The organism is Rhizobium sp. NXC24, from assembly GCF_002944315.1.
In the GTDB taxonomy this organism is placed as follows: Bacteria; Pseudomonadota; Alphaproteobacteria; order Rhizobiales; family Rhizobiaceae; genus Rhizobium.
Genome location: NZ_CP024311.1, coordinates 72501 through 128752, shown reverse-complemented (window position 1 = coordinate 128752; position 56252 = coordinate 72501). Strand labels below are relative to the sequence as shown.

Here is a 56252-nt window from a genome sequence, read left to right as displayed (position 1 = left end):
CATCACGGCTTGGCGCGACAAAGGCGAGATGGAAGCCCGGACCTGGCGCGTGGGCTTCCTTGCCACGCAATTTGATGGCGAACTTATCGCCCCCACCCGGCGGGCCGTATCCGATCGCCTGGTTGGGATCGCCGGGGTTCAAGTCTTCCCAAACCCTGACATAGCCGAGCGGTGCGAAGGCGGCGTCGTAAAAGGTGGCGGCTCTCTCGATATCTGAGACGCCGAATGAAATATGATGCAGCAATTGTTCCTCGCATTGCTCTGAATTTATCGATCAGTCTCTTCTGCGAATGCACCTCACCATGACGTGGACCATGTTCCGTGGCGGAGCATACAGGATCAGCCCTCATGGTGAGGTGCGAAAGCCCAAAGGGCTGCAGCCTCGAACCACGAGGGCGGGTGACCTGGTCGCAATTCACTTATCCGGCTCACAAACCCTGAGACGATGACCGTCGGGATCCAGCACGACGAAGGTCGGGCCGAAATCCATGGTCGTCAGTTCCTGCGCAATCGGCAGGCCGCGGGCTTTCCAGTCCTGGTAATGTTCCGCGACCGCGCCTTCGCCTTCGACCATGAAGGCGAGTTCACCGCGATTGCCGATGGCCGAGGGCTGCGGCTCGACGTTGCTGCGGCGCCAGAGGCCGAGGGTGAAACCATTGTCGAGCGGGAAGGCAGCGAAATTCGGCGCGGCAACGGCGGGCTCGCGGCCGAGCAGGTCGCGATAGAAAGGCACGCTTTCGGCCGGGTCCTTAACGTAGAAGATGATGAGATTCGGGCTTGTCATTTGGATATTCCTCTCGTTTTACGGGGATATAAGGGCATGAAAGATGCAGTCCGGCAGGCGAGGCGGAGCCTGCCGGGTGATGGATTTGTCAGCGGATTGGATGTTTATGGGGATGCGCTTTTAGAGCGTATCGCGATCTGCCAGAGTCGCTTTCTCGGGCTTTAAACTCTTGATTTTACGAATGTCTTTATCGCCCAAATCGCTTCGGCCTTAGTGCATCCGTTCTTCCTCACGGTATGGCGCGTGGCCGTCCAGAAAGCCCAGATCGCGCTTGACCAAATCAGACGCTCCCTCGAGATCGAGGTGATTTCGGCTGCCGGCAAAATAGCCCAGTGCAACCCGCAAGAAGCGGGCGGGCCATGTCGGCACAGAGAAATCTTTGCCTTTGCGCGCCTCGATGACGCCGCGATGCGTTTGTTTCGTGACGATGAAAGCGTGGCTTGCCATGATCGGTCCTCCTTCCTGCTTGGGATGGTGCCCATCATAGTCGTACCTACTGACAGTTTCTGGCAGTAGCGTTGCTCTTGAGGATCAATCGTGAAGCATGCCCTCCCGGGCATTCCATTCCCTCGCCAGCGTAACACGGCGTCGCGGGTAGCGTGCGTCCAGCACCGCAAAATCGACGATGCGGTCGGCGCGGAAATGACGAAAATCCTGGCGCAGCTCGCACCAGGCCATGATGATGCGCGCATTATCGAAATAGCCGAGCGCGAAGGGCCAGATGCGCCGGGTCGAGATAGCGCCGTTGACGTCGCCATAGGTCAATTGCACCATGCGTTCGCCGCGGATCGCCTTGCGCATCAGGGAAAGATCAGCCTTATCCTCCGTTATGCGGCGCGTTGCGACGACCACCGCCGCCTGATCGACCGCCTCGCGCATTTCGGCGGGCAGCACCGCAGCGATCTTGGCAAGAGCATCGGCGCCGGCGGCGGCCAATCGCGAATCGGTTGCGCGTGCGACCCATCTCGATCCCAGCACCAGCGCCTCGATCTCATCCTGCGAAAACATCATCGGCGGCAGCATGAAGCCGGGCTTCAGAACATAGCCGATGCCAGGCTCGCCTTCGATCATGGCACCCTGCGTCTGCAGGCTGGCGATATCGCGATAGAGCGTGCGCAGGCTGACGCCAGTCTCGTCGGCAAGGGTCGCGCCGCTGACCGGACGTCGGTAGCGCCTGAGCGTCTGCAATAGGGTCAGCAGCCGTTCCGAGCGCGCCATGACGAGCGCCTATCGCTTCCATTCCACCCAGTCGCGCATCAGGCGATGGGCGATGGCGCCCTTGGGTGGCGAGGTGTTACCGGAGGCCGAGACGCGATCGAGCATGGCAAGCGTCTCTTCCGGTGTGAACCAGCGGCAGTCATCGAGCTCGGCGGTGTCCATATGGATCTCCCTCGACTTCGCCTCGGCATAGCAGCCGATCATCAGGGAGTGCGGCATCGGCCAGGGTTGCGAGGCATGGTAGCGCACACGGCCAATGCGGATGCCAGACTCCTCATGCGTCTCGCGACGCACGGCATTTTCGATGGTTTCGCCCGGTTCGACAAAACCGGCGAGACAGGAATACATGCCGGGTGCGAAATGATGGCTGCGGCCGAGCAGGCAGAGATTTTTCTCCTCGTCGATCGTCAGCATGATGACGACCGGATCGGTGCGCGGAAAGATCATGTGTTCGCAGGCCGTGCAGACGCGCTTGTAGCCGCCGATTCGGCTTTCCATGACCGAGCCGCATCGGCCGCAGAACCGATTGTCGTGGTTCCAGCGGATAAGGCTCATGCCCTGCGCCGCTTCGCCGAGAATTTCACCTTCGAGCAGGAGATCGCGCCAAAGCGAGCGCATGTCGGCGGGCTTGTAGTGGCTGGCGAGATCGTCGGCATTGATGCGCACCGGCACGGCCAGTCGCGGTTCGCCGGTCTTGCGGTAACCGAGCAGCACCGCCGCCTCCCAGTCGGGATCGAGTTCCTGCAGTTCGTAGCGCGCAAACAGCGGATCGAGCACCTGGCCGTCATGTTTCAGGACCAGCCTGTCCCTGGCGAAAGCAAGGATATGCGTGCCGTCCTTGGAAAGAGCTCGCTCGACCGATTCCTCGTCGCGGTGCTCGGCGTCCCGGTTAAGCTGGTTTTCCGCAAAGGCGGTGAGGCTGCTGGCTTCCGGGTGGGGGGCATCCGTAGAGAAGATGGAATGGTTCATTGTGAAAGCGTTTCCCGCAACTTGGCTATGAAGCTGTTCATATCTTCGTCCGCATAGGGTTCCGCTTTGCCGTAGCCCCAGATCGGGCCGGGCCAGTTCGTGTCCCCTTCGAACCGCGCAATGACATGAACATGAAGCTGACGGACGATATTTCCAAGGGCCCCGATGTTGATTTTTGTCGCTCCGGTCACCGCCTTCAAGGCGGCTGCGACCTTATTCGTCTCGAAGGTCAACAGCACCTGGTCGAGCGGTGTCAGCTCGAATATTTCCGACATGCCGGGCCGACGGGGCACCAGCAACAGCCATGGCCAGCGGCGATCCTTCATCAGCCGCACGTCGCAAAGGCCGGTAATGGCGACGGAAACGCTGTCATTCGCCAGACGATTGTCGAGCGCAAAATCCTGCAATGGGTTGTCCTCCAGTGTTTTATCAAATGTTTAGCAGTTTTTTTTGACCTTGGCTTGCTTTTGATGCCGATATTGCCGATATGTGCATCCGGGAGGTTGGTGGTGGACGAGCCACTCGCCAACCGGGTCAGGTCCGGAAGGAAGCAGCCCTAACGAGCCCGGCACGGGTCATCGTGCCAGCCTCCCACCCTTTCCGAAAGCAAGGCCCGGCTTTCTGCGGGCGACAAGCAGGGCGATGAGCGACACCGAGCGACAAGCAAAAGATGCCGCTTCGACCGGCACCGGTTACCGGGTTCTGGCTCGCAAATACCGGCCCAAGGATTTCACGGACCTAATGGTCGGCCAGGAGCCGATGGTTCGCACGCTGACCAATGCGTTCGAGACCGGCCGCGTTGCCCAGGCCTATATGCTGACCGGCGTGCGCGGCGTCGGCAAGACGACGACGGCCCGCATCCTGGCGCGCGCGCTCAACTACAAGACCGCCGAGATCGACCGCCCGACCATCGACCTGCGCGAGCCTGGCGAACATTGCCAGGCGATCATGGAAGGCCGGCATGTCGATGTCATCGAGATGGACGCCGCCTCACATACCGGTATCGACGATATCCGCGAGATCATCGAGCAGGTGCGCTACCGTCCGGTTTCGGCGCGCTACAAGGTCTATATCATCGACGAAGTGCATATGCTGTCGACGGCCGCCTTCAACGGGTTGCTGAAAACGCTGGAAGAGCCGCCGGAGCATGTGAAGTTCATCTTCGCCACCACCGAAATCCGCAAGGTGCCGATCACGGTGCTGTCGCGCTGCCAGCGCTTCGATCTGCGCCGCATCAGCGCTTCCGACCTAGTCGGCCTGTTCACCACCATCGCCGCGAAAGAAGGCATCGAGGCGGAGCCGGAAGCGCTCGCCATGATCGCCCGTGCCGCCGAAGGCTCGGCCCGCGATGGGCTGTCGCTGCTCGATCAGGCGATCGCCCATGGCAGCGGCGTGGTTGCAGCGGATGCCGTTCGCTCGATGCTGGGGCTCGCCGACCGCGCCCGCATCGTCGATCTCTTCCACCATGTCATCAAGGGCGATGTCGCCGCCGCATTGGCGGAATTCAACAGCCAGTACGAAGCCGGCGCCAATCCTGTCGTCGTGCTGACCGATCTTGCCGATTTCACCCATCTCGTCACCCGCCTGAAATATGTGCCCGATGCCGCCGACGATCCGTCGCTGAGCGAGGTCGAGCGCACCAAGGCGGCTGATTTCGCCCAGGGCGTGGCGGTTACCACGCTCTCTCGCTTCTGGCAGATGCTGCTGAAGGGCATACCGGAGACCGAAAGCGCAGCCCGCACGGCCGGTGCCGCCGAAATGGTGCTGATCCGCCTGGCGCATGCCGCCCATCTGCCGGCGCCGGAAGACGCAGCGCGGCGGCTTGCCGAATTTTCGGATGGCAATGGCGGCGGAACGCGTCCATCGCCCGTGCCATCTGCCGGCAACGGCATGGGAACGCCTGTCTCCTATCAGGGCAATGTCATGGCGCGCGCGGTGGAAACCGCACCATCACGGCCCGCCCCGTCGCCGGCTGCACCGGTCGCCATGCTGCGCTCGGTTCCGAATACGCAGCCACAGGCAAGTCCCGTGATCGGCCGTATCGAGCCAAAACCCGCCGAAGCGCCGAAGCCTTTGGTTCCCGTCAATTCGATGGCCGATATCGCCGAGCTCGCCGGCCAGAAGCGTGATCCGAAAGTAAAGGCGCTGGTGCGCAGCTTCGTTCGCCCGGTGCGGCTGGAGCCCGGCCGGCTCGATGTCAGCCTGGCGCCGGGTGCGCCGGGGACGCTGCTGAACGAGCTTGCCGTCAAGCTGAAGGAATGGACCGGCATCCACTGGATCGTCAGCCTCAGCCGCGACGAAGGCGAACCGACCCTGGTGGAGGCCGAGGCGAACGAGCAGCGGCAACGGGTCGCCGATGCCCGCCAGGACCCCGATGTGGCGGCGATCCTATCGCAATTTCCGGGCGCCAAGATCATCGACGTTCGCGTCCGCGCGCCTGACCCTGAGGAAGAAGAACAAACTGCCGCCCCGGCGACTGCCGAATCCGATGACGGCGATATTCTGCCGGGCGATGATATCGAATTCTAAGGGTATGATACCAAATCGAAGAGCCGTAGGATAAAAGCGTAAAGCGGTTTTCGACATAGATTGTAGCCAAAAATAACAAGACAAAGAGACGGAAGAGAAGGACCAGCAACGATGCGCGACATCATGGGCATGATGGGCAAAGTGAAGGAAATGCAGGCCAAGATGGAGAAGATGCAGGCGGAAATCGCCGACATCCGGGCCGAAGGCAAAGCCGGCGGCGGCCTCATCACCGTCACTGTGAACGGCAAGAGCCAGATGCTGGGCATCAAGATCGATCCGTCGCTCTTCAAGGAAGAAGACGTTGAAATCCTCGAGGACCTGATCGTCGCTGCAAACAAGGACGCCCAGGAAAAGGCCGAGGCGCTGGCCGCCGAAAAGACCCGCGAACTGACCGCCGGCCTGCCGATCCCGCCCGGGTTCAAGCTGCCTTTCTGAGAAGCGTTCGCTTCAACGCGGTCAACGCGCCATCGTCTTGCGGATGAGCTCGCGACCGATCGGTTTCGCCGGCTCGTTCCGCAATACCAGCGACGTGGTCACCGCGCCGTGGCGAGCAATGGAATCGACGATGGTTTCAAGGTCTGATGGTGTCGGCACCAGGACCTTGAGCAGGAAACAATCCTCGCCGGTCAGCCGCAGGACCTCGATGATCTGCGGCATCTCCGAAAACTGTTTCAAGCAGGGGCGTATGTGCTCATGGGTCGTGCGCAGCCGGACGACTGCCATCATACCGAGGCCGACGGCAGCGGGATCAATGACGGCGCGATAGCCGGCAATGATCCCGCGTTCCTCAAGCCTTTTCAGGCGTTCCGACGCGGCGGGCTGTGAAAGCCCTACCCGGCGGCCAAGTTCCGATACGGAAATTCGCCCATCCTCCTGCAGGATCTCGATCATCGACAAATCGGTCGGGTCTAGGTCTCTCTCGAAGCTATCCATTCTCGTGCCTTGAATTCATCGGCGGAAGCAAGTTTTACCCGATGGATTGCAATGTCAATTGCCAATGCGGCATGCCACCTTCCCTCCGTCAACACAGTACGAGAGGAAGACATGAGTGAGATCATTATCCTGCCCGGCCTTGGCGGCTCGGGGGAAGGCCACTGGCAGACCCTGTGGGAACGGCAGGACCCCGAGATGCGCCGCTTTCAGCCGACGAGCTGGGACAGGCCGGAATTGGCCGATTGGCTCGCCGCACTCGACTGGGAGATCCGCCGCTCCAGGACGCCGCCGATCCTCATCGCCCATAGCCTCGCCTGCCAGTTGGTCGCGCACTGGGCGGCATCTGCGCCTGCAGGCATCCTCGGCGCCTTCCTCGTCTCGGCGCCCGATCCCACGGGCGACGTCTATCTGACGGAAGCCCCCAGCTTCGCCAATCCGCCGCGCTTAAGACTGCCATTTCCGTCGCTTCTCATCGCAAGCACCAACGATCCCTTTGGTTCGTTCGACTATGCGACGGAAAGTGCTGCGGTCTGGGGCAGCGCATTGATCGATGTCGGCGCGCTCGGCCATATCAATGCGAATTCCGGAATTGGCGATTGGCCGGAAGGTCGGGCACTGTTCGAGCGTTTTCGCACCGGGCTTGTCTAAAGCGTATCGCGATCTCTAGGATTCGCTCCTCGCGCTTTAGGTCTTTGATTTTGCGCATGTCGTTATCGCAAAACCGCTGCGCATTTTTGCGCCACATGCTTTAGGAATCATCGTCGAGAAGCGCCCTGAGCTTGTAGTGAATGGGCGCGGAGAGATAACGCGTCCGATCCTCCGGGGACAATCGTCTACCGAAGGTCGCCATCATTTCCGGCATGGTGACCTTGGCGCCGGCATAGGGGACATAGGTCACCGGCGTCCCGGCGGTGGCCGTGCCGTTTTTGATGACGCGGCAATAGATGCCGGGACGGCCCGCTTGCGTATAGCGCTTGACGAATTTCGGATCACCCATCTTCGCCGCGAACGTCGCGCAGGGAATGCGGGCCGAGGTGACCTCCAGAACTAGATCGCCGGCTATGAATCTGTCGCCGACCGCGACCTCGCGGTTATCGAGCCCTTCGATGACGATATTTTCGCCGAACGCACCGGGTTCCAGCTTGCGCCCCAACTCGTTCGACCACCAATCCAGCGTCAGCGAACCTTCGACATACACGGCCTGATCGCGTCCGCCGTGATGTTCGCCATTGCAGACGGCATCGCCGATGATACCCTCGGCGTCGACCATGACCGTGCCGCCGACCGCATGCTTGTTAATTCCGGTCTTGTAGCTCTTGCCGGGCAGTGTTTCGGCGGTGCCGATGCAGACGGCCAGAATTTTCATAGGGCGTTCATCCCTTCCGCGATTCCGTTCCTTCAGCATATGAGCTAAAAGCCTCCCATGGCAAAGCGAGTCACCGGCCCCGAAATTGAAAAACTCATCCAGCTTCTGGCAAAAGTGCCGGGCCTCGGCCCACGCTCGGCACGGCGCGCCGCATTGCACCTGATCAAGAAGAAGGACCAGTTGCTCGGCCCGCTCTCCCATGCCATGGGCGATGCCTATGACAAGGTGAAGATTTGCTCGCGCTGCGGCAACGTCGATACTGTCGACCCCTGCACCGTCTGCACCGACGACCGGCGCGATCAGTCCGTCATCATCGTCGTCGAAGATGTCGCCGACCTCTGGGCACTGGAGCGCGCCGGCGCGATGAATGCCGCCTATCACGTTCTTGGCGGCGTGCTGTCGCCGCTCGATGGCGTCGGACCCGACGATCTCAACATTCGCGGGCTGATAGAGCGCGTCAACGAGGGCGGTGTCCGGGAGATCATCATCGCCGTCAACGCCACAGTCGAGGGGCAAACCACAGCACACTATATAACTGACCAGCTCGCCGGCCTGGAGGTGAAAATCACCCGCCTCGCCCATGGCGTACCGGTTGGCGGCGAGCTCGATTACCTCGACGAAGGCACGCTGACAGCGGCGCTGCGGGCGCGGACGACGATTTGAAGGAGAGACAGAGCATGAGGAGAGTGCACCCGGCGCGATATATTCTGCGCACGCTTATCGTCCTTTTTGCTCTTCTCCCCCTCCCCGCCCTCGCCGCCTCCAAAGCCGATGTCGAAGCCCAATTCGAGAGCTGGATCCAACAGAATCTCTGGCCGGAAGCAAAGAAGGACGGCATTTCCGAAAAAACCTTCAAGGCGGCTTTTTCCGGCGTGACGCTGAATTGGGACCTGCCGGATCTCGTCCCGCCGGGCTTCCCAAAGCCCAAGGAACAGCCACAGACGCAGGCGGAATTCTCCTCGCCTGCTCCCTATTTCAACGAGGCGCGGCTGCAGAAACTGGCGACGACCGGACGCAGCTTCGCTTCGCAATATGGCCCGACGCTGAAGAGGATCGAAAAGGTCTATGGCGTGCCCGGTCCGATCGTGCTGGCGATCTGGGGCCGCGAGACCGGCTTCGGAGCGGCGAAACTGCCGAATTCGGCGATCCAGGTGCTGGCGACCAAGGCCTTTATGTCGACGCGCAAGGAAATGTTCCGTACCGAGCTTATCGCAGCACTCGGCATTCTCGAGCATGGCGATGTCACGCCGGATCAGTTCATGGGCTCCTGGGCCGGCGCGCTCGGCCAACCGCAGTTCATGCCGACCAGCTACCTGAAATACGCTGTTGATTTCGACGGCGACGGCCATCGCAACATCTGGACGTCCGTGCCGGATACGCTCGCATCCATAGCCAACTATCTTGTGCAGAAGGGCTGGCAGCGCGGCCGCGGCTGGGGCTATGAAGTGACGATCCCGGAAAACGTGTCCTGCGCGCAGGAAGGGCCGGATCTTGCCAAGCCGATTTCACAATGGAACGCGCTCGGGATCACCAGGATCGCCGGCAAGGCTTTTCCGTCCGATGAGCTGCGCGCCAGCGGCATGATGCTGGTGCCGGCCGGCCGCGACGGACCGGAATTCATCGTCACGCCGAATTTCTACGTCATCAAGGAATACAATAATTCCGACCTCTACGGCCTCTATATCGGCAATCTCGCCGACCGCATTACCTACGGCTCCGGCGCGTTCCAGGGCAAATGGGGCGATGTCGGCAAGATGCTGCGCTCCGACGTCGCCGGCATGCAGATGACCCTGGAGCACAAGGGTTACGACGTCGGCGGCACCGACGGACTGCCGGGCTACAAGACCCGGCGGTCGATCGGCCAATGGCAGGAAAAAAGCGGCCGCAAGCCCACCTGCTATCCCGACAGCTCGATGCTCGGCGTGCTGAAATAAGCGGAATTTGGCGGCAGGTGCGACCTGCGGCAGCTTTTGAGTGCTTTCCGCAAGTGGTGTGGCTTTTCCGCTCTCGTCCCTCGCCGACAGGATTGTAAGAACTTACCTGACCCAGACGCAAGGTCCGCTTTGTCCGCGCTCTCAAGAAATCGCCAGAAGCGCGAGCGGCCAGATATTCCTCAAGCGCGAGAGTCTCTTCGGTGATATGCTGACACGCCAGACGTCCCAACGTGAAAATACAAAAGCGGGAGGATGAGATGACGACGCTGTTTGTAAGGCACGACGTTTCGGACTACGCGGCCTGGCGTAAAGTATACGATGAATTTCGGCCCGTACAGAAGGCAAACGGGGTTACAGCAGAGGCGGTCTTTCAAGCCACCGACAATCCCAACGACGTTACCGTCATCCATGAGTTTGCCACGATTGAAGCAGCTCAAGCCTTCGGTAAACTGGAAGAACTAAGGGCCGCGATGCGCCGGGGAGGCGTGTTGGGCGCACCGACGATTTGGTTCACCAACAAGGCCTGAAAACCGGTTGAGGTGACTTTCGCAGGGCATGGAGAGGCTTGGCTGCGGATCGTTTGAGGCGCCAGCGATGCGGTCGGCCGTGCAGCACTGCACCGTTGCGGGGGAAATGGCGACCAAAGTCAACCTTACCGGCGCGATCGCCAGCTTGGAAATCAAGTGCTGCCGCCCTTTACGCGGCGCGCTAGTGCTATGCGCGTTTACGGTCCACGACGGTTGTGCATCTCGCCTTACTACTGATGGCGCGCACTTGCGGATCATTGCGCCAAAGAATCAAGCCATGGCGTTATACGCTGGGTTCGGAAGGTTTCGCGGTATTTACTGGAGAATTCCGCAAATAACCGCGAAAGCCGGGTTTCGCTGCGAAGACCTTGCAATTTGACGGGAACGGGCTTATATCGGCATCAAATTCTTGATCGTGTGATGAAGAGTGGGCCGCAAGGACCCGCTCTTTTTTATTAGCTCGATCTCCAAATGCATGGACAATGCAGGAGTGAACGCTTGTCGGAAGAGACAAACGCAGACAATGTCAATGAACCGCGGCTGATCGTCGAAACCGGCCTTGACCAGCGCATCGCCGCCATCATCGAGCCCGTGCTCGTCGGCATGGGCTTCCGCCTAGTGCGCGCGCGCCTCCTCAATCAGAACGGCCTGACATTGCAGATCATGACCGAGCGCAACGACGGCACCATGACCGTCGAGGATTGCGAAGAGGTCTCGACGGCGATTTCGCCGGTGCTGGATGTGGAAGATCCGATCGATAAAGCGTATCATCTGGAAGTGTCTTCGCCCGGCATCGACCGCCCGATGGTGCGCAAGTCGGATTTCAGCCGCTGGATCGGCCATCTCATCAAGTGCGAGACCTCGATCCTGGTGGATAACCGCAAGCGGTTCCGTGGCAAGATCGCCGATGTCAGCGCCGATGGTTTTACGATCGAGCGCGACCAGGTTGCTTACGGCGAAGAGCCGAAGGTGACCATTCCGTTCAGCACGCTGGCCGACGCCAAGCTGATCCTGACGGACGATCTCATCCGCGATGCGCTGCGCGCCGACAAGCTGGCGAAAGCCGAGGCTGCGAACCAGAACGAAGCGGACGAAGAAGAATAACCGATCAACGAACCGCTCACGGGACGGGAACCCCAGGGCAGGAAGACGGAGACTAAAGACAATGGCAGTCAGTGCGAACCGGCTAGAACTTCTGCAGATCGCAGATGCAGTGGCGCGCGAAAAGGTCATCGACCGCGAGATCGTGCTTGCCGCAATGGCGGACGCGATTCAGAAGGCCGCGCGTTCGCGTTATGGCACGGAGTCGAACATCCGCGCCGACATCAACCCGAAGACCGGCGAAATCCGCCTGCAGCGCCTGCTCGAAGTCGTCGAAAAGGCCGAGGACTATTCCACGCAGATCCCGCTGGAACTGGCCCGCGACCGCAACCCCGACGCCGCCCTCGGCGACTTCATCGCCGATCCGCTGCCGCCGATGGATTTCGGCCGCATTGCCGCGCAGTCGGCCAAGCAGGTCATCGTGCAGAAGGTGCGCGAAGCCGAGCGTGACCGCCAGTTCGACGAATTCAAGGATCGCGTCGGCGAAATCGTCAACGGCACCGTCAAGCGCGTCGAATACGGCAACGTCATCGTCGACCTCGGCCGCGGCGAAGGCATCATCCGCCGCGACGAAATGATCCCGCGCGAAAACTTCCGCTATGGCGACCGCGTTCGCGCCTATGTCTACGACGTCCGCCGCGAACAGCGCGGCCCACAGATCTTCCTGTCGCGCACGCATCCGCAGTTCATGGTCAAGCTCTTCACCATGGAAGTGCCGGAAATCTACGACGGCATCATCCAGGTGAAGTCGGTTGCCCGCGATCCGGGCTCGCGCGCCAAGATCGCCGTCATTTCGAACGACTCGTCGATCGATCCGGTCGGCGCCTGCGTTGGTATGCGTGGTTCGCGCGTCCAGGCCGTGGTTGGCGAACTGCAGGGCGAAAAGATCGACATCATTCCCTGGTCCAACGAACCGGCCAACTTCGTCGTCAACGCGCTGCAGCCGGCCGAAGTCGCCAAGGTCGTTCTCGATGAGGACGCCGAGCGCATCGAAGTCGTGGTTCCGGACGAGCAGCTTTCGCTCGCCATCGGCCGCCGCGGCCAGAACGTCCGCCTCGCTTCGCAGCTCACCGGCTGGGACATCGACATCATGACGGAAGCCGAGGAATCGGAACGCCGTCAGAAGGAATTCAACGAGCGCACCAACCTGTTCATGGATGCACTCGACGTTGACGAAATGGTCGGCCAGGTTCTGGCTTCGGAAGGCTTTGCCGCCGTCGAGGAACTGGCTTATGTCGATCTCGACGAAATTTCGTCCATCGACGGTTTCGACGAAGAGACCGCCCAGGAAATCCAGGATCGCGCCCGCGAATATCTGGAGCGCCTGGAAGCCGAAATGGACGAGAAGCGCAAGGCGCTCGGCGTTTCCGACGAGCTGCGCCAGATCAACGGCATGACCGCACAGATGATGGTCGCCCTCGGTGAGGACGGCATCAAGACGATCGAGGACTTCGCCGGCTGCGCCGCTGACGATCTCGTCGGCTGGACCGAGCGCAAGAACGGCGAAACGAAGAAGTTCGAAGGCCTGTTCTCCAAGCTCGAAGTGTCGCGCGTCGAAGCCGAGCAGATGGTCGTGCAGGCCCGTCTGCTGGCCGGTTGGATCACGGAAGCCGATCTCGCTGCCGAGGCCGAAGAGGCATCGGAGGACGAGGCCGAGCAGGAAGCATGATAAACGCAGATGGGCCGAAGGCTCCGCCGGAAGACGACGATCTCTCGGGCGACGGCACAAATGGCCGTATGTGCATCGTAACACGCGAAAGCGGATCGCCGGACGAGCTGATCCGCTTCGTGGCCGCTCCGGATGGGACCGTGGTTCCCGATCTGAAGCGGCAACTGCCGGGACGCGGATGCTGGGTCAAACTCGACCGGGCGCTGGTGGACAAGGCAGTGGCGAAGAAAATGTTCTCCCGCGCCCTGAAGGCGGAGGTGACGGCACCGAGCGATCTCGGCGCCACCGTCGACCGCCTTCTTGCGGCGCAACTTGCCGGGATGATGCACATGGCGCGCAAGGCGGGCCAGTTCGTAAGCGGCTCGTCGAAGGTTGATGGCGCCGTTCGCAACGGCTCGGCACGTGCCGTGTTCCATGCGATGGATGCCGCTGCCGACGGCGTTCGCAAGATCGACCAGGCACGCAAGGCCTGGCATCTTGGCATGGAGACTGAAGAAGAAATACCGTCATTCCGTGTCTTCACGGAGGCGGAAATGGAAGAACTGATGGGCCAGAACGCTTTTATCCATGCCGCAGCGCTTGCAGGGCAGGCAGGTGAGGGTGTAGTGAAGCGCGCAAACCTGCTCGAACGGTACCGCAACGGCGGTCAGTCCCGGGCAACGGGCGGCGCTGGCCGGCGAAAACAATGACGCGGTCACCGGCCGATGCCGGACGCCTCATTAAGGTACATGCATTGAACGACAGGGTGTGACGGACGATTCCGTACCCTGTCCGAAGGAACGGGAACGGAATGACCGACAATAAAGACGACAAGACGCTGAGTGTTTCGGGTAAGAAGACCCTCACCCTGAAGCCTTCAGGCGTGAACCAGGGGACCGTGCGCCAGGACATGGGCCGCGGTCGCACCAAGGCGGTCGTGGTCGAGACTCGCAAGCGTCGCCCGCTACGCCCTGAAGATGAAAAGCCAATGATCACCCCGACGACGACAACGGCCGCCGCAACGGCATCCGTGACGCGCGTCGCGGAACCGACACCGCAGCCGCCACGCCCGCCGCAGCCGGCTCCGCGCATTCATCAGCCGGGTGGCCAGCAGCAGCGGCCGCAGCAATCCAACCAGAACAACCAGCAGCGCCCGCAGCAGGATCGTTCGTCGCGTCCGGTGGTTCTGAACCATCTGTCGGCCGGCGAAATGGATGCGCGGCGCCGCGCACTGGCCGAAGCCCAGGCTCGCGATGCCGCCGATGCGGTCCGCCGTGCTGAGGAAGAGGCTCGCCGCCAGCAGGAAGAAGAAGCACGTCGCATCGCCGAACAGGCCGAAGCTGCCCGCCGCGCCGCCGAAGAGGCTGCCCGCGCCGCCGAAGCCAAGGTCGAGGCGCCCGCGCCGGTCGAAGCTAAGGTGGAAGCACCGAAGCCGGCGGTTCAGCCGGCCGCAGCCCCTGTCGTTGCTCGTCGCCCGGATGCGGCTCCCCAGGCTGCGCGCCCCGGCGCTGCTGCCACGGAAACACCGGTCAGCCGCCGCCGGGTCAATGAAGAGGAAGACGATCGCGGCCCGTCGCGTGGCGGCCCGGTACGCGGGAAGCTCGTGCGCCCTGAACCGGCAAAGCCTGTCACCACGCGTCCGAAGACCGACGATGACCGCCGCCGCGGCAAGCTGACGGTGACGACGGCCGATGTCGACGAAGACGGCAATGCCCGTGGCCGCTCGCTTTCGGCCATGCGCCGCCGCCAGGAAAAGTTCCGCCGCAGCCAGATGCAGGAAACGCGCGAGAAGATCTCGCGTGAAGTCGTGCTGCCGGAGACCATCACCATTCAGGAACTGTCGCAGCGCATGTCCGAACGCGCCGTCGACGTCATCAAGTTCCTGATGAAGGAAGGCCAGATGATGAAGCCGGGCGACGTTATCGACGCCGACCTGGCCGAGCTCATCGCCGGCGAATTCGGCCATACGGTCAAGCGCGTCTCGGAATCCGATATCGAACAGGGCATCTTCAATGTTGCCGACGAGGATGGCGAACTGATTTCCCGTCCTCCCGTCGTCACCATCATGGGCCACGTCGACCACGGCAAGACCTCGCTGCTCGACGCCATCCGCCACGCCAACGTGGTGGCCGGCGAAGCCGGTGGCATCACCCAGCATATCGGCGCCTATCAGGTCGAGCAGAACGGTCAGAAGATCACCTTCATCGACACCCCCGGCCACGCCGCCTTCACGGCAATGCGTGCCCGCGGTGCCCAGGCGACCGACATCGCCATCCTGGTGGTGGCAGCCGACGACAGCGTGATGCCGCAGACGATCGAATCGATCAACCACGCCAAAGCGGCGGGTGTTCCGATCATCGTGGCGATCAACAAGATCGACAAGCACGAAGCCAATCCGCAGAAGGTCCGCACGGAACTGCTGCAGCACGAAGTCTTCGTCGAATCCATGGGCGGTGAAGTGCTCGACGTGGAAGTTTCCGCGAAGAACCGCACCAACCTCGACAAGCTGCTGGAAGCCATCCTGCTGCAGGCAGAAATCCTTGATCTCAAGGCCAATCCGAACCGCACGGCGGAAGGCACCGTCATCGAAGCCCAGCTCGACCGTGGCCGCGGCTCCGTCGCCACCGTCCTCGTGCAGAAGGGCACGCTGCGTCCGGGCCAGATCGTCGTTGCCGGCGATCAGTGGGGCCGCGTACGCGCTCTGGTCAACGACAAGGGCGAGCATGTGAAGGAAGCAACGCCGGCAACGCCGGTCGAGGTTCTCGGTCTGTCGGGCACACCGGCGGCAGGCGACAAGTTCGCGGTCGTCGAAAGCGAAAGCCGCGCTCGCGAGATTTCCGAATACCGCCAGCGTCTGGCGCGCGACAAGGCGGCTGCCCGCCAGTCCGGTCAGCGCGGCTCGCTCGAACAGATGATGACCCAGCTCCAGGCTGTTGGCGTGAAGGAATTCCCGCTGGTCATCAAAGGCGACGTGCAGGGCTCGATCGAAGCAATCGCTGGCGCACTCGACAAGCTTGGCACCGACGAAGTTCGTGCCCGGATCGTCCATTCGGGCGCAGGCGGGATCACAGAGTCGGATGTGTCGTTGGCCGAAGCCTCCAATGCGGCGATCATCGGCTTTAACGTCCGCGCCAATGCGCAGGCACGTCAGTTCGCCGAACGTCAGGGTATCGAAATCCGCTACTACAACATCATCTACGATCTCGTCGATGACGTGAAGGCGGCGATGTCGGGCCTCCTGTCTCCGGAACGTCGCGAAACCTTCCTCGGCAATGCCGAGATCCTCGAGGTGTTCAACATCACGAAGGTCGGCAAGGTCGCGGGTTGCCGCGTCACCGAAGGCAAGGTCGAGCGTGGCGTCGGCGTTCGTCTGGTGCGCGACAACGTCGTCATCCACGAAGGCAAGCTCAAGACGCTCAAGCGCTTCAAGGACGAAGTCTCCGAAGTCAATGTCGGCCAGGAATGCGGTATGGCGTTCGAAAACTACGAAGACATTCGCGTTGGCGATACGATTGAATGCTTCCGCGTCGAGCATATTACCCGTACGCTCTAAGCAATCTTCGATTTGCCAGATATCAAAACCGCCGGCCGAAACCGGCGGTTTTTCTTTGAGGGCTAAGTCTTTTGTTTTAAACGACCTCGCAAGTAAAGCCGCTGTGCACCGTGCCTGGAACGAACCAAAGAACAGGAAGAAGCGTCGAGATGACGGCAATGCCTGAAAGCGATGACCGGATCGCTATATCCTTCGTCCGTCAGCCAAGCGATCATGTCGCCGTCATGCAGGAAACTGGACGCCGCTTTACCGCTCGCCGCGCTGTGAGCCGCTACGGCAAATTGGGCTGGGCCCTCTTGTTGGCGATCGGCTGCGGCGCTGGCGTGCCGGCGCTCTTCTATTTCCTGCGCAACGATCTTTTCATTCCTATTTTCGAGCTACCAGCGTCAATCGATACGGGCGACATCGCGTTTATCTGGTTGGTGCCGACCCTGATTCTCTATGTCGTCCTGGTCCCTTATTTCCGCTGGCTGGCAGCTCGACGCCTGGCAGCGATGCAATCGCGCATTCGCCCAAACATCACGATCACCGTAGTCATCACCCCTGAAGGCGCATCATGGAACACGCAGGCCTCATCGATGTGGCTTGCCTGGTCGGAGATCCAAGATATTGGGCGCCGAAACGACCGTATCGAATTCGACCTCGAATCCTTCGTCACCTATATCCCGGTATCCGCTTTTGCCGATCAGGCCGAACAGGACGCCGCTTTCGCAAGGATTCTCGGCTTCTGGCGGGCCGCAAACCCTGTCCAGCCTTGACCTTTGCGCCGGATCGAGTCATTTGACCCGCTTTATCGCGTCCAAGGGACGCTGCTAACGGAACAACCATGACCAGACCAACTTCTTCCGCGCCTTCGCAGCGCATGCTTCGCGTCGGCGAGCAGGTGCGCTCAGCGATCACGCAGGTTCTGCAGCGCGGCGAAGTGCGCGACGACCTGATCGAGCGCACCGTGATCTCCATTTCCGAAGTGCGGATGTCGCCGGATCTGAAGATCGCCACCGCCTTCGTGACCCCGCTCGGCGTCTCCGACCACGGCGCCGTCATCGAGGCGCTGAACCGCCACGCGAAATATATCCGCGGCCGTCTCGGCCCGCAGCTTCGCCAGATGAAGTACATGCCGGAAGTCCGCTTCCGCGATGATACGAGCTTCGACAATTACAAGAAGATCGACGAACTGCTGCGCTCGCCCGAGGTCAGCCGCGATCTCGAAGACGATAACGATCAAGATCAATAACAGAGACAGCGAATGTCCAAACCACGCAAACCCAAAGGCCGTCCGATTTCCGGCTGGCTCATCCTCGACAAGCCGGTGGACTTCGGCTCGACAGAGGCCGTTTCGAAGATCAAGTGGCTGTTCAAGGCGCAGAAGGCGGGCCATGCCGGCACGCTCGATCCGCTCGCCTCCGGCATGCTGCCGATCGCGCTTGGCGACGCCACCAAGACCGTTCCCTACGTCATGGACGGCCGCAAGATCTATGAATTCACCGTCACCTGGGGCGAGGAACGCGCCACGGACGACCTCGAAGGCGAAGTGACCGAGACTTCGGACAAGCGTCCGAGCGAAGAGAATATTCGCGCGCTGCTGCCGAAATATACGGGCGTCATCCACCAGATCCCGCCGCAGTTTTCGGCGATCAAGATCGCCGGCGAGCGCGCCTATGATCTGGCCCGCGATGGCGAAACGGTCGAGATTCCGTCACGCGAGGTGGAAATTTTCCGTCTGACGCTGCTCGCCTGCCCCGATGCCAACACGGCGCATTTCGAAGTGGAATGCGGCAAGGGTACTTACGTTCGGGCCCTCGCGCGCGATTTCGGCCGCGATCTAGGCTGCTATGGCCATATTTCCGGCCTGCGCCGCAGCTTCGTCGCGCCCTTCGCCGAAGAGACGATGGTGCCGCTCGCTAATCTCGTCGCGCTCGAGGCAATCGAGGATGCGGACGAACGGCTCGCCGCTCTCGATGCTCTGTTGATCGATACGGCGGAAGCGCTGTCGGCACTGCCGCATCTCGTCATCAACGACGACCAGGCGCATCGCCTGAAGATGGGCAATCCCATTCTCGTGCGTGGGCGCGATGCGCCGGTGGCCGAGAGCGAGGCCTATGCGACGGCGCGCGGCAAGCTGATCGCCATCGGCGAGATCGGACAGGGCGAATTCCGGCCGAAGCGCGTGTTCGGCTGACGTTCGGCCAGCCGAAAGATACAGCTATTGCGGGTAATTGGCGATGCGATATGCTCCCCGACGGGCCATAACGGCCCTCAGGGGAGAGAACATGCGCAGAATTACCATCGGAATACTGGCAGTCCTTTCGTTGTTCCTCACAGCAGCGAGCGCGAATTCCGCCGAGCGCTGGGCCGGGCTGCCGGCTTTTCCGCCAATGCCGCAGCCGAAGACGAGCGGCATGGCCGATGTCAATGACATCAAGATGTATTATGCCGAATACGGTGCGGGCGACCCAATCCTCTTCATCCATGGCGGACTTGGGAACGCCGACGTCTGGGGCCATCAGGTTGCCGATTTCGCGAGGGATCATCTGGTCATCGTTGCCGACAGCCGCGGGCATGGCCGCTCAACGCGCAGCCAGCAGCCCTTCGGCTACGACCTGATGACCTCGGACTACGCCGCGCTGCTCGACTATCTGAAGATTGGCAAGGTGACGCTGGTCGGATGGTCGGATGGCGGCATCATCGGCATCGACATGGCGATGAAATACCCCGACAAGCTGACACGCGTGATCGCTCAGGCGGCAAATGTCACCACCGACGGCGTAAAGCCTGACGTCATGAGCAACAAGACGTTCAACGAATACATCAATGTCGCCGGCGAGTATTACAAGAAACTGTCACCGACGCCGAACGAATACGATGCCTTTGTCAAGCAACTCTCGCAGATGTGGGCCACGCAACCGACATGGACGGCCGCCGACCTTGGAAAGATCACGGTGCCGGTCACGCTTGCCATCGGCGACCATGACGAGGCGGTCAAGCTAGACCATACGCAGATGATGGCGAAGGAGATTCCGGGAGCGAAGCTCGTCATCCTGAAAGACGTCAGCCATTTCGCCATGCTGCAGGATCCCAAGGGTTACGATGCGCTGATCCGGAATGCCATGGCGGGGCGCTGAAAAGCGCCTCAGGGAGAACCCTCTTTCCATTGTCGCTCATTTGGTTTATAGGCAGCGCCAGCATCGGGCCTGCCCGATTGCATTCGCGGCCAATGCTGGACGACATCCCGGCGTTTGGCGACATATTTCCTCTCATAGAAAGGACCATCCGATGTCGATTACTGCTGAGCGCAAGGCTGCGCTGATCAAGGAATACGCTACCGCCGAAGGCGACACCGGTTCTCCGGAAGTCCAGGTTGCGATCCTGACCGAGCGCATCAACAACCTCACCAACCACTTCAAGGACCACAAGAAGGATAATCACTCCCGCCGTGGCCTCCTGACGATGGTTTCCAGCCGGCGCTCGCTTCTTGACTATCTCAAGAAGAAGGACGAAGGCCGTTATACCAAGCTGATCTCCAGCCTCGGTATCCGTCGCTAATCGAATTTTCCGGCGGGCGTTCGCGTGAACGTCCGCCGGATGCTTATGAAGGGTTTGAAACCCATCAAACGTGTTCCGTCGCGCTTCCGTTTGCGCGATGTGAGACAGCCGGCAGGCCGGATGGGCCGGTTCTGCCAACACCAACCGTTGACCTGTCATGGGGCAGGATTGCCGGATGCTTTCAGCCGAAGCTTCATGCTTCGGCCGATCTTCGAAAGCCTCTCGTTGTCTTGCCCGTGATGCGTCACATTTCGTGCGGTTGAAGATGCGCCTTGCCAATCGATGGACGACAGCGCCTTTTCCCGCACTACGCAAGGACAAGATATGTTCGATATCCATACCGTCGAAATCGAGTGGGCCGGCCGCCCGCTGAAGCTCGAGACCGGCAAGATCGCCCGCCAGGCCGATGGCGCCGTCATCGCCACCTACGGCGAGACCGTCGTTCTCGCCACCGTCGTTTCCGCCAAGTCGCCGAAGCCGGGCCAGGATTTCTTCCCGCTCACCGTCAACTACCAGGAAAAGACCTATGCAGCCGGCAAGATCCCCGGCGGCTATTTCAAGCGCGAAGGACGCCCGAGCGAAAACGAAACCCTCGTTTCCCGCCTGATCGACCGTCCGATCCGCCCGCTCTTCCCGGAAGGCTACAAGAACGACACCCAGGTTGTCGTCACCGTCATCCAGCATGACCTCGAAAACAACCCAGATATCCTGTCGATGGTTGCCACCTCGGCAGCGCTGACGCTCTCCGGCGTTCCGTTCATGGGCCCGATCGGCGGCGCCCGCGTCGGCTACATCAACGGCGAATACGTGCTCAACCCGCATCTCGACGAGATGGAGGAATCGAGCCTCGATCTCGTCGTCGCCGGCACGCAGGAAGCCGTTCTGATGGTCGAGTCCGAAGCCAAGGAACTGCCGGAAGACGTCATGCTCGGCGCCGTCATGTTCGGTCATCGCGGCTTCCAGCCGGTGATCGACGCGATCATCAAGCTCGCCGAAGTTGCCGCCAAGGAACCCCGCGATTTCACGCCGGACGATTTCTCCGCGCTCGAAACCGAAATGCTGGGCCTTGCCGAAGCCGAACTGCGCGAAGCCTACAAGATCACTCAGAAGGCCGATCGTTACGCCGCCGTCGACGCCGTCAAGGCCAAGGTGAAGGCACACTTCCTTCCCGAGGAAGGCGAAGCCAAGTACACGGCTGAAGAAGTCGGCGCCATCTTCAAGCATCTGCAGGCGAAGATCGTTCGCTGGAACATCCTCGACACGTCCAGCCGCATCGACGGCCGCGACTTGCAGACGGTCCGCCCGATCCTCGCTGAAGTCGGCCTGCTGCCGCGCACGCACGGCTCGGCCCTCTTCACCCGCGGTGAAACGCAGGCGATCGTCGTTGCCACGCTCGGCACCGGCGAAGACGAGCAGTATGTCGACAGCCTGACCGGCATGTACAAAGAAAACTTCATGCTGCACTACAACTTCCCGCCCTACTCGGTCGGCGAAACCGGCCGCATGGGTTCTCCGGGCCGCCGCGAAATCGGCCATGGCAAGCTCGCCTGGCGCGCTGTCCATCCGATGCTGCCGACGGCAGAGCAGTTCCCCTACACGCTGCGCGTCGTTTCCGAAATCACCGAATCCAACGGTTCCTCCTCGATGGCGACCGTTTGCGGCACCTCGCTGGCGCTGATGGATGCCGGCGTACCGCTGGCAAAGCCGGTCGCCGGTATTGCCATGGGCTTGATCAAGGAAGAAGAGCGTTTCGCCGTCCTTTCCGACATCCTCGGTGACGAAGACCACCTCGGCGACATGGACTTCAAGGTCGCCGGCACGGAAGCCGGCATCACCGCGCTGCAAATGGACATCAAGATCGAAGGCATCACCGAAGAGATCATGAATGTCGCCCTGAACCAGGCGAAGAGCGGCCGTTTGCACATCCTCGGCGAAATGTCCAAGGCCATCTCCGAAAGCCGCGGCCAGCTCGGCGAATTCGCACCGCGCATCGAAGTCATGAACATCCCGGTCGACAAGATCCGCGAAGTCATCGGCTCCGGCGGCAAGGTCATCCGCGAAATCGTCGAAAAGACCGGCGCGAAGATCAACATCGAAGACGACGGCACCGTCAAGATCGCCTCGTCCTCCGGCAAGGAAATCGAAGCGGCCCGCAAGTGGATCCACTCGATCGTCGCTGAACCGGAAGTCGGCCAGATCTACGAAGGTACTGTTGTCAAGACCGCCGACTTCGGCGCTTTCGTCAACTTCTTCGGCGCCCGCGACGGCCTCGTCCACATCTCGCAGCTCGCTTCCGAGCGCGTTGCCAAGACGACCGATGTCGTCAAGGAAGGCGACAAGGTCTGGGTCAAGCTGCTCGGCTTCGACGAGCGCGGCAAAGTCCGCCTGTCCATGAAGGTTGTCGACCAGGCGACCGGCCAGGAAATCGCTGCTGAAAAGAAGAAGGACGACGCGGCCGAATAAGCCCCGCCTTCACTCATGTTCCGGGGCGCGGGATCTTTTCCGCGCCCTTTTTATATTGAATGCCGCCGGCCGCCCTTGCTGATACTGAGTGCCCGGCCCCTCACCCTAGCCCTCTCCCCGCACGCGGGGAGAGGGGATAGCGACTGTGCTCGACGACTACCCTCCCACCAAACCGAGGCATCTAGTCTTGCGCTGTCGTCTCCTCTCCCCGTCCCAACGGGGAGAGGGCTAGGGTGAGGGGCAAGCATGAGGTCGAGAACTGCGCGCATATCCGACAGACGAAACCCACTCCCATGACGAGACCATGCCCATGAGCCGCGATGCCCTGAAGACCCTGTTCCATCCCTTTGCCTCCGGCACTGTCGACGCGCCCGGCGAGGGTAAGCGGATCCTGTTTCTCGGCGCCGAGGCCGGCTTTTCGCTGCCCGACGGCTTTGCCGCCGAGCTTTCCGCCGTACAAGGTTTCCGTCCCTTTTATCGCCAGCTTCAGGCGCAGCGCGTCAATGTGACGCCGCAGATCGAGGACGAGGATTATGATGGCGCGCTGGTGCTCTGCACCAAGCACAAGGGCGAGAACGAAGCCCATATCGCCGAAGCGCTGAAACGCGTGAAGGCGGGCGGGCTGATCGTCGTCGCCGGTGGCAAGGAAGACGGCATTCAGCCGCTGCGCAAGCGCATCGAAGGTTTTGGCCTGGATGTCGAGCACATGCCGAAATATCATGGCGTGGCGTTCTGGTTTACGCGGCCGGCAGACACCGCTGCTCTGACAGCGCAATTGGCAAAGCCCGCCACACGCATCGAAGGCCGGTTCACCACCGCTGCCGGCATGTTCTCGCATGATCGCATCGACGCCGGCTCCGAATTGCTGGCATCGCGCCTGCCGACCGATTTTTCCGGCGACGCCGCCGATTTCGGCGCCGGCTGGGGCTATCTCTCGGTGGAACTGGCGACCAGATCGCCGCGGATCGCGCGCCTGGACCTCTACGAGGCCCACTACGCAGCGCTGGAGGCCGCCCGCGCCAATCTCCTGGAAAACTGCCCGAAGGTCGCCCAGCGCTTCTTCTGGCACGATCTGGCAAGCGAGCCGGTCAAGGACAAATACGATCTGGTGATCATGAACCCGCCCTTTCACGAGGGCCATGCTGCCGAGCCTTCGCTCGGCCAGGCGATGATCAAGGCGGCATCCTCGGCACTGCGCGGCGGCGGCCGCCTGATGCTGGTCGCCAATCGCGGCCTGCCCTACGAGCCGGTGCTGGCGGAGAATTTCCGCGAGCATGGCGAGACCTGCCGCAATGCTCGCTTCAAGGTGCTGTGGGCGAAGAAGTAAACGACAAAGGCGGCCAATCGGCCGCCTTTTTATATGCGAAGGATTTAGCCGGTTCGGCTCGAGCGGGGCATCAGGTGATCGCGCAGGGTCAGGAAGTTTCTTTCGACGAGAAACCAGAGCGTCGCCGCCACGATGAAACAGGTGGCGAAATAGATGACGAAGCCCGAGAGCCCCTGAAGATTGTCCTTGCCGAACGCCATCTGGTCGAGATGGTAGACGCCCTTATGGGTCAGATAGAGGCTGTAGGAGAGCGTGGCGATACCCGATATGGCCGGAAGATGCCAGCGCGCGATCCTGGGCTGCAGGTCCAGCAGTGCGCCGAGAATGAACGCCACTCCCGCCGAGAAAAGCGGAAAGCCGACGACCGCGCCTGGAAGAGGCTGAAGTACAAGCGGCAAATTGGTTTCAGCAAACGGCCCGCGGACGGAAAAGATCACGAGAGCCACTATCACGAACAGGCTGCCTATACCGAGCGCGATGTATGGCGGCATATATCTTTCCCAAAGCAGCGGCTTGAACAGCCGGATTGCTGCGAGAACGACGCCAAAGGTCAGTCCGTCCAATCGATTGTAAGTCGGATAATAGACATCCCTGAGATAGACGGCCAGCGCCGCCCTGTAGGCCTGCATTTCAGCAGCCGGGCCGACGTCACTCTGCCAAAGTGCAAACCTCAGACCCATGCCGGCCATCAAAATTGTCGCAATCAGAAAAGCAACGAAAACCACCGTCGCGCGCCGCTTCAGCAAGATGATGAGAACCGGCAGGGCGAGATAGAAATGCTCCTCGACGCTCAGCGACCAAGCCTCGGTGAACGCCCCACCATATCGGGGATCAAGCCCGAAATTGACGGTAAAGGTCGCAAAGCGCCAGGCCGGTTGCATAGTCGGCGCGTCACGCAGAATGGGGAAGACGGTGTAGATGGCCAATACCATGAAGAATGCCGGCAGGATCCGGAATGCACGCCGCAGATAGAAGGATTTCAGGTGCACACGACCATCGCGCACGACTTCGGTCAGTAGCTGAGTGCCGATGAGATAGCCGCTGAGCACGAAGAATATGTCGACGCCAATCCAGCCATAGGGCCTGATCCCGGCGAGCGGCAGTGGCGTCGCTTCCGCCGGCAGATGCACGAGCATGACAAGCAGGATGGCAAGCGCACGCAATATATCCGGCCCCAATGCCCTTGCGGTGGCGGCGGCTTCGAGCGATGCCCTCTCGTCCAATGGATCGAGCGGCTTGGAACTGGCAACAGTTATGGTGTTCACGGCTGGGGTTCCCGTAAATGGCTAGTGAATACCGATGGACATGCAGGAAATACTGTTGAATGCCTGCCTTGTATCGGAATTCCGGCCAGCCGTAACGGGCCATCCCCGGCAAGATAGAATTAACCTAAAATTTTCGTAAAATCTTATCGAATGGAGATTAACGCGCCTGATTCGGCGCTCTTAAGGCCCATTCGCGGCGGAGAACCGCATAAATATATTCGTCACCCCAGGCGCCGTTGAAGCGATCGTTTTCGATCAGATGCGCCTCGCGCCGCAGGCCGAGCCGTTCGACAACGCCGTCGGAGCCGGTATTTTTCGTGTCCAGCCGTGCAAAAATTCGGTGGAAGCCGAATCTATCGAAGCCGAGCGTGATGATGGCCCGCACCGCCTCGGTCGCATATCCTTTGCCGGCATAGGCCGGATTGAAGATATAGCCGACCTCGGCCTGAAGGGCGGCTTTGCTGGCAAGCTTAAGGCTGACCTGGCCCAGCAGGGCATCATCCTCGCTTCTCATGACGGCACAGCGCAGGATATCGCCATCTTCCGACAGGCGCGTGTTAAGGCTGGCGTCGAAACGCTCCCGCATCTCCTGCGCGGATGGCGGGTCGCTGTAGAGGAAGCGGTAGATGGCTGGCTGGGAACGATAGGCGCTGTAAGCCTCGAAATCCTCCGGCACGAAGCTGCGGAGAATGAGACGTTCGGTGGATGCGAGGGGTTCAGCCTTGTTGAACGTCATTGCGGATCCCGGTGACAACATTCCCGAGAAACCTATCCCCCACAGCCGATGGCGGCGGGGGACAATTCCGAGCGGAAATTATTCGGCGTCCGCGCTCGACAGCGTTTCCAGCGTCGGCATCGAGGTGATGTTGTAGCCGGCATCGACAAAATGAATTTCGCCGGTGACGCCCGCCGAAAGCTCGGAAAGCAGGTAAAGCGACGAGGAGCCGACATTGTCGATGGTGACCGACTTGCGCAGCGGCGCGTTGCGCTGGTTCCACGAGAGAATGGCGCGAGCGTCGGAAATGCCGGCGCCGGCGAGCGTGCGGATCGGGCCGGCCGAGATAGCGTTGACGCGGATGCCGCGCGGGCCGTAGTCGGCGGCGAGATAGCGCACGGAGGCTTCCAGAGCCGCCTTGGCGACGCCCATGACGTTATAGTTCGGGATAACCCGCGTCGAGCCATTATAGGTCAAAGTCAACATGCTGCCGCCTTCGACCATCAGGTCGGCGGCGCGCTTGGCGATCTCGGTGAAGGAGAAGCAGGAGATCACCATGGTGCGCGTGAAATTATCACGCGTGGTATTGGCATAGAGCCCCTTCAGCTCGTTCTTGTCGGAAAAGCCGATGGCGTGGACGATGAAATCCAGCCTGCCCCAGCGCTCCTTGATCTCCTCGAAAACGGAATCGACGGAGGCGATATCCTCGACATCGCAAGGCAGAAGGAAATCGGAGCCGACTTCGGCGGCGAGCGGCTTGACGCGCTTGCCGAGCGCCTCGCCCTGGAACGTAAAGGCAAGGCTCGCGCCTTCGGCCGCAAGAGCCTTCGAAATACCCCAGGCAATGGAATGATTGTTTGCGACGCCCATGATGAGGCCGCGCTTACCCTGCATGATTCCCGTCATTGCTTTATCCGTTATAGCGCTGGAATACGAGCGTGGCGTTGGTGCCACCGAAGCCGAAGGAATTGGAAAGAGCCGTGTCGATCTTGGCATTGTCGATGCGCTTGCGCACGATCGGCACACCTTCGAATTCCGGGTCGAGTTCGGTGATATGAGCGCTTTCGCCGATGAAGCGCTCCTGCATCATCAGGATCGAATAGATCGATTCCTGCACGCCAGCTGCACCGAGCGAATGGCCCGTCAGCGATTTGGTCGACTGGATCGGCGGGATGTTGCTGCCGAAAACCTCGCGGATGGCGCCGATTTCCTTGCTGTCGCCGACTGGCGTCGAGGTGCCGTGGGTGTTGATGTAATCGATGTCGCCCTTTACGGTCGCAAGTGCCTGACGCATGCAGCGCACAGCCCCCTCGCCCGATGGAGCGACCATGTCGTAACCATCAGAGGTGGCGCCATAGCCGACGATTTCCGCATAGATCTTAGCGCCGCGCGCCTTGGCATGTTCCAGCTCTTCCAGGACCAGCACGCCGGCACCGCCGGCGATGACGAAGCCGTCACGCTTGGCATCATAGGCGCGCGAGGCGGTTTCCGGGTGATTCTCGTTGAAGTCAGAGGACATGGCGCCCATGGCGTCGAAGAGGTTCGACATGGTCCAGTCGAGATCCTCGTGGCCGCCGGCGAACATGACGTCCTGCTTGCCCCATTGGATCATCTCGGCGGCATTGCCGATGCAGTGCGCCGAGGTCGAGCAGGCAGACGAGATGGAATAGTTGACACCGTGGATCTTGAACCAGGTGGCGAGCGTTGCCGAGGCGGTCGACGACATCGACTTCGGAACGGCGAAGGGGCCGATGCGCTTCGGGCTGTTGTTCTTGCGGGTGATATCGGCGGCTTCGATCAGCGTGCGGGTGGACGGGCCGCCCGAGCCCATGATGATGCCGGTGCGCTCATTGCTGATGTCGCTTTCTTCGAGGCCGCTGTCGGCAATCGCCTGCTTCATCGCGACATGATTCCACGCGCCGCCCTGCGACAGGAAGCGCATGGCGCGGCGGTCGACCAGATCCGTCGTGTCGATCTTCGGCGAACCCCAGACCTGGCACTTGAAACCGTGTTCGGCGAAATCGGAGGAAAAAGAAATGCCCGACTTGGCTTCGCGCAGCGAGGCGGTGACTTCCTGCGCATCGTTTCCAATCGAAGAGACAATACCCAGACCCGTAACTACTACCCGTCTCATGTCGATGACCTTTTCTAAAAGCTCTGTCTTTGTGGGGCGGCGGTGCCGCAGCTCAGGCAGTCTTGTCTTTTGACAGGCCTACACGCAGGTCTGTCGCCTGATAAATGACTTCGCCATCCGCTTTCAGCCAGCCATCGGCGGTGCCGAGAACGAGGCGGCCGCGCATGACGCGCTTGAAGTCGATGCCGTATTCGAGAAGCTTGGTATCCGGACGAACCATGCCCTTGAACTTCACTTCGCCGGTGGAAAGCGCCATGCCGCGGCCGGGCTCGCCGAGCCAGCCGAGGAAGAAGCCGGTGAGCTGCCACATGCCGTCCAGGCCGAGGCAGCCCGGCATGATCGGATTGCCGGCAAAATGGCAAGGGAAGTACCAGTCGTCGGGACGCACGTCGTATTCGGCGCGGATATAGCCCTTGTCGAAGGCGCCACCGGTTTCGGAAATATCTGTAATGCGATGGACCATCAGCATCGGCGGCAGGGGAAGCTGCGCATTGCCCGGGCCGAACAGTTCGCCGCGGCCGCAGGCCAGGATTTCCTCATAGTTGAAGCTGGATTGTCTCGTCGTCATAAAGTTCCGTTTCCCCCGGTGAATGCCGATTGATGTGAAGCTTTAGTGTAAGATCGACAGAAAATGAAGCGCAAGCATGACGCTCGCATTCCACCGTTCGATCGAACACACTTCACTGTTATGTGGTGGTCGCATACAGGAAGGCCAGGGCTGCGGCCAGAGGCAAATGCGTCAAAAACCCTATTTTTACGGCTTTTGACCGCCTTCCCACCCTATTGAAACTATTGAAAGCAATTCGTGCAAAAGTTATATGGCTTAGTAAAGATTTATAGAGATCAGGAATCCGGAGTTCCCTGAATGGCGGAAGAGGCCGAAATCGCGATCGAAACCAGGCTGCGCAGCGCAGGCCTGAGACCGACCCGGCAACGCGTCGCCCTTGGCGACCTTCTCTTCGCCAAGGGCGACCGTCACTTAACCGTCGAGGAACTGCACGAAGAGGCGGTCACCGCCGGTGTGCCGGTTTCGCTCGCCACCGTCTACAACACGCTGCATCAGTTCACCGAGGCCGGCCTGATCCGCGTTCTCGCCGTCGAAAGCACCAAGACCTATTTCGACACCAACGTGTCCGACCATCACCACTTCTTCATCGAAGGCCAGAACGAAGTTCTGGATATTCCGATCAGCAATCTGACGATCGGCAACCTGCCGGAACCGCCAAGGGGCATGGAAATCGCCCATGTCGACGTCGTCATCCGCCTGCGCCGCAAGCAGCGGTAAGGCTAGGCAATAGGCAATAAGCAATAGAATTGCCTTCGAGCCATTCACTATTGCCTACCGCCTAATTCCTGCTGCCTCCGATTACATCACATCGTCGGGATGCCGGCCGGGCTTATGATGGTAGGTCGGGAAGGTCCAGCCAAACCAGAGCGCACCACCGCGCACCGCGAAGGCTGCGGCGATGCCGAGTGCCGCCGAGGCATAGAGCGGCATCGTGGTGGCATTGGCAGCGGTGAAGGCGCCTGCCCCCACCAGCGCCGCGGTCACGTAGATTTCCGGCCGCAGCAGCACCGAGGGCTCATTTGCCAAGAGATCGCGCAGGATGCCTCCGAAGGTCGCCGTCAGCGCGCCGGTGACGATGGCAACCGTCGGCGAGCCGGTCGCCGCCATGCCCTTGGCCGCGCCCATGACGCAATAGGCGGACAGGCCGACCGCATCGAGCCAGATCAGCAGCCGATAGCGCGATTCGAACAGATGTGCCGTGAAGAAGACCAGCACGCCGACGATGGCGCAAATGATGATATAGGTCGGGTTCGACACCCAGAAGACCGGCACCCGGCCGAGGACGATATCCCTGAGGGTGCCGCCGCCGATACCGGTGACCGCCGCAAAAAACAGGAAACCGATCGGATCGAGCTGCTTGCGCGAGGCAGCGAGCGCGCCGGTCGCGGCAAAGAGGGCGACGCCGGCATAGTCGAGAAACGAAAGAAGCGACATTTAAGGCTCCAGGAGAGTGCCGGCGCGATTTTCGGCAAAGTGAATCACGGCGGCAAGGGCCACGCAAGCAGGCAGGCGTAAAGATATCCGAGCGGCCACGGCACCCCCTGCGGCCGGCCCTGCGCATTCAAGAGGAAATCCCGGTGAAATCCCTGCTGATCGTGATCCTGAATCTCATCGCGCTCGTGATCATGCCCGTCGTGGCGCAAGCGCAGCAATCGCTGGTGCAAGATCCGGTGGCCTTCGAGAAGGAACATTTCACCAAGCGCTGCGAGGGACAGGCAAGCTTCGGTGACGGCTTCGCCACGGAGCGGGATATCAACAACGACTCGCTGACCGACCTTGTCGTCAACGAGGGCGAGATCACCTGCAAAGGGGAAAAGGGGCCCGACTGCACCGACGAGGGCTGCCCCTACAACTTCTATATCCATGTCGCCGAAGGCGGCTATATTCTCGTCGCCACGGCACGGATCTACGGCTACGATTTCATCCAGCGCTTCGGCAACATGGTGCTGGTCATGAAGATGCACCCGCGCTTCTGCGACCGCACCGAGGGCGATCCTTGTGAAATCACCGTCCGCGTTCGCGGCGTCAAATTCGTCACCGTCGCAAAAAAGTAGCTGTCAGCCGAGCATCTCAGGGCCAGTGCCGCGTGGTTACGGGCCGGGCCACCTAGTTAGGGGCCGGGCCACCTGGTTAGGGGCCGGGATAAAGCGCCGAGGTGCGGCCGGCGGCGTAATAGCCGACGAGGCCGATCCATTCGCGGATGCCGGTCGCCAGCAATTGCGCGTTCAATGACGGCTGGGTGAAATCGAGCTCAAGCGTTTCCTTACCCGTGCTGCGATAATCGACCGGCCAGGGAACGACATCGATGCCCTGCTTGCGGAAAAGGCCCATCGAACGTGGCATATGGAAGCCGGAGGTGATCAGCAGGCAGCCGGACAACCCGTTCTGCGCCAGCAGCTCCTTCGTGTTGACGGCATTTTCATAGGTGGTGCGCGACGTCGCATCCTCGACCAGGCGGTCCTTCGGAAGGCCGAGCGCAACAAAGAAGCGCTCGGAAATGACGGCATCCCCCTCATACTTGCCGCTGATCGATCCGTCGCCACCGGAAACGACGACGCGCGCCTGCGGAAACTTCTGCGCCAGCCGCAACGTCTCGACAAGACGATCGCCAGCCGAATCGAGCTCATACCCACCCCGCGCCGTCGTCACCTCATTCTGCGTAGCGCCGCCGAGAACGATCATGCATTTGAGATCCGCGGGATCGGAGGTCGGACGCGGAAAGCGTTCTTCCAGCCCCTGGACGATATAGGCGCCAGCGGTCGTGTAAAGCGCGACGAACAGGATCAGGGTCGACAACAGCGTCGAGATGACCACGACAACGCGCCGGCCAACCAGGCTGCCGATCAGGGCCAATACGCCGAAGAAAAAAGCCAAAGACAGCGGCTGACCAAAAATCCAGACAAGTTTGGAAAAAACGAACAAGATACATCCTCGGGCGTGTCGAGCCGGGGCTCTTGAGAGCGCCGGCAGAAAACGATTCGTTTTTTCCTAGCAGATATTTGTGCGCTGCAATGTGGCGATTTTGGTTGGTGGGTGAGGGAAAGGAGTGGGCGGAGGGCAGGACGATGCTAACACTTGCATGTCACCAGCGGATTAGCGAATAGCATTCAGCCGAACAGAAGATTACGAACAAAAATACCGGCAGTGAAAAGCAATGCGGCGCCCAGTAAAGAGAGGATTGGTATGGCAACGCCTCGACCAGCTATCGATAATCGCACGACATCACGTTTAAAGTCGTAACGCGGTTTCACGATCAGGTTGCTTGCGTAGTAGATCAGCGCAATGATGGCCAGCGCTGGGATTACAAAGGCGTTCGTCTTCAAGAAGTTTGCCATCGAAAGTATAAACGGATTCGTAGGCAAACTTTTATCCGCGAAGCTGATGGTGAAATTCATCACTGTTATCGCAATGGCAACTACCCAGAGAAGAAACGATCGCTGGATTTCGCTGTTACGCTTTTGTTCATTTAGCTTGAAGTCGATGTAGTCTTTTGTCGCTTTGATAGATTCTTTTGATGAGGCGTCGTCAAACTCAGGTAGCACCAAAGGGTATCCAACGGAATCAATGCGGCGCTGGATTATGGTCTTGTAAGATTGAAGATAGGCCAAGACACCTAGAGCCCTGACATGTTCTGACGGGTTTTCCTTTCTCTTCACGGTGATGATGTGAAAATAAAGGCTGTACATGATCTCAAGGCACCAACGCAAATCATCTGATTTGGCCTGACGCTGCGTAGTGATTATCGTATCGGCATCATTTCCGTGGTGTTGGTGCTGGTGCGTCAAGTCGCGAACAAAAAAATAGATTTGGTCAGCTATGCCATGTTCCAAATCAAATTCTATGGTGTCGGTATATTCCTCGGTATTTCTCCGCAGTTCGGAGTCAGACCATTTTAATTTCGAAAGCGTTATGACGCCATCGCGATTCAAGACGACATCCATGTGGAAGTCGCATCGTGCTAGCATCGATTGACTTAGCTCAAGATACTGTTGTTTGAGCCCCACGTTCATCGCACCCGGATCCAAGGTCCGCATCGACTGTACAGAACTCCGGAAGCTCTCACGAGCGCCGCTTTTGGAGAACGTTTCCTGATGAAAGACGAAGACCTTGCCGATGAGCTTAGAGTCGGGAGAAGGCAGGGTGCGCCGGGATCTGGCGCAAAAAACAAATTCGAAACGACCGCTATATCCGAATAGCCTTCCGATAAAAGGCTCAAACAAAACATCACTTAGCTGACGAGATTGCGCTGCGGCCACGTACAAATGAGACCCATCAGATGAGTTCACATATTCCGGGTTACTGGGATACCGCGTCTCGCCGATAAGCTTGTACGAAAGCCGGGCCATTTACCGTCGGCACCCAGCCTTTATAGAACATTTTTCGTTACAACACCTGATCGACCACATCGTTACGAAGCTTGCCATTGGGCTCGATGCGCTTTTTTTTGGTATTATAAACGATACCGGCCCGAACGCGACCATCCGGAGTTCCGTTGTATCGAACAGTGGCCTTGCCGGAAATCGCCGCCATCAAGGATGGATATCGAGCTCGAGACTTCTGATATTCAATCCTATCAAACTTCGCGAGTTTGATTGCGAAGCGAATCAGGGATAGACCGATGGCGCCCGACGCCACGGCGAGGATAAGATTCATTATCATGACTTCCCCCCGAATCGAATTCAGTTGAGTGTACTACAAGAAACGCTTGACTCAAGACGCAACTATTGCTGCGTCGATTCGTTCCACGACCTGGCGCTAGGCGCCGCCGTTACCATGTGGTAATCACCGTGTCAATTTACAATAAATGGTTGAACGAAGGGTTACCGAATTCGACCATGTTGGCGACAAGTCAACATCAACTAGACCGAACTGGTCCGCCAAGTAAGTGCCTTTTAAGCGAAGGTTGGTGGAGCTAAGCGGGATCGAACCGCTGACCTCTTGCATGCCATGCAAGCGCTCTCCCAGCTGAGCTATAGCCCCATCAAGGTGGTGCCGTTTGACCGGCCCTGGGTCCCTTCCGAGCGCTTCGCCCGTCGGGGTGGCGGCTTATTACTTCTGGTTTTTGCAGATAGCAAGCCGAAATTTTCGGCCCGGAAAACTTTTCTTGTTCACCGGGCCGATTGTTCAAAGATCAAACGTCGTCGTCGTCGCCGGTAACGCCGATGATGTCGCTCATATCGTCATCATCTTCATCTTCGTCGGCTTCGAGGAAGGTATCGTCGTCATCGTCGCCGATTTCGACATCGTCATCGCCGATATCCGGAATATCGTCGCCGGTTGCCGCTTCGTCGGCGTCTTCGAGCGACACCAGTTCGACTTCCGTGTTTTCGGTATCCACTTCGGCCACTTCGTCTTCTTCCGGAACTTCCTTCGAAGCGGAGGTTTCCTCGAAGAAGGACAAGGGCCAGGACTTGCCGGTATAGGGCGAGACGACCGGGTCCCGGTTCAAGTCATAGAACTTCTTGCCGGTATCTGGATCGGTACGTTTTGTTCCAAGTTCCGCTTTCGCCACTGTCAAAGCCTCATGAATGGCCGAATAAAGATTCGGCAATGCCGGGGAAGCCGGCGTTTTAAGGGAAATTATCAGCCGGTCCCCTTAATCGTTGCGGCTCTCTCTGTCAAAGCTAAACTTTATATACGCCGAGACGGGTTTTCCCGGCATTCCGGGATGACCGGGCAACGGGTCTATGGTAACGAGCCGGCGTGAACCGCAGGTCAGTTGGCGCAACAGGAGCTAAGCCAGCGATAATGCGGCGTAAATAACGGCATCGCAAAGGAATGCCCATGCCGCACGACATTCATCCGCGGCCCGCGACAGCGCGCCGCTCGACCAATCTTTCCGGTACCATCCGCGTTCCCGGTGATAAATCCATTTCGCATCGCGCCCTCATGTTCGGTGGCCTCGCCGCCGGCGAAACCCGCATCACCGGCCTGCTCGAAGGCGAGGATGTGCTCAATACGGGCAAGGCCATGCAGGCCATGGGCGCTGCGATCGAAAAGGTCGGGGCCGAATGGATCATCAAGGGCGTCGGCAACGGCGCACTGCTCGCCCCGCAAGCGCCGCTCGATTTCGGCAATGCCGGCACCGGCAGCCGCCTGACCATGGGCCTTGTCGGCGTCTATGACTTCGAGACCACCTTCATCGGCGACGCCTCGCTTTCCAAGCGGCCGATGGGGCGCATCCTCGATCCGCTGCGGCGGATGGGCGTGCAGGTCCAGTCCAGCGAAGGCGACCGGCTGCCGGTGACGCTGCACGGGCCGGAAACGGCCAGTCCGATCACCTATCGCGTGCCGATGGCCTCGGCGCAGGTCAAATCCGCCGTACTGCTCGCCGGCCTCAATGCGCCTGGCATCACCACCGTCATCGAGCCGGTCATGACCCGCGACCATACCGAAAAGATGCTGGTCGGCTTCGGCGCCGAGCTTTCGGTCGAGACCGATCGGGACGGCGTGCGCACCATCCGCCTTCAGGGCCAGGGCAAGCTTTCCGGCCAGATCATCGACGTTCCCGGCGACCCCTCCTCGACGGCCTTTCCGCTGGTCGCGGCGCTGATCGTTCCCGGCTCTGATATCACCATCCGCAACGTACTGATGAACCCGACCCGCACCGGGCTGATTCTGACGCTGCAGGAGATGGGCGCCGACATCGAAATTCTCGACAGGCGCCTTGCCGGCGGCGAGGATGTCGCCGATCTGCGTGTGCGCTCCTCCCCGCTCAAGGGCGTCACCGTCCCGGCCGAGCGGGCGCCTCGGATGATCGACGAATATCCAGTGCTCGCTGTCGCTGCCGCTTTTGCCGAGGGGACGACGGTCATGCTCGGGCTGGAAGAGTTGCGAGTCAAGGAATCCGACCGGCTTTCGGCCGTCGCTGAAGGGCTGATGCTGAACGGCGTCGATTGCACCGAAGGCGCGGATTCGCTGACGGTTCGGGGAAGGCCGGATGGAAAAGGTCTCGGCCGTGCGGACGGCGGCGAGGTCAGGACCCATCTCGACCATCGCATTGCTATGAGCTTTCTCGTGATGGGGCTTGCCTCGGACCATCCGGTCAAGGTCGATGATTCCACCATGATCGCCACCAGCTTCCCGGAGTTTTTTGACCTCATGACAAGATTGGGTGCGACGATCGAGGTCGAGGGCTGATAAAATCGTGCTGGCCTGCGGGTGAAAGCGCCCGCAGGCGCAACGCAACCCCAAATCGGAAGCAGCCGATGGCCATTCGGGGCCGCCGGCATGATGCGCCCGACAATATCAGATGGCTCCAGACCATGTATCAGCCGCCCCATCACCGCGAAGACGATCTCGGCACGCAGCACGCGCTAATCCGCGCGCATCCGCTGGGATTGCTGATCACCGCCGGCAATGGTGGGCTGATCGCCAATCCTTTGCCATTCCATCTCAGGACCGGCCTTTCGTCCAAGGGCACGCTGCAGGCGCATCTCGCCAGAGCGAACGGCCAATGGCGGGAAATCCAGGCGGGAGCGCCGGTCCTCGTCGTCTTCCAGGGTGCCGAAAGCTACATCACGCCGTCCTGGTATGCGACCAAGCAGGAGACGGGCAAGGTTGTGCCGACCTGGAACTATGCGGTCGTGCAGGTTCGCGGCAATGCGCGCGTCATCGAAGATCCCGCCTGGCTGCGCGAGCAGATCGGCATGCTGACCGGCGAGAATGAGAGCGGCCGTGCAGAGCCCTGGGCGGTCGACGATGCGCCGGCAGAGTTCATCAGTGCCCAGTTGAAAGGCATTATCGGTGTCGAGATCGACATCGAGACAATTGACGGCAAGTGGAAGGTCAGCCAGAACCGTCCGGCCGCCGACCGCCAGGGCGTCGCCCAAGGCCTCGACGCAATCGACCGTACCGACGCCGCCGAAATGGCCGATCTGGTGCGGCGATACGACAAATAATATCAGGACCGAAGGCAGGGATATAAAAAGAATGATCATCGCCATCGACGGACCCGCTGCGGCAGGCAAGGGAACCTTGTCGCGCCGGATCGCCGAGGAATTTGGTTTTCACCATCTCGATACCGGCCTGACCTATCGGGCGACCGCCAAAGCGCTGCTGGATGCCGGATTGCCGCTCGACGACGAGGCGGTGGCAGAGACGATGGCGCGCGAGATCGATCTTGCCGGGCTCGACCGGGCGGTCCTGTCGAAGCATGAGATCGGCGAGGCGGCATCGAAGATTGCCGTCATGCCGGCGGTGCGCCGGGCGCTGGTCGAGGCGCAGCGGGCTTTTTCACGGAGGGAGCCGGGCACGGTTCTGGATGGACGCGACATCGGCACCGTCGTCTGCCCCGATGCGCCGGTGAAAATCTATGTCACGGCCTCGGCCGAAGTCAGGGCGAAACGACGTTACGACGAAATCGTCAATGCCGGCGGCAGCGCCGATTATGCGGCGATTTTCGAGGACGTGAAACGGCGCGACGAGCGGGACATGGGCCGCGCCGACAGCCCTTTGCGGCCGGCGGAAGACGCGCACTTGCTTGATACCTCGGAAATGAGTATAGAAGCGGCGTTTCAGGCGGCAAAATCGATCATCGACGCCGGTCTGAGCCGAAATGCCTAAAAATGCGAGCGGCTTTCGCGTGCTTTGCGCACGAAATCGCTTATTTTAGAAAGCCTGACATTCCGTCCAAGCGCCGGATAGCCTTCCCCAAGGGAAGGCGGACGGATCCAGGCCTGTTCAACACGAACCACCGGCGCATCAGTGTCCCGAATGCACAATAAGGACACGCCAGGAGATTTTATGTCTGTAACTTCCCCCTCTCGCGAAGATTTCGCAGCCCTTCTCGAAGAGTCCTTTGCCAAGAACGATCTGGCTGAAGGCTATGTCACCAAGGGTATCATCACCGGCATCGAAAAGGATGTCGCCGTTGTCGACGTCGGCCTCAAGGTCGAAGGCCGCATCGCGCTGAAGGAATTCGGTGCACGCGCCAAGGACGGCACGCTCAAGGTTGGCGATGAAGTCGAAGTCTATGTCGAGCGCATCGAAAACGCGCTTGGCGAAGCTGTTCTGTCGCGCGAAAAGGCTCGCCGCGAAGAAAGCTGGATCAAGCTCGAAGCCAAGTTCGAAGCTGGCGAGCGCGTCGAAGGCGTCATCTTCAACCAGGTCAAGGGCGGCTTCACCGTCGACCTCGACGGCGCTATCGCCTTCCTGCCGCGTTCGCAGGTCGACATCCGTCCGATCCGCGACGTTACGCCCCTGATGCACAACCCGCAGCCCTTCGAAATCCTCAAGATGGACAAGCGCCGCGGCAACATCGTCGTTTCGCGTCGTACGGTTCTGGAAGAGTCCCGTGCCGAGCAGCGTTCTGAAATCGTTCAGAACCTCGAAGAAGGCCAGGTTGTTGACGGCGTCGTCAAGAACATCACCGATTACGGTGCGTTCGTTGACCTCGGCGGCATCGACGGCCTGCTGCACGTCACCGACATGGCATGGCGCCGTGTGAACCATCCGTCGGAAATCCTGTCCATCGGCCAGCAGGTCAAGGTACAGATCATCCGCATCAACCAGGAAACCCACCGCATCTCGCTCGGCATGAAGCAGCTCGAGAGCGATCCGTGGGATGGCATCCAGGCCAAGTATCCGGAAGGCAAGAAGATCTCCGGTACCGTTACGAACATCACCGACTACGGTGCGTTCGTCGAGCTGGAGCCGGGCATCGAAGGCCTGATCCACATCTCGGAAATGTCCTGGACCAAGAAGAACGTTCACCCCGGCAAGATCCTGTCCACGAGCCAGGAAGTCGAAGTCGTCGTTCTCGAAGTCGATCCGACCAAGCGTCGTATCTCGCTCGGCCTGAAGCAGACGCTGGAAAATCCGTGGGCAGCATTCGCCCGCAACCATCCGGCTGGCACCGAAGTCGAAGGCGAAGTCAAGAACAAGACCGAATTCGGCCTGTTCATCGGCCTCGACGGCGATGTGGACGGCATGGTGCACCTCTCCGACCTCGACTGGAACCGTCCGGGCGAGCAGGTCATCGAGGAGTACAACAAGGGTGATGTCGTCAAGGCCGTCGTTCTCGACGTCGATGTCGACAAGGAACGCATCTCGCTCGGCATCAAGCAGCTCGGCAAGGACAGCGTTGGCGAAGCCGCCGCTTCCGGCGAACTGCGCAAGAATGCAGTCGTTTCGGCTGAAGTCATCGCGATCAACGATGGCGGCATCGAAGTGAAGCTCGTCAACCACGACGACATCACCTCGTTCATCCGCCGCGCCGACCTGTCGCGTGACCGCGACGAGCAGCGTCCGGAGCGTTTCTCGGTCGGTCAGACCGTCGACGCCCGCGTCACCAACTTCTCCAAGAAGGACCGCAAGATCATGCTGTCCATCAAGGCTCTGGAAATCGCAGAAGAGAAGGAAGCAGTCGCTCAGTTCGGTTCGTCCGACTCGGGTGCTTCGCTCGGTGACATCCTGGGTGCGGCTCTGAAGAACCGCAACGCCGAATAATCTTCGGTCGAAGCCTCAGAGATAGAAACCCGCCGGAGCGATCCGGCGGGTTTTTTATTTGCTCACGATTCAAGAATTGGAGCGGCGCTCTGATGCCGTCCGCTTATTCCCATTCCACCATGCGTTGATAGAAATCGAAGGCATGATCATGCAGGGAATCCCTCAGCCCGGGTGCGGGCAGTGCGAGCGGTTTGGGCGCAACGACGCTATCTTGTGAGGACGCTGCTTCGGCATCGTCGGATGCTTCCGCAGGCGCATGATGCATTTCCTCGGGCTGGGATTCGTCTTCACCTTCGTCCTGTGGCGCTTCTCCGCCCTGCCCCTGTTCGGCCTCCTCGTCATCGGCGGGATCGACACGATTGACCTTCTCCAGATCCTCGTCGTCAATGGGGAGATCCACCGGCAAATATTGTGCGATGGCAAAGGGAATGCCTTGCGGCAGCGGGGCCGGTGTTCCCATCTGCGCCGCAGCATCGGACATGACCGGGGCGGGCGCCACCAGCGGGCCGCTCAAGGATTTACCGAGAAGTGCGGCTGGCGCATTCGGCATCTCATCGAGAGAGGTCGCGTTCTGGCTTGCCATGGCGGCGGCAAGATTCCGGGTGCCCTCATTGCCGGCCGTCTGCGGCAGCGACGGCACGTCCTTCTGATCGTCGGCATTGGCGGCAAGCGCTTGGGCGATGACACTTTCTGCCGAGGTCGAATCATCCTGGATGATCTGCAGCAGTTCCGGGCCAGCGACGTCGATGGCGCGGCCTATGACCACCTGCAGCCCTTCCTTGATGTCGGCCCTGATCTGCTGGATATCCCGCGGCACAGGCGGCGGCGTGATCGGCGATCTGATCAGGGCGATTTCCGTTGGGAGATGTTCCTCGGCCGATGCGGCCAGCAATGCCACTGCGGCGGACGATAAGTTGGCCTCGGTGGGGATGGCATTTTGCGGATGAACGATCTCGCCGAGGCCAGTATCAACGACGAGCGCACTTGCGGCTGGCGGAATCGGGGCGGATTGCTGGTTCGGAACGGCCTGCTGAGACGAGACAGTTTCGAGGTCAGGCGATATTTCCGGGCCCAAAATCGCCGCAGCAAAGAGAACTGCCTGGTTCCGCACAGCCGCAGCCGGCGTTTCCTCCGGAACCTGCGCGGCAGTTGCAGCCGTCGCGGCCGCGGATGCAGGCGCTGCGGCCTTGTCCGACGAAGCCGGCGAGGCTGCCGATGTCGCCATAGGAGCGGCGTCTGTAGTCTTCAGCACCGTCTGTGCCGGGACCGGGGTCTGCGGCTTGGCGGTCTCCGTTTCACCCGCGTTCTGACCATAGGAATTGACGACGGCCTTGAGGACCGCGTCGGGCTCCTGTGTCAGCGCCGCTTCCAGGCTGATGGCGATTTGCACCGCTTCCGGTCCATCCGGATTGGTCAAGGCCTCGGCAAGGACAGGCAGGGAGATCGGCATTTCCGTCTGCGTGTCCAGGAGTTGCTGGGCAACGGCAAGCTGTTGGGGCGGCAGGCTGCGGATCGTATCCGCCAGCCGCTGCGCCAAAGCTGCATTGTTCTCATCCGGCTCGCGCGAAGCATTCAGCGCAACGCTGGCAGCATCGATGGCGGAGAGCAGGCTGTCGAACATCCGCTCGCGCGCCGCCACCAGCAGCATGTTCAGCTTGCCCTCGACGCTGGCGTTCACCGTGCTCGACAGTACGGCAAGCGGCGTCGCGGCGGTCTGGACGCCGGACGTTTCCGGGGTGGCAACCACTGGTTTTTCAAGGGCTGTACCCAAAGCAGACACGGCACTCACGGGGGACAACATGTGATGCTCCTTTGTCTGGCAAGACGACGACGGAAGCAGAAGGCAGGTTCAATCAGGGTCCGCTCATGCGGCCGCTAGCGATTCGAAGGCCGGTTGACCGGCTGATTGACGCGGGAAAACGTCGGTCGAATGCCTGAAATCAGGGATAGAATAGCAGGACGTCTCTTAACAGATTGCTAACCATAACGATAAAAGCCGATGCAACGTCAGCGGCACCGGCTTTCCCGTTTCATCACTTTTAGCGCAGCCGGTCAGCTATGCGCGAAGATATCGGTCTCTTCCCAGCCGAGGAGGTCCAGCTTCGCCCGGGTCGGCAGGAAGGTGAAGCAGGCATTGGCATGCTCGATGCGACCGTCGCGCACAAGGCGTTCCTTCAACTTGTCGCGCAGCGCATGCAGGTAAAGCACATCAGAGGCGGCATATTCGAGCTGCGCCGGCGAGAGCGTCTCAGCCGCCCAGTCGGAAGACTGCTGCGCCTTGGAAATATCGACCTCCAGCATCTCCTTGAGATTGTCCTTGAGGCCATGGCGGTCCGTATAGGTGCGGCAGAGGCGCGAGGCGATCTTGGTGCAGAAAACCGGCGTGGTGGTGACACCGAACGTGTGGAACAGCACGGCGATATCGAAGCGGCCGTAGTGAAAGATCTTCTCGCGCGCGGGATCGGCCAGCATGGCGACGAGGTTCGGCGCCTCTTTCTGGCCGGAGGCGATGCGGATCACATCAGCGGTGCCGTCACCCGGCGAAAGCTGCACCACGCAGAGCCGGTCGCGGCGCGGAATAAGGCCGAGCGTTTCGGTATCGATCGCTATGGCGCCGGTGTAGCGGGCGGCATCGGCCGCGGAAATATCGCCTTCGTGATAACGGATGGTGGCGGCCATGAAGCTCTCCTGGCTCTTATCGTCTCAATTCTTTTTTCGTCCTGTTCTATAGAACAGGCAAGGAGATAACGATACTGCGCGGGCTTAAAATGTCGGCGGCGTGGTGGCTTCTGAAAGAAAGCATCAAGTCGACGTGATGTGGATGCGGCCTTGCCACAAACGAGCCGCCGTCAGCTTTCCGGAACGAAAGGCGCCGGTGTCGATATTGAGCCGAAGCCCATGCGCTTCGGCTTGTCTCACCGGCGTATGGCCATGAATGATCAGTTTCGGCAGCGGCTGCGCGCTGTCGTAAAAGCGCGAGCGGATGAAAACGAGATCATCATCCTCCTGCGCCGAAATCGGCCGTTCCGGATCGATACCGGCATGAACGAACAGCACCTGCGGCGTATCCAGCAGGATCGGCAGCCCGCGGAGAAAGTTGAGATGATCATCCGGCAGCCAGGTTCGGATGAAGGTGTCGAGTTTTTTCTGCTGGGGATATTGCCTCCGTAAAGCCTGGATATCCAAACCGTAGGAATTCAGCGTTGCCTCGCCGCCGAGCCCCACCCAGTCGTCCAGGGATATTTCACCGTCGGCATAGGCAAGCATGGCCAATTCATGATTGCCGGTAAGGCAGATCCGGTCGAAACCATTCGGCAACGGCGCCATCAGCCGGCTGACAACCTGTGCCGAGGCCGGGCCACGATCGATGAAATCACCGAGCATGATGATCAGTTTGGGGCCGGGCAGCATGGCGGCATCGGCGAAAATCTTGCGTTCGAGCGCGCTCAGGAGGTGGTAGCAGCCATGGACGTCGCCGATCACATAGGTCGGCCTGTCAAGCCTATCGAGGCTTTCCCGACGCCGGCGCGGGCTGAAGCCGCGAGTCACTTTCTCGCGTATGATATTTGCCGCCATGGAACTCCCTCATCGAAATGTCGCCATCCCGAGCGCTCTAACCCTCCTAAGCAAAAATAATCGAAAAGCGACAATTCTTTGCCGAGTACGGGAATAAACGCTCCGGGCCGATGTCTATGTCGACGGAAGCCATCAATAAAGAATTACCTTGCGGCAAAGCGTCCCGAACATAGCCATTCCGCATGGTGAAAATTGACATAGCATGTCCACAACTCTATCGCGCTCGGTGACCCCAGAGCGTATTGATAGTCCCGTTTCCGAAACGCCGAGCGCCGTAAAACCTTGATCGATCCCAACACAGCGCTCGAGGCGTGCCGCTTCTTCCACGACGTATCCCTGATGCTTCTGTGGGGCGCCTCGGTCTTTCTCTGCCTTCTGGTGCCGAAAGCGCTGGCGGAGAAGGTCTGGCGCATGTTCGGCGTCGCGCCGTTCGTTGCGGCGCTGATCGCCGGGCTCACGGCCCTCGCCCGGCTGCCGCTTGCAAGCGCCACCATCGGCAATGGCTGGAGCGATGCCCTCAATACCGGCACGATCCGCGACGTCCTGCTCGATACGACAGTCGGACAAGCCTGGCTGGCCCAAGCCGCCGCTGCACTCATCCTCGTTCTTGCCTTTCTGCCGCCAGGGCAATGGCGTCGTCCGGGCGTAGCGCTGGGTTCTGGCCTCGGCCTTGCCGCCCTCATGCTCACCGGTCACGCCTCGATGCATGAAGGCTGGCTGAAGCTGGCCCATCGCGCCAATGACATGCTTCATGTGCTTGCCGGCGGCGGCTGGCTCGGCGCCTTGGTGCCGATGGTTCCGATCCTCCGGCTTTTGAACACGCCCGAATGGCGGGCGGAGGCGCTGTCGGCGCTTCGGCGCTTCTCCACCGCCGGGCACGGCGCCGTGGCGCTGGTCATCGCCTCCGGCTTCGTCAATACGATGCTGGTCCTCCAGCGCCTGCCGACCGACTGGTCATCTCCCTATCAGACGCTGCTTGCCGTCAAGATCGCGCTTGTCGCGTGCATGAGCCTGCTGGCGATCGTCAATCGCTACATTCTCGTGCCCAGGATACGACGCGATCGGGTTCGGTCTTTGAACGCCATCCGTCGCAGCAGCATTGCCGAGATCATCCTTGGTATCGCCGTCATCGCGCTGGTCGCCGTCTTCGGCGTATTGGAGCCCGTCTGAGCGTCAAGCCGACAGCGACCTCACCACCGCACGAACCGCCGCGGCATCCTCCGTCCTCGGCCTGTATTCGAGACCGATCCTGCCGCTATAGCCGTGGGCAAACAGCCAATTCAGGCGATTGAGCAGATCGATCCCGCCGGTGCCGGGATCGTTGCGGCCCGGATGATCGGCGACATGGACATGCACGATGCGATCGGCCCGCTCGCCGACGACCTCTTCCGTTCGCTCGCCCATGACAGCCGAATGGTAGATATCGTAGACGATACCGATTTCCGGCCGTCCCACCTCGTCGATAATATCCAGGCCCTCTGTGGTAGAGGACAAATAGTAGCCGACATGATCGATCCTGGTGTTCAGCGGTTCGAGGCCGAGGCGTACGCCAGAGCCGCTCAGGATATCGGCGCCGGCGCTCAAGGCGGAGATCAAGGCATCCCGTTGTTCGGCGCGTGTAAATTCCGGCAAATCATCCCCCGCCTGCGCGATCAAAACCGGGACACCCAGGCCCTGCGCGACGCTGACAGACATCTCCAATCCCTCCAGCCAGGCCTCCTTGTTCGCCGGATTCGTCAGCGCGATCATCGGCTCGGCGACCATGCCCGACACGGCAATTCCAGTCTCGGCGACCACGGATGCGATCGCGTCGAGGTCCTTGTCCGTCCAGCGCCAGAACTCGACCGCACTCAATCCCGCCCGATGCGCCAGCCGGATACGATCGGCAAAATCATCGCCCTCGCGGGCAAACAACCATTCGATACATGCCGAAAACTGCCGCATGAAAATCTTCCTCCAAAGACTATGCCGCAAGGAGTGCGCCCTATCGGCAGCGACGGCAAGAGGCCGGTGGCTAGAATTGCGAGGCGGACCGGCGCAGAGCAGGCTGGGCGCCTTCGACGCTCATTGCCGTAACCATGCGCATGTCCCTACGGAAATCCGAAGGGGACATGCCGGCAATGTGGCGGAAGGATTTGTTGAAGGCGCTGATCGAGCCGAAGCCGCTGTCCATCGCCACCTGCAGCACATTGGCGCCGTCGCGCATCAGCATCGCCTGGGCGCGCGACAGGCGCAGCAGGTTGACATATTTGCTGAGCGTCATGCCGGTGCATTTCTTGAAAAGGTTCATCGCATATTTCGGATGCAGATCCGCCGCCTTGGCGATATCCACAGTATCGATATCGTGCAGGAAATTGCCGGCAATGAAATCGCACATCCGTGCCAGGCTGCGCGACGATTGCGGGTGGACCTGTTCGTTCGACTGATGCTCGCGCTTTTCCGGCAGCATGCGATAGGGTTCGAAGGCGATGCGCTCCAGGCGCAGCAGAAGTTCGGCGACCGCGTGCTCGGCCTTGGCCGGATCGCCGGAGCGGACATAGCGATACCAGCGGGCAAAATTCTCGTTATCGGCGGCATCCGTCGCGGAGGTGACCAGCGTCTCTCCTCGCATCAACCGGCCGGAAATATCGAGCGGCAGGCGCATGCGGAAGAAATGCACCAGCGGCAAATGCGCGCCGGCATAGATCGAATCTTCCGAGGAATCATCCATCTGATGCGGCTGCCCGCCCCAGAACAGACAGATATCGCCAGCGCGGAGCTGAATTTCATGGTCGTTCATACGGTAGTGAACCGTGCCGCGTATAAGGTAATTCACCTCGACCTGCGCATGCCAATGCGGCATCGCCATCAGGGGCGGATGGGTATGAAACATTTGCAGAGTCGTCGGCAGCCCCTCGATGCTGCTTGCACCCGGCTGATAAACCGCTCGATGACCCACCTTACTTTCCGCCAAGTCCATGTTCCTTTTTTAGGAGACAGAAGCGTACCGGGAGCTAGTTTAAGCGTGTTCGCTAGAGGACGGCAATTGAAAAGGGAGGATTTTCAATGCGTTTTAAACTCGCGGGAGCGACGGCACTTGCTGCCTTGCTCGCTTCCGGTTCTGCCTATGCAGCACAAACCACCATTACTGTCTGGAGCTGGAACATCGCCGCGTCGGCGCTGAAATCCACGGTCGAGGGGTTCAATAAGAAATATCCCGACATCAAGGTCGAAGTTCAGGACATCGGCAACCCGCAGGTCTTCGACAAGATGCTGGCCGCTTGTGCCGCCGGCGGCGACGGTCTGCCGGACGTCATGTCGATCGAAAATCACAAGGCTTCGATCTTCTGGAACCGCTTTCCGGACTGCCTGACCGATCTGACGAAGCTCGGCTACACGGACGCGCTCAAGAAGCAGTTTCCGGACTTCAAGCGTGCGGAACTGGAAGTCGGCGATGCCGCCTACGCCATGCCGTGGGATTCCGGCCCGGTCACCATGTTCTACCGCCGCGATTTCTATGAAAAGGCTGGCGTCGATCCGGCAACGATCAAGACCTGGGACGATTTCATTGCCGCCGGCAAGAAGATCTCCGCCGCCAATCCGGGCGTCATCATGACGCAGGCCGATCTCAACGGCGATACCGAATGGTTCCGCATGCTCGCCAACGAACAGGGCTGCGGCTATTTCTCGTATGACAGCCAGAGCATCACCGTCAACCAGCCGGCCTGTGTGAAAGCCCTGGACAAGGTGAAGGAGATCAAGGACGCGGGCTTGATGAGCGCCGCGAACTGGAACGAGAAAATTCAGGCGAACACTGCCGGCAAAGTGGCGTCGCAGCTCTATGGCGGCTGGTATGAAGGCACCGTCCGCTCCACCTCGCCGGATCTCGCCGGCAAATGGGGCGTCTACCCGATGCCGAGCATGACGGCCGACGGCCAGCATGCGGCCAATCTCGGTGGCTCGTCGCTCGCAATTGCCAGCGGTTCCAAGAACAAGGAAGCCGCCTGGAAATTCCTCGAATACACGCTTGGCACCAATGAGGGCCAGGTTACCATGCTGAAGTCCTTCGGGCTCGTACCGTCGCTTCTGACGGCGGTTCAGGATCCCTTCGTCAACCAGCCGCAGCCCTATTGGGGTGGGCAGAAGGTCTGGGCCGATATCCTCGCCACCCTGCCGAAGATTCGCCCGAGCCCCGGCACCCAGTATTTCAGCGACGCGGATGAGGTCATAAAGGCCGTCCAGACGAAATACCTCGCTGGTGGCTATCCAAACGGCAAGGCCGCGCTTGACGATGCGGCCCAGCAGATCGCCTCGGCGACAGGTCTGCCGCTTGCGAAGTGAGTGACACTGCCGGGCGCGCATCCCAAGCCGCGCTCGGCATCCCCGCCGCCCTCAGGGCGGCGGGGATGCGACGTCACGCATCATTTCACTGCGCATAAAGGAGAAGGCTTCCATGCGGTTGCGAAACCGGAGCGCCTATGCGTTCCTTGCACCCTATCTTCTGGTGTTCGCCGCTTTCTGGGTCTGGCCGATCATCGATTCGTTCCTGATCTCGTTCCAGAACACCCGAGTTAATCCGTGGGCCTACAATCTGTCGTTCAACTGGGGGCGACTGTTCGGTGACCCGGCCTTCTACAACGCGCTTGAAAACACGCTGATCATCCTGATCGTCCAGGTACCTGTCATGATCACGCTCGCCACTGTCATGGCGGTGCTGCTGAATTCACCGCTGTTGAAGGCGCGTGGCATTTTTCGCTTTGCTTTCTTCGCACCCGTCGTTGTTGGAGAGGTGGCCTATGCCGCTGTCTTCCGCCTTATGTTCAACGTCGATTTCGGCATCGTCAACAAGCTACTCGGCACGGTCGGCTTCGCACCGGTGTCGTGGTTTGCCGAATCGCATGCCGCAATGGTGCTCATCATCATCGCCGTCACCTGGCGCTGGGCGGGTTACAACGCCATCATCATCCTGTCCGGGCTACAATCGATCCCTGAGGATGTTTACGAGGCTGCGACCCTCGACCGCGTCAACCGCTTCCAGCAGTTCATCCATATCACCCTGCCCCTGCTGAAACCGATCATTCTGTTCTGCGTGGTCCTCTCCGTCATCGGCACCATGCAGCTCTTCACCGAACCATATCTGATCACCAACAGGGGTGGTCCCGGCGGCGGGACGGAGACGCTCGGCCTCCTGCTCTATCGCCAGGCCTTCCAGTCGACCAACTTCGGCTATGCCTCCGCGATCGCCTACACGATGGCAGCGCTTGCCGTGGTCATTTCTCTTCTCAATCTCTGGGTGGGGCGCGAACCGAAATGAAATCGAAGTCCAAATCCAATCTGATTAGGTCGATCGCGCTGCATGGCTTGCTGGTGCCGCTCGCCATCATCTGGCTGTTTCCGCTCTGGATGATGTTCGTCTTCTCGACCATGCCCGATTACGGCATCTTCAGCCCCGGCATCATCCTGACACCGTCGACGGGTTTCATGGACAACGTCCGGAACCTGCAGGCCGACACCAACTTCGTGGGCGCGATGACGATCTCCATCGTCGTTGCCGTCACCTATACCTTCCTGTCGGTGCTGCTGACCTCGATGGCCGGATGGGCGCTGGCCCGCTACCAGTTCGCCGGCCGCTCTGGCGTCATAGGCATCATCCTCGGCACGATCACGCTGCCCTACTCCGTCGTCGTCATCCCGCAATTCATCATGGTGGCGCGCGATTTCGGGCTGGCCAATTCATGGGTCGCGCTGATCGTACCGCCGCTCTTCAATTCGCTCGGGGTGCTGTTCATGCGCCAGGCCTTCTCGATGATGCCGGGCGAACTCTTTGACGCCGCCCGCGTCGAGGGCGTCAAGGAATGGCAGATCTTTCTGCGCATCGCCCTGCCGCTCGCAAGGCCGACCATGGCGGCGCTCGCCATCATCCTGTTCCTGGCCTCGTGGAACAACTATCTCTGGCCGCTGCTCATCAATTCCCGGCCGGGAATGATGACGGCACCGGTGGCGCTCGGGACGCTGATCGGCCTCACCAGGGTATCCTGGGGCGGCATCATGGCGGGTGCCGTGATGCTGACGGCGCCGATCCTCATCGTCTTCGTTCTCCTGCAACGCCACTTCATCGCCGGCATCGCCGCCGGCGCAATCAAATAATTCCGGGAGATCCGTATGGCCGAACTGTCCCTTACCAATATCGTCAAACGCTACGGTACTCTTGAAATCATCCACGGCGCCAATCTCGACGTGAAGGACGGCGAATTCGTCGTCTTCGTCGGCCCATCCGGCTGCGGCAAGTCCACGCTGCTGCGCATGATCGCCGGTCTGGAAGACATCACCGGCGGCGAACTGAAGATCGGCGGCCGCGTCGTCAATGACATGGAGCCGGCCGATCGCGGCATCGCCATGGTGTTCCAGTCCTACGCGCTTTATCCGCACCTCACCGTCGAACAGAATCTCAGCTTCGGGCTGCGCATGAACGGCAATCCCAAGGCCGATACCGAACGCCGCGTCAAACAAGCAGCCGAGATCCTGAAGATCACCGAGTTGATGCACCGCCGGCCGAAGCAGCTCTCCGGCGGCCAGCGCCAGCGCGTCGCCATCGGTCGCGCCATCGTGCGCGAACCGCAAATCTTCCTGTTCGACGAGCCGCTCTCCAATCTTGACGCGGAGCTCCGCGTACAGATGCGCGTCGAAATCTCGCGCCTCCACAAGAAGCTCGGCACGACGATGATCTATGTGACGCACGACCAGACGGAAGCGATGACGCTGGCCGACAAGATCGTCGTGCTGCGCGGCGGCAATATCGAGCAGGTCGGCGCGCCGCTCGACCTCTACGACGATCCCGCCAACCAGTTCGTCGCCGGCTTCGTCGGATCGCCGAAGATGAACTTCCTGCCAGCCGAGATCGTTGACAAGCAGGATGGCCGCGTGACCGTGGCCCTGCAGAATCAGCGCGAAGTCCGTCTGACGCTGCCGATTACGACAGCTCAGGTTGAAACCGGCCAGGCGGTGACGCTCGGTGTGCGGCCTGAACATTTTCTCGAGGCCGGCCGCGGCGATATCGATGTGATCGTCGATGTCGACGTTGCCGAACATCTCGGCAATACCAGCTACATCTACGCCAACATTGCCGGCGGCGAGCAGATCGTCATTGAGCGGGAAGAATCCCGCAACGCCAACAACCGCGACACGCTGACCGTCGCGCTCTCCGCAGCCAAGACATTCCTGTTCGACGGCGCCGGCAATCGATTGCGATAGGCGCCCTTTTCCTACCACTCCCAAGACAGCCTGCAGATTTAGGAAAGGACCAATTCATGACTACTGAGACATCCATCCGCTGGGGCATCATCGGCCCCGGCAGGATCGCACAGACTTTTGCCGAAGGCGTCGCTCACTCCCGTAGCGGCAAACTGGTGGCCATCGCCAGCCGCAATCCCAACAAGCCGGGTCTCGGCGACAATTTTCCCGGTGCGCGCATCGTCACCGGCTATGAGGCGCTGCTGGCGGACCAGGAAATCGACGCCATCTATATCGCCACCCCCCATACCGGCCACGCCGAATGGGCCATCAAGGCGATCCGCGCCGGCAAGCATGTCCTCGTCGAAAAGCCGATCGCGCTGTCTGCTTATGATGCCGAGGCGATCTATTACGAAGCCAAGAAGGCTGGCGTCTTCGCCGGCGAAGCCTTCATGTACCGCGTGCATCCGCAAACGGCGAAGCTGATCGAACTGGTGAAAAGCGGCGTGATCGGCGAGGTCCGCATCATCCGCTCGTCGTTCGGCTTCAACATGGGCACGGTCAAGCCCGAACACCGGCTTTTTGCCAACGACACCGCCGGCGGAGGCATTCTGGATGTCGGCGGCTATCCGGTATCGATGGCGCGGCTGGTTGCCGGTGCCGTTGACGGCAAGCCGTTCCTCGACCCGGAAAAGGTCTCAGGCGTTGCTCATCTTGGCCAGACCGGCGTCGACGAATGGGCCTCGGCGGTGCTGAAATTCCCGAACAACATCATCGCCGAAGTCTCCTGCTCGATCATGGCAAATCAGGACAATACGCTGCGTATCATCGGCTCGGACGGTCGCCTGGAAGTCAAGGATTTCTGGTTCGCCTCCGGGCATAAGGGTGGCATCGGCAAGATCGAGCTCATCAAGGGCGCGGAAACACAGATCGTCGAGGTCAAGGAAGATCGTTGGCTCTATTCCTTCGAAGTCGACGCCGCTGGCGACGCCATTCGCGCCGGTCAAACGGAATTCGCCTACCCGGGCATCAACTGGGCCGATTCGATCGGAAACCTACGTGTTCTCGACCAATGGCGTGCCTCCGTTGGCCTCGAATATGAGGTGGAGAAGGCGACGCGGCGGACGACGAACATCGTCGGCTCACCTGTCACCATGGGCAACAGCATTCCGAAACGCACCATCCCCGGCATTGCCAAGCCGGCTTCGATCGTCACGCTCGGCTTCGAATTCTTCCCGAATTTCGCAGCCGCCTCGCTGACGCTCGACGCCTTCTACGAAGCCGGCGGTAACGCCTTCGATACGGCCTATGTCTATGGCGCCGGCAAGACGGAAAGCATATTCGGCGACTGGCACACCAGCCGCAAGGTTCCGCGCGAGGAGATCGTGCTGATCGGCAAGGGGGCGCATTCGCCGCTCTGCTATCCGGACATGATCGCCAAGCAGCTCGACCAGTCGCTGAACCGCCTGAAGACCGATTATGTCGATATCTATTTCATGCACCGCGACAATCCGGCTATTCCGGTCGGCGAATTCGTCGATGCCATGGATGCCGAGGTCAAAGCTGGCCGCATCCGCGGCATCTTCGGCGGCTCCAACTGGACGCGTGCTCGTTTTGACGAGGCGATCGCCTATGCCGAAAGGAACGGCAAGGCGGCGCCAGCAGCTCTTTCCAACAATTTCTCGCTGGCGGAGATGCTGGATCCGATCTGGGCCGGGTGCATCGCCGCCTCCGACGACGAATGGAAGGCCTGGCTGAACGCCAAGCAAATCCCGAACTTCGCCTGGTCGAGCCAAGGCCGAGGCTTTTTCACCGATCGCGCCGGCCGTGACAAGCGCGACGACGAGGAGTTGGTACGCGTTTGGTATTCCGAGCGCAATTTCGGCCGCCGCGACCGGGCGGTCGAACTGGCGCAGAAGCTCGGCCGCAACCCGATCCATATCGCGCTTGCCTATGTCGTCGCCCAGCCCTTCCCGGTCATCCCGCTGATCGGCCCGCGCACGATCGCCGAGCTGGAAGACAGCCTGTCGGCACTCGACATCAAGCTGACGCCGGAACAGGTGAAGTGGCTTGAGGGCTGATGCGAGCCTAAGGCTGGCTTGATAAAAATCGAACCGGCTGTTTCGCATAGTGGCTGATGCCGAAAACAAAAATAGCCCGCTTGTCCACCAAGCGGGCTGTTTTGTCATTGCTACAAGGGGATCTCTTCTCAGACGAGCGCGTGTAACCGTCAGGCGGCGAAATTGAACGCCTTGGTCTTTGCGCCTTCAAACTCCAGAAGGTAGGTCTTCCGCTCCAGACCACCGGCAAATCCCCTGAGGTCTCCCGCCGATCCGATTACCCGATGGCACGGCGCGATGATGGAGATCGGGTTCCTGCCATTGGCGGCGCCTACCGCGCGTATCGCTTGACGAGCCCCGATCTGTTCGGCGATCTCGGCATAGGAGCGCGTTTCTCCGAAGGGGATACTGAGCAGCGCCTGCCAGACCTTCTTTTGAAAATCGGTGCCGGAGAAATCCAGCGGCAGATCAAAAACCTGCCGTTCCCCGGCAAAATATTCCCGCAACTGCCGCTCCGTTTCGATGAGGACGGGATGGTTCTCATCCTCTGCAACGATGTTCAGGCGGACGCGGTTCGGCCGGTCGATATCCCAAAGGATCGCCGCTAAGCCATCGCGCTTGGCAACGAGCTTCAGCCTGCCGACAGGCGAATTGACGATTTTATAGACACAGTCTTTCTGCGCAACTCGCGCCGTCATAGCCATGGCAATATCCTCTCACTGCGGCTCGGGTCGGGATCGGCAGAACGATAACGCGCCGCCTCTATCCCTCCGATCGCGGCGAATCCTCTTCACCGCTGACAAGGGATACATATGACCTCAATTATCGGCCGCAGCCCACCCGAAAAGCACTTTTGCAGGGCACAGGCACAATATTTCCGAAGCGGATGAGCCATGATGTTATGATGCGTCTGCGGCGGCGGTATCGCGAATGCAGGTGGAGACTTCGCGCCAGCGATAGCGATGTTGTGCGGGGAGCTTTGTATCGGTGGGAGGCTATGAAGCTTGGGCTTTCCGGTTATGGTCCGTCGGCTGCGGCGGTATCGCCAGCGAAGCGGAATGCTTTGGGGTATTGATATTGGAATGTTATGTGGGAAGTTGGTTGCGGGGGCAGGATTTGAACCTGCGGCCTTCAGGTTATGAGCCTGACGAGCTACCGGGCTGCTCCACCCCGCGCTATCCGAGCAAACCGCGTTGCGGTTTGTCCGCCCTGAGCGAACCGTTGGGGTTCGTCGGAGCTTGAGCAAGCCGCGTTGCGGCTTGCGTGATCCGGGCAAATCCGAAGGATTTGTCCCGTGTTCCCGTGGCACCTTATTTCGGAGCCGGGCGTATAACTGTATGCCTTTAGAAGCGACAAAGGCCGCTTTTGAGCGGCCTATTGTAACACGGCTTAGCCGTTTTTGTGTCGAGAAGATTTAAATCATCGGACAAACCCAGATGGGTTTATCCGGCGTTGCGTTTTGCAGACCTGGCAGCGACCTACTCTCCCGCGTCTTGAGACGAAGTACCATGGGCGCAGGGGCGTTTCACGGCCGTGTTCGGAAAGGGAACGGGTGCAGCCACCCCGCCATAACCACCAGGTCAGCGAAGCGCAACGTTGAGAAGCTGGTGAAGAGAGGATGGAGGCAATAGCCTTCATGTCTCTTGTCTTTTTTTGAACACGTCAGATGCATCGTGTGATGAACACGAGCAATGGGAACGATCAAGCCAATCGAGCTATTAGTACCGGTAAGCTTCATGCGTTGCCGCACTTCCACACCCGGCCTATCAACGTGGTCGTCTACCACGGCTCTGATAGGGAACACTCGTTTTCAGGTGGGTTTCCCGCTTAGATGCCTTCAGCGGTTATCCCTTCCATATATAGCTACCCTGCTATGCCCTTGGCAGGACAACAGGTCCACCAGAGATATGTCCATCCCGGTCCTCTCGTACTAGGGACAGATCCTGTCAATATTCCTACACCCACGGCAGATAGGGACCGAACTGTCTCACGACGTTCTGAACCCAGCTCACGTACCGCTTTAATTGGCGAACAGCCAAACCCTTGGGACCTGCTCCAGCCCCAGGATGCGATGAGCCGACATCGAGGTGCCAAACAACCCCGTCGATATGGACTCTTGGGGGTCATCAGCCTGTTATCCCCGGCGTACCTTTTATCCGTTGAGCGATGGCCCTTCCACGCGGGACCACCGGATCACTATGACCGACTTTCGTCTCTGCTCGACTTGTCAGTCTCGCAGTCAGGCGGGCTTATGCCATTGCACTCGACGACCGATTTCCGACCGGTCTGAGCCCACCATCGCGCGCCTCCGTTACTCTTTCGGAGGCGACCGCCCCAGTCAAACTACCCACCATACACTGTCCCGGATCCGGATGACGGACCGCGGTTAGACATCCATGACGATAAGGGTGGTATTTCAAGGATGGCTCCACAAGAACTGGCGTCCCTGCTTCAAAGCCTACCACCTATCCTACACATGCCGACACGAATGCCAGTGTAAAGCTATAGTAAAGGTGCACGGGGTCTTTCCGTCTGACCGCAGGAACCCCGCATCTTCACGGGGAATTCAATTTCACTGAGTCTATGTTGGAGACAGCGGGGAAGTCGTTACGCCATTCGTGCAGGTCGGAACTTACCCGACAAGGAATTTCGCTACCTTAGGACCGTTATAGTTACGGCCGCCGTTTACTGGGGCTTCGATTCAGAGCTTGCACCCCTCCTCTTAACCTTCCAGCACCGGGCAGGCGTCAGACCCTATACGTCGTCTTGCGACTTCGCAGAGCCCTGTGTTTTTGGTAAACAGTCGCTACCCCCTGGTCTGTGCCACCCTCACATGCTTGCGCACATAAGGGTCACGCTTCTTCCGAAGTTACGCGTGCAATTTGCCGAGTTCCTTCAACATAGTTCTCTCAAGCGCCTTGGTATACTCTACCTGACCACCTGTGTCGGTTTCGGGTACGGTCTATACGGTGGAGCTATTTCCTGGAACCGCGTCCCTGCAAGATCAATCCAATAAGACCTTACAAGTTAAGCAATCCGTCACTACCACCAGGCCCACGAATATTAACGTGGTTCCCATCGACTACGCGTGTCCGCCTCGTCTTAGGGGCCGGCTAACCCTGCTCAGATTAACTTTAAGCAGGAACCCTTGGTCTTTCGGCGAGAGGGTCTCTCACCCTCTTTATCGTTACTCATGTCAACATTCGCACTTCCGATACCTCCAGGATGCCTCACGGCTGTCCCTTCACAGGCTTACGGAACGCTCCGCTACCACTCCTCAAAGAGGAATCCTCAGCTTCGGTGCATGGCTTTAGCCCCGTTACATTTTCGGCGCAAAGACCCTTGACTAGACCAGTGAGCTGTTACGCTTTCTTTAAATGATGGCTGCTTCTAAGCCAACATCCTGGTTGTTTTGGGATCCTCACATCCTTTCCCACTTAGCCATGACTTGGGGACCTTAGCTGGAGGTTAGGGTTGTTGCCCTTTTCACGACGGACGTTAGCACCCGCCGTGTGTCTGCCGAGTAGTACTTCCCGGTATTCGGAGTTTGGTTAGGATCAGTAAGACGGTGAGTCCCCATAGCCCATCCAGTGCTCTACCCCCGGGAGTATTCGCTCGACGCTCTACCTAAATAGATTTCGCGGAGAACCAGCTATTTCCGAGTTTGATTGGCCTTTCACCCCTAGCCACAAGTCATCCCAATCTATTGCAACAGATGCGGGTTCGGTCCTCCAGTTGGTGTTACCCAACCTTCAACCTGCTCATGGCTAGATCACTCGGTTTCGGGTCTAATGCAACAAACTATATCGCCCTATTCAGACTCGCTTTCGCTTCGCCTACACCTACCGGCTTAAGCTTGCTTGTTACACTAAGTCGTTGACCCATTATACAAAAGGTACGCCGTCACCCTTGCGGGCTCCGACTGTTTGTAGGCATCCAGTTTCAGGTTCTATTTCACTCCCCTTGTCGGGGTGCTTTTCACCTTTCCCTCACGGTACTGGTTCGCTATCGGTCATGCACGAGTACTTAGGCTTGGAGAGTGGTCTCCCCATGTTCAGACAGGATTTCTCGTGTCCCGCCCTACTCTAGGACAATGAATGTATCTACGCGTACGGGGCTGTCACCCTCTACGGCAAACCTTTCCAGGTTCTTCCACTTTAACACTCATTGCCACTGGCCTGGTCCGCGTTCGCTCGCCACTACTTGCGGAGTCTCGGTTGATGTCCTTTCCTGCAGGTACTTAGATGTTTCAGTTCCCTGCGTTCGCTTCTTACACCCTATTTTATTCAGGTGAAGATACCTCATAACAATGCTTAGAAACCAAGCGCGTCTTCGACGCGCTTCCAGGCAATAGGTCTTAGGCAGTAGGCAATAGTTTCTC

At 60.0% G+C, this 56252-nt stretch carries 54 protein-coding genes, 2 tRNA genes, 2 rRNA genes and 1 other RNA gene (2 of these 59 cut by a window edge); 31 read left to right on the top strand and 28 right to left on the bottom strand.

Going from position 1 to position 56252, the window contains the following annotated elements:
• Together NXC24_RS00630 and NXC24_RS00625 are read right to left on the bottom strand one after the other, a co-directional pair.
• Positions 1-244, bottom strand: partial view of a VOC family protein gene (locus tag NXC24_RS00630; RefSeq protein ID WP_104821539.1) — the 5' portion only. 155 nt of this gene lie to the left of the window's left edge; the window shows 244 of its 399 coding nt (coding positions 1-244); it begins with the start codon at positions 242-244; the stop codon falls past the left edge of the window.
• Between the two features lie 171 nt (positions 245-415).
• Positions 416-784, bottom strand: coding sequence for a VOC family protein (locus tag NXC24_RS00625; protein ID WP_104821538.1), 369 nt, complete (start codon positions 782-784; stop codon positions 416-418).
• Positions 785-820: 36 nt separating this feature from the next.
• On the opposite strand from NXC24_RS00625, the gene NXC24_RS36130 reads away from it, so the two are divergent.
• Positions 821-949 (top strand): hypothetical protein, encoded by a 129-nt coding sequence (locus NXC24_RS36130; protein WP_281060655.1) that lies wholly within the window; start codon positions 821-823, stop codon positions 947-949.
• A gap of 45 nt (positions 950-994) precedes the next feature.
• On the opposite strand, the gene NXC24_RS00620 is transcribed toward NXC24_RS36130, so the two are convergent.
• From NXC24_RS00620 to NXC24_RS00605, 4 genes are all read right to left on the bottom strand, one after another.
• Positions 995-1231: a hypothetical protein gene (locus NXC24_RS00620; protein ID WP_104821537.1), complete on the bottom strand. Its 237-nt coding sequence runs from the start codon at positions 1229-1231 to the stop codon at positions 995-997.
• 84 nt (positions 1232-1315) lie between these two features.
• On the bottom strand, positions 1316-2002 hold the full coding sequence (locus NXC24_RS00615; protein ID WP_104821536.1) for a YafY family protein: 687 nt from the start codon (positions 2000-2002) through the stop codon (positions 1316-1318).
• 9 nt (positions 2003-2011) lie between these two features.
• Positions 2012-2971 (bottom strand): NAD(+) diphosphatase, encoded by a 960-nt coding sequence (gene nudC / locus NXC24_RS00610; protein ID WP_104821535.1) that lies wholly within the window; start codon positions 2969-2971, stop codon positions 2012-2014.
• Entirely contained in the window at positions 2968-3378 is a 411-nt protein-coding gene (locus tag NXC24_RS00605; RefSeq protein WP_104821534.1) for an HIT family protein, read from the bottom strand. Before NXC24_RS00605 ends, nudC begins: the two co-directional genes overlap by 4 nt.
• A 91-nt stretch (positions 3379-3469) precedes the next feature.
• Here NXC24_RS00605 and ffs point away from each other — a divergent pair.
• The 3 genes from ffs to NXC24_RS00590 all read left to right on the top strand — a co-directional run bounded on the left by ffs (position 3470) and on the right by NXC24_RS00590 (position 5935).
• Positions 3470-3566: signal recognition particle sRNA small type (gene ffs, locus NXC24_RS00600), an RNA gene on the top strand.
• A 47-nt stretch (positions 3567-3613) separates the two neighbouring features.
• Positions 3614-5500: a DNA polymerase III subunit gamma/tau gene (locus NXC24_RS00595; protein WP_104821533.1), complete on the top strand. Its 1887-nt coding sequence runs from the start codon at positions 3614-3616 to the stop codon at positions 5498-5500.
• A gap of 111 nt (positions 5501-5611) precedes the next feature.
• On the top strand, positions 5612-5935 hold the full coding sequence (locus NXC24_RS00590) for a YbaB/EbfC family nucleoid-associated protein (RefSeq protein ID WP_104821532.1): 324 nt from the start codon (positions 5612-5614) through the stop codon (positions 5933-5935).
• Between the two features lie 21 nt (positions 5936-5956).
• Here the strand turns inward: NXC24_RS00590 and NXC24_RS00585 are convergent, their stop codons facing one another.
• Complete coding sequence (locus tag NXC24_RS00585) at positions 5957-6433, bottom strand: Lrp/AsnC family transcriptional regulator (RefSeq protein ID WP_104821531.1); 477 nt, start codon at positions 6431-6433, stop codon at positions 5957-5959.
• A 111-nt stretch (positions 6434-6544) separates the two neighbouring features.
• Between NXC24_RS00585 and NXC24_RS00580 the strand changes: the two genes are divergently transcribed.
• Entirely contained in the window at positions 6545-7081 is a 537-nt protein-coding gene (locus NXC24_RS00580) for an alpha/beta fold hydrolase (protein WP_104821530.1), read from the top strand.
• A gap of 100 nt (positions 7082-7181) precedes the next feature.
• On the opposite strand, the gene NXC24_RS00575 is transcribed toward NXC24_RS00580, so the two are convergent.
• A complete protein-coding gene (locus NXC24_RS00575) occupies positions 7182-7799 on the bottom strand; it encodes an MOSC domain-containing protein (RefSeq protein WP_245463913.1) in 618 nt (205 codons plus the stop codon).
• 57 nt (positions 7800-7856) lie between these two features.
• On the opposite strand from NXC24_RS00575, the gene recR reads away from it, so the two are divergent.
• The 14 genes from recR to NXC24_RS00500 all read left to right on the top strand — a co-directional run bounded on the left by recR (position 7857) and on the right by NXC24_RS00500 (position 23895).
• The gene (recR, locus tag NXC24_RS00570) at positions 7857-8462 is read left to right on the top strand and encodes a recombination mediator RecR (RefSeq protein ID WP_104821528.1); all 606 of its coding nucleotides are present in this window, start codon (positions 7857-7859) and stop codon (positions 8460-8462) included.
• A 14-nt stretch (positions 8463-8476) separates the two neighbouring features.
• On the top strand, positions 8477-9733 hold the full coding sequence (locus NXC24_RS00565) for a lytic murein transglycosylase (RefSeq protein ID WP_104821527.1): 1257 nt from the start codon (positions 8477-8479) through the stop codon (positions 9731-9733).
• Positions 9734-9990: 257 nt separating this feature from the next.
• Positions 9991-10260, top strand: coding sequence for an antibiotic biosynthesis monooxygenase (locus tag NXC24_RS00560; protein ID WP_104821526.1), 270 nt, complete (start codon positions 9991-9993; stop codon positions 10258-10260).
• A gap of 498 nt (positions 10261-10758) precedes the next feature.
• Positions 10759-11364: a ribosome maturation factor RimP gene (gene rimP, locus NXC24_RS00550; protein WP_104821524.1), complete on the top strand. Its 606-nt coding sequence runs from the start codon at positions 10759-10761 to the stop codon at positions 11362-11364.
• Between the two features lie 61 nt (positions 11365-11425).
• Positions 11426-13030 carry a transcription termination factor NusA gene (nusA, locus tag NXC24_RS00545; protein WP_104821523.1) on the top strand — a complete coding sequence of 535 codons (1605 nt, stop codon included), beginning with the start codon at positions 11426-11428 and terminating at the stop codon, positions 13028-13030.
• A complete protein-coding gene (locus NXC24_RS00540; RefSeq protein ID WP_104821522.1) occupies positions 13027-13719 on the top strand; it encodes an RNA-binding protein in 693 nt (230 codons plus the stop codon). Before nusA ends, NXC24_RS00540 begins: the two co-directional genes overlap by 4 nt.
• A gap of 101 nt (positions 13720-13820) precedes the next feature.
• A complete protein-coding gene (gene infB / locus NXC24_RS00535) occupies positions 13821-16562 on the top strand; it encodes a translation initiation factor IF-2 (protein ID WP_104821521.1) in 2742 nt (913 codons plus the stop codon).
• A 149-nt stretch (positions 16563-16711) separates the two neighbouring features.
• Positions 16712-17320 (top strand): hypothetical protein, encoded by a 609-nt coding sequence (locus NXC24_RS00530; protein WP_104821520.1) that lies wholly within the window; start codon positions 16712-16714, stop codon positions 17318-17320.
• A 68-nt stretch (positions 17321-17388) separates the two neighbouring features.
• On the top strand, positions 17389-17796 hold the full coding sequence (gene rbfA / locus NXC24_RS00525) for a 30S ribosome-binding factor RbfA (protein WP_104821519.1): 408 nt from the start codon (positions 17389-17391) through the stop codon (positions 17794-17796).
• Between the two features lie 12 nt (positions 17797-17808).
• A complete protein-coding gene (gene truB, locus NXC24_RS00520) occupies positions 17809-18741 on the top strand; it encodes a tRNA pseudouridine(55) synthase TruB (protein ID WP_104821518.1) in 933 nt (310 codons plus the stop codon).
• A 91-nt stretch (positions 18742-18832) separates the two neighbouring features.
• The gene (locus NXC24_RS00515) at positions 18833-19684 is read left to right on the top strand and encodes an alpha/beta hydrolase (RefSeq protein ID WP_104821517.1); all 852 of its coding nucleotides are present in this window, start codon (positions 18833-18835) and stop codon (positions 19682-19684) included.
• 151 nt (positions 19685-19835) lie between these two features.
• Positions 19836-20105: a 30S ribosomal protein S15 gene (rpsO, locus tag NXC24_RS00510; RefSeq protein ID WP_104821516.1), complete on the top strand. Its 270-nt coding sequence runs from the start codon at positions 19836-19838 to the stop codon at positions 20103-20105.
• A gap of 324 nt (positions 20106-20429) precedes the next feature.
• Entirely contained in the window at positions 20430-22568 is a 2139-nt protein-coding gene (gene pnp, locus NXC24_RS00505) for a polyribonucleotide nucleotidyltransferase (protein WP_104821515.1), read from the top strand.
• Between the two features lie 310 nt (positions 22569-22878).
• Positions 22879-23895, top strand: a complete 1017-nt coding sequence (locus NXC24_RS00500) for a class I SAM-dependent methyltransferase (protein WP_104821514.1) — start codon at positions 22879-22881, stop codon at positions 23893-23895.
• A 44-nt stretch (positions 23896-23939) separates the two neighbouring features.
• Here the strand turns inward: NXC24_RS00500 and NXC24_RS00495 are convergent, their stop codons facing one another.
• From NXC24_RS00495 to fabA, 5 genes are all read right to left on the bottom strand, one after another.
• Positions 23940-25160, bottom strand: coding sequence for an acyltransferase (locus tag NXC24_RS00495; RefSeq protein ID WP_104821513.1), 1221 nt, complete (start codon positions 25158-25160; stop codon positions 23940-23942).
• 157 nt (positions 25161-25317) lie between these two features.
• Entirely contained in the window at positions 25318-25896 is a 579-nt protein-coding gene (locus NXC24_RS00490; RefSeq protein ID WP_245463912.1) for a GNAT family N-acetyltransferase, read from the bottom strand.
• A 78-nt stretch (positions 25897-25974) separates the two neighbouring features.
• Entirely contained in the window at positions 25975-26781 is an 807-nt protein-coding gene (gene fabI / locus NXC24_RS00485; protein WP_104821511.1) for an enoyl-ACP reductase FabI, read from the bottom strand.
• A 4-nt stretch (positions 26782-26785) separates the two neighbouring features.
• Positions 26786-28009, bottom strand: a complete 1224-nt coding sequence (gene fabB, locus NXC24_RS00480; protein WP_104821510.1) for a beta-ketoacyl-ACP synthase I — start codon at positions 28007-28009, stop codon at positions 26786-26788.
• Between the two features lie 52 nt (positions 28010-28061).
• Positions 28062-28577: a 3-hydroxyacyl-[acyl-carrier-protein] dehydratase FabA gene (gene fabA, locus NXC24_RS00475; RefSeq protein WP_028754668.1), complete on the bottom strand. Its 516-nt coding sequence runs from the start codon at positions 28575-28577 to the stop codon at positions 28062-28064.
• Positions 28578-28874: 297 nt separating this feature from the next.
• Here fabA and irrA point away from each other — a divergent pair, with 297 nt between their 5' ends.
• The gene (gene irrA, locus NXC24_RS00470) at positions 28875-29294 is read left to right on the top strand and encodes an iron response transcriptional regulator IrrA (RefSeq protein WP_104821509.1); all 420 of its coding nucleotides are present in this window, start codon (positions 28875-28877) and stop codon (positions 29292-29294) included.
• Between the two features lie 81 nt (positions 29295-29375).
• Here irrA and NXC24_RS00465 read toward each other — a convergent pair whose 3' ends face one another.
• A complete protein-coding gene (locus NXC24_RS00465; protein ID WP_104821508.1) occupies positions 29376-30011 on the bottom strand; it encodes a trimeric intracellular cation channel family protein in 636 nt (211 codons plus the stop codon).
• Between the two features lie 143 nt (positions 30012-30154).
• Between NXC24_RS00465 and NXC24_RS00460 the strand changes: the two genes are divergently transcribed.
• Positions 30155-30631 (top strand): hypothetical protein, encoded by a 477-nt coding sequence (locus NXC24_RS00460; protein WP_104821507.1) that lies wholly within the window; start codon positions 30155-30157, stop codon positions 30629-30631.
• A gap of 76 nt (positions 30632-30707) precedes the next feature.
• Here NXC24_RS00460 and NXC24_RS00455 read toward each other — a convergent pair whose 3' ends face one another.
• The 5 genes from NXC24_RS00455 to NXC24_RS00435 all read right to left on the bottom strand — a co-directional run bounded on the left by NXC24_RS00455 (position 30708) and on the right by NXC24_RS00435 (position 34089).
• Positions 30708-31499 carry a YdcF family protein gene (locus NXC24_RS00455; protein WP_104821506.1) on the bottom strand — a complete coding sequence of 264 codons (792 nt, stop codon included), beginning with the start codon at positions 31497-31499 and terminating at the stop codon, positions 30708-30710.
• 185 nt (positions 31500-31684) lie between these two features.
• Positions 31685-32923: a hypothetical protein gene (locus tag NXC24_RS00450; protein WP_104821505.1), complete on the bottom strand. Its 1239-nt coding sequence runs from the start codon at positions 32921-32923 to the stop codon at positions 31685-31687.
• A 37-nt stretch (positions 32924-32960) separates the two neighbouring features.
• Positions 32961-33230 carry a hypothetical protein gene (locus NXC24_RS00445; protein ID WP_104821504.1) on the bottom strand — a complete coding sequence of 90 codons (270 nt, stop codon included), beginning with the start codon at positions 33228-33230 and terminating at the stop codon, positions 32961-32963.
• A gap of 251 nt (positions 33231-33481) precedes the next feature.
• Positions 33482-33557 (bottom strand) — tRNA-Ala (locus NXC24_RS00440).
• 151 nt (positions 33558-33708) lie between these two features.
• A complete protein-coding gene (locus NXC24_RS00435) occupies positions 33709-34089 on the bottom strand; it encodes a TIGR02300 family protein (RefSeq protein ID WP_104824932.1) in 381 nt (126 codons plus the stop codon).
• A gap of 272 nt (positions 34090-34361) precedes the next feature.
• On the opposite strand from NXC24_RS00435, the gene aroA reads away from it, so the two are divergent.
• The 4 genes from aroA (at position 34362) to rpsA (ending at position 39026) form a co-directional block, all read left to right on the top strand.
• The gene (gene aroA / locus NXC24_RS00430) at positions 34362-35717 is read left to right on the top strand and encodes a 3-phosphoshikimate 1-carboxyvinyltransferase (protein WP_104821503.1); all 1356 of its coding nucleotides are present in this window, start codon (positions 34362-34364) and stop codon (positions 35715-35717) included.
• Between the two features lie 125 nt (positions 35718-35842).
• On the top strand, positions 35843-36478 hold the full coding sequence (locus tag NXC24_RS00425) for an FMN-binding negative transcriptional regulator (protein WP_104824931.1): 636 nt from the start codon (positions 35843-35845) through the stop codon (positions 36476-36478).
• A gap of 31 nt (positions 36479-36509) precedes the next feature.
• Positions 36510-37142: a (d)CMP kinase gene (gene cmk / locus NXC24_RS00420; RefSeq protein ID WP_104821502.1), complete on the top strand. Its 633-nt coding sequence runs from the start codon at positions 36510-36512 to the stop codon at positions 37140-37142.
• Positions 37143-37322: 180 nt separating this feature from the next.
• Positions 37323-39026, top strand: coding sequence for a 30S ribosomal protein S1 (gene rpsA, locus NXC24_RS00415; RefSeq protein ID WP_104821501.1), 1704 nt, complete (start codon positions 37323-37325; stop codon positions 39024-39026).
• Between the two features lie 103 nt (positions 39027-39129).
• Here rpsA and NXC24_RS00410 read toward each other — a convergent pair whose 3' ends face one another.
• From NXC24_RS00410 to NXC24_RS00400, 3 genes are all read right to left on the bottom strand, one after another.
• Positions 39130-40827, bottom strand: coding sequence for a hypothetical protein (locus tag NXC24_RS00410; RefSeq protein ID WP_104821500.1), 1698 nt, complete (start codon positions 40825-40827; stop codon positions 39130-39132).
• A 251-nt stretch (positions 40828-41078) separates the two neighbouring features.
• Positions 41079-41705: a ribonuclease D gene (locus tag NXC24_RS00405; protein ID WP_104821499.1), complete on the bottom strand. Its 627-nt coding sequence runs from the start codon at positions 41703-41705 to the stop codon at positions 41079-41081.
• A 123-nt stretch (positions 41706-41828) separates the two neighbouring features.
• Complete coding sequence (locus tag NXC24_RS00400; RefSeq protein WP_104821498.1) at positions 41829-42602, bottom strand: metallophosphoesterase family protein; 774 nt, start codon at positions 42600-42602, stop codon at positions 41829-41831.
• Positions 42603-42884: 282 nt separating this feature from the next.
• On the opposite strand from NXC24_RS00400, the gene copD reads away from it, so the two are divergent.
• Positions 42885-43772, top strand: coding sequence for a copper homeostasis membrane protein CopD (copD, locus tag NXC24_RS00395; protein WP_104821497.1), 888 nt, complete (start codon positions 42885-42887; stop codon positions 43770-43772).
• Positions 43773-43775: 3 nt separating this feature from the next.
• On the opposite strand, the gene NXC24_RS00390 is transcribed toward copD, so the two are convergent.
• Positions 43776-44546 (bottom strand): TIM barrel protein, encoded by a 771-nt coding sequence (locus NXC24_RS00390; RefSeq protein ID WP_104821496.1) that lies wholly within the window; start codon positions 44544-44546, stop codon positions 43776-43778.
• A 70-nt stretch (positions 44547-44616) separates the two neighbouring features.
• Positions 44617-45561 carry a helix-turn-helix domain-containing protein gene (locus NXC24_RS00385; protein ID WP_104821495.1) on the bottom strand — a complete coding sequence of 315 codons (945 nt, stop codon included), beginning with the start codon at positions 45559-45561 and terminating at the stop codon, positions 44617-44619.
• 86 nt (positions 45562-45647) lie between these two features.
• Between NXC24_RS00385 and NXC24_RS00380 the strand changes: the two genes are divergently transcribed.
• The 5 genes from NXC24_RS00380 (at position 45648) to NXC24_RS00360 (ending at position 51892) form a co-directional block, all read left to right on the top strand.
• Entirely contained in the window at positions 45648-46922 is a 1275-nt protein-coding gene (locus NXC24_RS00380; protein ID WP_104821494.1) for a sugar ABC transporter substrate-binding protein, read from the top strand.
• Between the two features lie 112 nt (positions 46923-47034).
• Positions 47035-47895 (top strand): sugar ABC transporter permease, encoded by an 861-nt coding sequence (locus NXC24_RS00375; RefSeq protein WP_104821493.1) that lies wholly within the window; start codon positions 47035-47037, stop codon positions 47893-47895.
• On the top strand, positions 47892-48728 hold the full coding sequence (locus NXC24_RS00370) for a carbohydrate ABC transporter permease (protein ID WP_104821492.1): 837 nt from the start codon (positions 47892-47894) through the stop codon (positions 48726-48728). The genes NXC24_RS00375 and NXC24_RS00370 overlap by 4 nt, the downstream gene beginning before the upstream one ends.
• 15 nt (positions 48729-48743) lie before the next feature.
• The gene (gene ugpC / locus NXC24_RS00365; protein ID WP_104821491.1) at positions 48744-49832 is read left to right on the top strand and encodes a sn-glycerol-3-phosphate ABC transporter ATP-binding protein UgpC; all 1089 of its coding nucleotides are present in this window, start codon (positions 48744-48746) and stop codon (positions 49830-49832) included.
• Positions 49833-49888: 56 nt separating this feature from the next.
• The gene (locus tag NXC24_RS00360) at positions 49889-51892 is read left to right on the top strand and encodes an aldo/keto reductase (RefSeq protein ID WP_104821490.1); all 2004 of its coding nucleotides are present in this window, start codon (positions 49889-49891) and stop codon (positions 51890-51892) included.
• A gap of 149 nt (positions 51893-52041) precedes the next feature.
• On the opposite strand, the gene NXC24_RS00355 is transcribed toward NXC24_RS00360, so the two are convergent.
• From NXC24_RS00355 to NXC24_RS00340, 4 genes are all read right to left on the bottom strand, one after another.
• On the bottom strand, positions 52042-52575 hold the full coding sequence (locus tag NXC24_RS00355) for a methylated-DNA--[protein]-cysteine S-methyltransferase (RefSeq protein ID WP_104821489.1): 534 nt from the start codon (positions 52573-52575) through the stop codon (positions 52042-52044).
• A 394-nt stretch (positions 52576-52969) separates the two neighbouring features.
• Positions 52970-53046, bottom strand: a tRNA-Met gene (locus NXC24_RS00350).
• Positions 53047-53336: 290 nt separating this feature from the next.
• A 5S ribosomal RNA gene (gene rrf / locus NXC24_RS00345) occupies positions 53337-53451 on the bottom strand.
• Positions 53452-53568: 117 nt separating this feature from the next.
• A 23S ribosomal RNA gene (locus NXC24_RS00340) occupies positions 53569-56252 on the bottom strand; it runs 210 nt beyond the window's last position.

Excerpts from the sequence above, each read along its gene's own strand:
- NXC24_RS00390 (WP_104821496.1), bottom strand. The coding sequence starts at position 44,546 with ATGCGGCAGTTTTCGGCATGTATCGAATGGTTGTTTGCCCGCGAGGGC.
- irrA (WP_104821509.1), top strand. The coding sequence starts at position 28,875 with ATGGCGGAAGAGGCCGAAATCGCGATCGAAACCAGGCTGCGCAGCGCA.
- recR (WP_104821528.1), top strand. The coding sequence starts at position 7,857 with ATGGCAAAGCGAGTCACCGGCCCCGAAATTGAAAAACTCATCCAGCTT.
- NXC24_RS00540 (WP_104821522.1), top strand. The coding sequence starts at position 13,027 with ATGATAAACGCAGATGGGCCGAAGGCTCCGCCGGAAGACGACGATCTC.
- NXC24_RS00410 (WP_104821500.1), bottom strand. The coding sequence starts at position 40,827 with ATGTTGTCCCCCGTGAGTGCCGTGTCTGCTTTGGGTACAGCCCTTGAA.
- rpsO (WP_104821516.1), top strand. The coding sequence starts at position 19,836 with ATGTCGATTACTGCTGAGCGCAAGGCTGCGCTGATCAAGGAATACGCT.
- NXC24_RS00500 (WP_104821514.1), top strand. The coding sequence starts at position 22,879 with ATGAGCCGCGATGCCCTGAAGACCCTGTTCCATCCCTTTGCCTCCGGC.
- NXC24_RS00595 (WP_104821533.1), top strand. The coding sequence starts at position 3,614 with ATGAGCGACACCGAGCGACAAGCAAAAGATGCCGCTTCGACCGGCACC.
- aroA (WP_104821503.1), top strand. The coding sequence starts at position 34,362 with ATGCCGCACGACATTCATCCGCGGCCCGCGACAGCGCGCCGCTCGACC.
- nusA (WP_104821523.1), top strand. The coding sequence starts at position 11,426 with ATGGCAGTCAGTGCGAACCGGCTAGAACTTCTGCAGATCGCAGATGCA.
- fabA (WP_028754668.1), bottom strand. The coding sequence starts at position 28,577 with ATGACGACGAGACAATCCAGCTTCAACTATGAGGAAATCCTGGCCTGC.
- NXC24_RS00565 (WP_104821527.1), top strand. The coding sequence starts at position 8,477 with ATGAGGAGAGTGCACCCGGCGCGATATATTCTGCGCACGCTTATCGTC.
- NXC24_RS00385 (WP_104821495.1), bottom strand. The coding sequence starts at position 45,561 with ATGGACTTGGCGGAAAGTAAGGTGGGTCATCGAGCGGTTTATCAGCCG.
- NXC24_RS00585 (WP_104821531.1), bottom strand. The coding sequence starts at position 6,433 with ATGGATAGCTTCGAGAGAGACCTAGACCCGACCGATTTGTCGATGATC.
- NXC24_RS36130 (WP_281060655.1), top strand. The coding sequence starts at position 821 with ATGAAAGATGCAGTCCGGCAGGCGAGGCGGAGCCTGCCGGGTGATGGA.
- NXC24_RS00370 (WP_104821492.1), top strand. The coding sequence starts at position 47,892 with ATGAAATCGAAGTCCAAATCCAATCTGATTAGGTCGATCGCGCTGCAT.
- NXC24_RS00400 (WP_104821498.1), bottom strand. The coding sequence starts at position 42,602 with ATGGCGGCAAATATCATACGCGAGAAAGTGACTCGCGGCTTCAGCCCG.
- NXC24_RS00590 (WP_104821532.1), top strand. The coding sequence starts at position 5,612 with ATGCGCGACATCATGGGCATGATGGGCAAAGTGAAGGAAATGCAGGCC.
- NXC24_RS00375 (WP_104821493.1), top strand. The coding sequence starts at position 47,035 with ATGCGGTTGCGAAACCGGAGCGCCTATGCGTTCCTTGCACCCTATCTT.
- pnp (WP_104821515.1), top strand. The coding sequence starts at position 20,430 with ATGTTCGATATCCATACCGTCGAAATCGAGTGGGCCGGCCGCCCGCTG.
- NXC24_RS00625 (WP_104821538.1), bottom strand. The coding sequence starts at position 784 with ATGACAAGCCCGAATCTCATCATCTTCTACGTTAAGGACCCGGCCGAA.
- NXC24_RS00620 (WP_104821537.1), bottom strand. The coding sequence starts at position 1,231 with ATGGCAAGCCACGCTTTCATCGTCACGAAACAAACGCATCGCGGCGTC.
- NXC24_RS00465 (WP_104821508.1), bottom strand. The coding sequence starts at position 30,011 with ATGTCGCTTCTTTCGTTTCTCGACTATGCCGGCGTCGCCCTCTTTGCC.
- ugpC (WP_104821491.1), top strand. The coding sequence starts at position 48,744 with ATGGCCGAACTGTCCCTTACCAATATCGTCAAACGCTACGGTACTCTT.
- cmk (WP_104821502.1), top strand. The coding sequence starts at position 36,510 with ATGATCATCGCCATCGACGGACCCGCTGCGGCAGGCAAGGGAACCTTG.
- NXC24_RS00615 (WP_104821536.1), bottom strand. The coding sequence starts at position 2,002 with ATGGCGCGCTCGGAACGGCTGCTGACCCTATTGCAGACGCTCAGGCGC.
- NXC24_RS00490 (WP_245463912.1), bottom strand. The coding sequence starts at position 25,896 with ATGACGTTCAACAAGGCTGAACCCCTCGCATCCACCGAACGTCTCATT.
- NXC24_RS00560 (WP_104821526.1), top strand. The coding sequence starts at position 9,991 with ATGACGACGCTGTTTGTAAGGCACGACGTTTCGGACTACGCGGCCTGG.
- fabI (WP_104821511.1), bottom strand. The coding sequence starts at position 26,781 with ATGACGGGAATCATGCAGGGTAAGCGCGGCCTCATCATGGGCGTCGCA.
- fabB (WP_104821510.1), bottom strand. The coding sequence starts at position 28,009 with ATGAGACGGGTAGTAGTTACGGGTCTGGGTATTGTCTCTTCGATTGGA.
- NXC24_RS00355 (WP_104821489.1), bottom strand. The coding sequence starts at position 52,575 with ATGGCTATGACGGCGCGAGTTGCGCAGAAAGACTGTGTCTATAAAATC.
- NXC24_RS00425 (WP_104824931.1), top strand. The coding sequence starts at position 35,843 with ATGTATCAGCCGCCCCATCACCGCGAAGACGATCTCGGCACGCAGCAC.
- NXC24_RS00530 (WP_104821520.1), top strand. The coding sequence starts at position 16,712 with ATGACGGCAATGCCTGAAAGCGATGACCGGATCGCTATATCCTTCGTC.
- NXC24_RS00360 (WP_104821490.1), top strand. The coding sequence starts at position 49,889 with ATGACTACTGAGACATCCATCCGCTGGGGCATCATCGGCCCCGGCAGG.
- NXC24_RS00405 (WP_104821499.1), bottom strand. The coding sequence starts at position 41,705 with ATGGCCGCCACCATCCGTTATCACGAAGGCGATATTTCCGCGGCCGAT.
- NXC24_RS00575 (WP_245463913.1), bottom strand. The coding sequence starts at position 7,799 with ATGAAAATTCTGGCCGTCTGCATCGGCACCGCCGAAACACTGCCCGGC.
- truB (WP_104821518.1), top strand. The coding sequence starts at position 17,809 with ATGTCCAAACCACGCAAACCCAAAGGCCGTCCGATTTCCGGCTGGCTC.
- rbfA (WP_104821519.1), top strand. The coding sequence starts at position 17,389 with ATGACCAGACCAACTTCTTCCGCGCCTTCGCAGCGCATGCTTCGCGTC.
- rpsA (WP_104821501.1), top strand. The coding sequence starts at position 37,323 with ATGTCTGTAACTTCCCCCTCTCGCGAAGATTTCGCAGCCCTTCTCGAA.
- NXC24_RS00515 (WP_104821517.1), top strand. The coding sequence starts at position 18,833 with ATGCGCAGAATTACCATCGGAATACTGGCAGTCCTTTCGTTGTTCCTC.
- NXC24_RS00580 (WP_104821530.1), top strand. The coding sequence starts at position 6,545 with ATGAGTGAGATCATTATCCTGCCCGGCCTTGGCGGCTCGGGGGAAGGC.
- NXC24_RS00450 (WP_104821505.1), bottom strand. The coding sequence starts at position 32,923 with ATGGCCCGGCTTTCGTACAAGCTTATCGGCGAGACGCGGTATCCCAGT.
- nudC (WP_104821535.1), bottom strand. The coding sequence starts at position 2,971 with ATGAACCATTCCATCTTCTCTACGGATGCCCCCCACCCGGAAGCCAGC.
- NXC24_RS00445 (WP_104821504.1), bottom strand. The coding sequence starts at position 33,230 with ATGAATCTTATCCTCGCCGTGGCGTCGGGCGCCATCGGTCTATCCCTG.
- NXC24_RS00380 (WP_104821494.1), top strand. The coding sequence starts at position 45,648 with ATGCGTTTTAAACTCGCGGGAGCGACGGCACTTGCTGCCTTGCTCGCT.
- infB (WP_104821521.1), top strand. The coding sequence starts at position 13,821 with ATGACCGACAATAAAGACGACAAGACGCTGAGTGTTTCGGGTAAGAAG.